Origin of the sequence: Streptomyces sp. NPDC001890 (assembly GCF_042891445.1) — a bacterium.
GTDB lineage: Bacteria > Actinomycetota > Actinomycetes > Streptomycetales > Streptomycetaceae > Streptomyces.
The window spans coordinates 175,329-231,126 of sequence record NZ_JBIATE010000008.1; the positions used below are offsets into that span (position 1 = coordinate 175,329).

Consider the following 55,798-nt stretch of genomic DNA (forward strand, 5'->3'; position numbering starts at 1 on the left):
AGACCACGGCCATCCCGATGAAGTGCCAGTCCTTGGTCGGCTGGTCCCGGTAGGCGGCGAATCCGCACCAGGCGGTGAGGGCGAGCGCGGTCACGGCGACCGCGACCGTCAGGGCGTCAAGCATGTGGTGAGGGTATTACGGACCAATCGGCCCCCTGCGTGCGCCCCCGCGCCCGGGGAGCGCAGGCCGTGGCCTTTGCCACAGCCGATGAGCGTCCCGGGCCGGTCGCGGCTGCCGTCGCCGATGGCCCCCGCGCGGCCTCTCCGCCGTATCGACGCAGGTCACAGCCGGGGGAGCGGAAATCACGGCAACCGGCAGGGCCGTCTCACCGCACCATCCACGCGTGTCCGCTATTCGGACAGGCTGGTCGGGCGGAACGTTACGTCTGTTTTACTTGGCCCATGACCACGACGAGCAGCCGCATCCTTGCGACCGAGGCGATCACGACGCCCGGTGCTCGTTGTATGTGTCGAATGCGCACCTTCTGAGGGCCCCCGCCCGCTCCTCGCGCCCCGAAGCGAGACCGAGCCCGAGCCGTCCGCATCCAGCGGAACGAGCCTGCCCCAGCACCGCTGCCCGGCCGCATGCCGCCCCGAGCCGTGCCGAGACCCCCGCTTGGAACGTCCGATCGAAACGTCCAAACAGTCTCATCAGACGAATGCCCCGTGCCCGGCGGACATCGCGCCGCGCACTCGACAGTGACGGAAACCCCTGTGATCACCACTTCGGGCCTCACGAAGGTCTACCAGTCGCGCGGCCGCGAGGTCACCGCCCTGGACGGCGTCGACCTGCACGTCCGCGAGGGCGAGGTGTACGGCGTCATCGGACAGAGCGGCGCCGGCAAATCCTCCCTGATCCGCTGCGTCAACCTCCTGGAGCGCCCCACCTCCGGCACCGTGACCGTGGCCGGCCAGGACCTCACCGCACTCGCCGGACGCGGCCACCGGGCCGGCAAGGAACTGCGCCAGGCACGCAGCCGCATCGGCATGGTCTTCCAGCACTTCAACCTGCTGTCCTCCCGCACCGTCCGGGACAACGTCGAACTCCCGCTGGAGATCCTCGGTGTCCCGGGCCGGGACCGCTCCCGCAAGGCCCTCGAACTCCTCGACCTGGTCGGCCTCGCCGACAAGGCCAAGGCGTACCCCGGCCAGCTCTCCGGCGGCCAGAAGCAGCGCGTCGGCATCGCCCGCGCCCTCGCCGGCGACCCCAAGGTCCTGCTCTCCGACGAGGCCACCTCGGCCCTCGACCCCGAGACCACCCGCTCCATCCTCCAACTGCTGCGCGACCTCAACCAGCAGCTCGGCCTGACCGTCCTGCTCATCACGCACGAGATGGACGTCGTCAAGACGGTCTGCGACTCCGCCGCGCTGATGCAGAAGGGGCGCGTCGTCGAGTCCGGCACCGTCGGCGAACTGCTCGCCACCCCCGGCTCCGCACTCGCCCACGAGCTGTTCCCCGTCGGCGGTACGGCCTCCGGCCCCGACTGCACGGTCGTCGACGTCACCTTCCACGGCGACGCCGCCGGCCGGCCGGTGATCTCCCAGCTCTCCCGTACGTACAACATCGACATCTCGATCCTGGGCGCCGCGATGGACACCGTCGGCGGCAGGCAGATCGGCCGGATGCGCATCGAGCTGCCCGGCCGCTTCGAGGAGAACGTCGTCCCGATCGGCTTCCTGCGCGAGCAGGGCCTCCAGGCCGAGGTCGTGGAGCACGACGGCCCCGTCATCCCCGTACAGACCCCCGCACCGCTCACCAAGGAGGTGGCGAAGTGACCTGGTCCGAAATGCAGCCGCTGCTCACCCAGGGGACCATCGACACCCTCTACATGGTGCTCTGGTCCACGGTCGTCACGGTCCTCGTGGGACTGCCGCTCGGCGTCCTGCTCGTCCTCACCGACAAGGGCGGACTGCTCCAGAACACCCCGGTGAACAAGGTCATCGGCGTGATCGTGAACATCGGCCGCTCGCTGCCGTTCATCATCCTGCTGATCGCCCTGATCCCCTTCACCACCTGGGTCGTGGGCACCTTCATCGGCCCGTCCGCGATGATCGTGCCGCTCTCCGTCGGCGCCATCCCGTTCTTCGCCCGGCTCGTCGAGACCGCCGTCCGCGAGGTCGACCACGGGCTCGTCGAGGCCGTCCAGTCGATGGGCGGATCCATCCCGACGATCGTCCGCAAGGTCCTGCTGCCGCAGGCGCTGCCCTCGCTCATCTCCGGCGTCACCACCACCGTCATCGTGCTCATCGGCTACTCCGCGATGGCCGGCGCGGTCGGCGGCGAAGGGCTCGGCTCCAAGGCCGTCACCTACGGATTCCAGCGCTTCGACAACCAGTTCATGCTCATCACCGTCGCGGTGCTGATCGTCATCGTGACCGTGATCCAGCTGATCGGCGACCTGGCCGTACGCCTGCTGGCCCGCCGGGGCCGCGCCACCGCCTGAGACTTCCACTCCGCTCACAAGCCCGAACTCCTTGTCCGGGCGCACCACCATCACCACCGGAAAGAGGCACTTTTCGTGCGTAGGAACATCAAGATCACCGCTGCTGCCGCCGCCACCGCCGCCATCGCCCTCGGCCTCACCGCCTGCGGCACCTCGTCCGACCCGGGCGCCAAGAGCGACACCGGTGCCAAGACCGACACCTCCAAGGCGCTCGTCGTCGCCGCGTCCCCCACGCCGCACGCCGACATCCTGGACTTCGTCAAGAAGAACCTGGCCGAGAAGGCGGGCCTCAAGCTGGAGGTGAAGGAGTTCACGGACTACGTCCTGCCGAACACCGCCACCGAGACCGGCCAGGTCGACGCCAACTTCTTCCAGCACCAGCCGTACCTGGACGACTTCAACAAGAAGAAGAACACCCACCTGGTCTCCGTCGGCACCGTCCACCTGGAGCCGCTCGGCCTCTACTCCAAGAAGGTCAAGGACCTCAAGGACCTCAAGGCCGGCCAGACCGTCGCCGTCCCCAACGACACCACCAACGAGGGCCGTGCCCTTCAGCTCCTCGCCGAGAACGGCCTCATCACCCTCAAGGACGGCGTCGGCACCAGCGCCAAGCTGAGCGACATCACCGACAAGAAGGGCCTGGAGTTCAAGGAACTGGAGGCCGCCACCGTGCCCCGCGCCCTGAACGACGTCGACGCCGCCGTCATCAACGGCAACTACGCGATCGAGGCCGACCTCAAGCCCGCCAAGGACGCCCTCGTGCTCGAAAAGGCCGACGGCAACCCCTACGCCAACCTCATCGCCGTGAAGAAGGGCAACGAGAAGGACCCCCGCGTCCAGAAGCTCGTGGAACTCCTGCACTCCGACGAGGTCAAGAAGTTCATCGAGGACACCTACCAGGGCTCCGTCATCCCGGCCTTCGGCACCGCCGCCAAGTCCTGACACCCGCACGGCATCCGTCCGACGAGCCCCGCACCCCGCCGAAGGGGCGCGGGGCTCCGCCGTGCGGACCCGCCCATGCGCGGCACCGGCCCGATGCTGCATGCTGTGCCTTTAACGGTCTTCGGTATGGAGCTGCGCATGAATTCCACCTTTCCGGACATCTCCATCAGCACGGATCGGTTGGTGCTGCGCCCCTTCGACATGGCGGACGCCCCCGCGTACATCGAGATGATGAACGACGAACTCGTCGTCGCCTGGACCGAAGCCCCGCACCCCTACACCCAGATCGACGCCGAACGCTGGATCCGCAGGATCGCACCCGCCCAGCGCACCACCGGTGACGGCATCGTCCTCGCCGTCACCGAATTCCTCACCCAGCGCCTGGTCGGCTCGGTCCGGCTCCGCAACACCGACTGGCGCACCCGCGCCACCGAGGCCGCCTACATCACCGCCCCCTGGGCCCGCGGCGAGGGATACGCCACCGAATCCGTACTGGCACTGGCGCAGTGGCTCTTCCGCGACCAGGGCTTCGAGCGCATCGAACTGCGCACCGCCGCCGACAACACCGCCTCCCAGCAGGTCGCCCAGAAGCTCGGCTGCATCAGCGAGGGCGTCCTGCGCAACGCCCGGATAGCCCGCACCCGGACCGACAACGGCACCGACGGCGGCTGGACCGACATCAGGACCGACCTGATCGTCTGGGGCCTGCTGCCCGAGGACCTCGAAGGCGTCGCCGAACAGCTCGCCGACGCGGGCGGCTACGGCGCCTACAACGACTGGAACTGACCCCGCGAAGGGTCCCCGACACCACGCCGGTACGGACCGGGTACTCTCACCCTGCCCACCTCACCTGCGACGACTCCAGGAGACTGACGACAGATGGCCGATCGGGTCACCGTGATCGGCTGGGACGGCTCGCCACTGACCAAAGCGGCCACGGCCGCTCTCTCGGCCGCCACGCTCGTCGCCGGAGCCGCCCACCACCTCGCACTTCCCGAAGTCCCGGCGAACGCCGAACGCATCCGCCTGGGCTCCATCGACCTGGCCGCCCGCAGGATCGCCCTCCACCGGGGCAGCGCCGTGGTCCTCGCCGACGGGGACCCGGGCTTCTTCGGAGTCGTACGCAACCTCCGCGCACCCGAACACGGGCTTGAGGTCGAGGTGGTCCCCGCCGTCTCCTCGGTCGCCGCCGCCTTCGCCCGCGCGGGAATGCCGTGGGAGGACGCCCGGACGGTCGTCGCCCACCCCCGTACCCTGCGCCGCGCCGTGAACGTCTGCCGCGCCCACCACAAGGTCGCCGTCCTCACCTCGCCCGGCGCCGGCCCCGCCGAACTCGCCCTGCTCCTCGAAGGCGTCCACCGCACCTTCGTCATCTGCGAGGAGCTCGGCACCAGCCGCGAACAGGTCACCGTCGTCACCTCCGACAAGGCCGCCGACCACGTCTGGCGCGACCCCAACGTGGTCGTCGTCATCGGCGGCGGCCCCGAACCGCGGGCCGCCGGAGCCTGGATCGCCGGCGGTCTCCCCGCCGACCCCCATGACGTGCGCGGCTGGGCCCTGCCCACCGAGGCGTACGCGGGGGACGCCGGCGGGCGGGGCACGGAGAGCGGCGAGGGCGATTCCCCGGGGCTGCGCGCCGCCCAGCTGGCCCACCTCGGCCCCCGGACCGGCGACCTCCTCTGGGACATCGGCTCCGGCAGCGGGGCCCTGGCGGTGGAGGCCGCCCGCTTCGGCGCCGCGGTCCTGGCGGTCGACAGCGACCCGGCCGCCTGCGCCCGGACCGCGGCGGCGGCACGGGCGTTCGGCGTGCAGCTCCAGGTCGTCGGGGGCCGGGCCCCCCATGTGCTGGAGCGGCTGCCGGAACCCGATGTCGTACGGATCGGCGGCGGCGGGGTCCCCGTCGTCACCGCCGTCACCGAACGGCGGCCGGAACGCATCGTGACCCACGCGTCGACGCGGGACGAGGCCGAGGCGCTCGGCGCCGCCCTGGGCGGAAACGGATACACGGTCCGGTGCTCGCTCCTCCAGTCCGTCGAACTCGACACGGCAGCATGGTCGGAGCGCGAACGCTCGGTCGTGTTTCTCCTGTCCGCGGTGCGTTCCGACCTCGCCCCGTGACCCGGTCGGCGTACAGCGAGAGGTAGGCTGGCCGATCGTTGCACCGCGCCCGGACGTTCGTCGCTTCGTTCGTCAATGTCCGGAAAGGGGGACCGTTTTGGCCCCCGTTGTGGTACGGCAGAACCGGGGGATGCGCGACGTGGCGCAGTCCACAGCGGGCCGTGGCGAAATGAGCTGCCGCGGCGGCGAACGGCCGCGAGAATGCAGTATGTCCGCGACCGATTCGTGCCGCGCGGCGAGCCCGCTCGTTCTTGTTGACGAGCGCAGGCGTGCCGTGTTCGGGCGTCCCGGGCGAAGGGCCGAAGGAGCACTGACGATGGGCGAGGGGTACGCATGAGTGACACCGGCCAGATCCCGGTCGAGGGACTGCCGGAGAACGCAGGCACGGTGGAGCAGCCGGGCGTCGCCGCCCCGGACGCCTACACCTACCTCGCTCCCTCCGAGCATGTCTCCGAGGACGACGACATCCTTCTGATGCCGAGCCCGCAGGGTGCCTGGAGCGACCCGCAGGCCGTGCCGGCCCCGGGGCAGTACCCCGAGGGCGTCGTCGCCCAGGCACCGCTGCCCGCGCAGGGTGTCTACCAGGCCCAGCCGGTGGCACAGCCCTACGCCCAGTCGCCCGCCGAGACCCCGGCGCAGCCCCAGGGCCCCGTCCAGGTCCAGGTGCAGGAGCCCGTCGCGGCCCAGGCCGCCGAGGCGTACGTCGCCCAGCAGGCGGTGGCCCAGCCGCTGCCCGAGAACGGCCAGGGGACGCACGAGTCCGGTGGCCGCGACTCCGGTTCGGTCGACCTGACGGGTGTTCGCATCCCTTCGCCCACCCCGGCTCCGGCCGCCCAGACCCAGCCCCAGACACCGGTGCGCCGGCCGCTGCACCGCGGCCCGGCCGTGCCCGACGGCACACCGTCCTACGGCGGGACGCCGACCGGCCAAGTGGTCCGTTCGCTCGCCGACCGCGGTCCCGCGGGCGCACCCCAGGCGCAGGCCCGCGCCCAGGCCCCCGCGCGGCACGCCGGACCGCCGACCACCGGCCCGGAGTACTTCGAGCTGCCGGGTGACGACGCGTCGGCACTGCCGGGTCCGCAGCTCGGCGAGATCCTGCCGCAGGGCGGCAGCCCGTGGGGGGCCCCGGCCCCTCAGCCGGTGGCAGCAGAATCGGTCGTTCCGGAGCAGGCCGCCCCGGAGCAGGTCCTTCCGGAGCAGGCCGCCCCGGAGCAGATCGTTCCGGCGCCGGTCGTCGAGCCGATCGCGGAGCCCGTCACCGAGCCGGTCGTCGAGCCGGTGCAGCCGCCCGCGCCGCAGCCGGTCCAGGCCGCTCCGGTCGTGGCGCCGGAAGCCGTGGCCGCCCCCGCCGCCGAACCGGTGCCCGCCGCCGAGGCGCACGCCGAGGTCCCCGCCGAGGCGATCGCGCCGCAGGAGACCGCGGAAGCCGTCCCCATGGGCCAGTTCGTGCCCGTGGAGGGTTCGGTGCCGACGACTCCGCACCTGGCCCCGACCCCCGTGGCCGGGACGAGCGCCGAGGCGGAGCCCGTGGCCGAAGTCGAGCCCGAGCCCGAGCGTGTGCCGATCGCCATGGGGCCCGTGGCGCCGGTGGAGCCCGCGGAGCCCGTAGTGGCGGAGGCGGCCGTCGAGCCTTCCGAGCCCGCTGCGAACGCCGGGCCGGTCGAGCCCGCGGCGATCGCCGAAGCCCCCGTCGCCGTACCCGCGCCTGCCCCCGAGGCCGAGGTGCCGACGGTGTCCGAGCCGGAGCCCGAGCAGGGCCCGGAGGTCATCGAGACCCCGGACATCACGCCCGCCACGGACACGGTGGAGCCCGTGGCCGTCGCGGAGACCGGCCCCGTGGATCCCGTACAGCCCGAAGCGCTGCCCGCCGAAGCCCCGGCCCAGGAGCCCGCCGAGGCGCCCCAGGACCAGGCCCAGGCTCCGGCCGCTGCTCCTGAGCCGGAAGCCGCCGAAGCCGGGGCCCCGGAGGCGCAGGGGACTCCCGAGGCCCCTGAGGCCCCCGAGGCGTCGGAGTCCGACGAGGCCGGGGTTCCCGCCGGCCCGCCGGCCCCCGGCTACGACGACGCCGAGCGCGAGGCCGTGCTCCGCGTCATGCGTGAGCGCCGTGACATCCGCAACGGCTTCCGCAGCGACCCCATCCCGCACGAGGTCCTGCTCCGCGTCCTCGAAGCCGCGCACACGGCGCCCAGCGTCGGCCACTCGCAGCCCTGGGACTTCGTCGTCATCCGCTCGGCGGAGACCCGTCGCTCCATGCACGAACTGGCACAGCGTCAGCGCGACGCGTACGCCAAGTCGCTGCCCAAGGGCCGGGCCAAGCAGTTCAAGGAACTGAAGATCGAGGCCATCCTCGACACCCCGGTGAACATCGTCGTCACCGCCGACCCCACCCGCGGCGGCCGCCACACCCTCGGCCGGCACACCCAGCCGCAGATGGCCCCGTACTCCTCCGCGCTCGCCGTCGAGAACCTGTGGCTCGCCGCGCGCGCCGAGGGGCTCGGCGTCGGCTGGGTCAGCTTCTTCGACGAACGCGAGATGGTCCGGGCCCTGGGACTGCCGGAGCACCTCGAAGTCGTGGCGTACCTGTGCGTCGGTTACGTCGACGAGTTCCCCGAGGAGCCCGAGCTGATGCAGGCGGGCTGGTCCAAGCGCCGCCCGCTGTCCTGGGTCGTCCACGAGGAGACGTACGGCCGCCGCGCCCTGCCGGGCGAGGATCCGCACGACCTGCTCCAGGAGACCATCTCCAACATCCGCCCGCTGGACGCCAAGGCGCTCGGCGAGGCGTGGGAACGCCAGAAGCGGATGACCAAGCCGGCCGGCGCGCTCGGCATGCTGGAGATCATCTCGGCCCAGCTGTCCGGGCTCTCCCGGATGTGCCCGCCGCCGATCCCCGAGCCCGCGGCCGTCGCGATCTTCGCGGGCGACCACGGGGTGCACGCCCAGGGCGTCACGGCCTGGCCGCAGGAGGTCACCGGCCAGATGGTCGCCAACTTCCTCGGCGGCGGCGCGGTCTGCAACGCGTTCGCGGCCCAGGTGGGCGCCGAGGTGTGCGTGGTCGACGTCGGCGTGGCCATGGAGCTGCCCGCGACGCCCGGCCTGCTGCCCCGCAAGGTGCGCGCCGGAACGGCCGACTTCACCACCGGCCCCGCGCTCACCCGCGAGGAGGTGCTCGCGGCGATCGAGGTCGGCATCGAGACCGCCCGCGATCTGGTCGCGGCAGGCAACAAGGGCCTGCTCACCGGTGAGATGGGGATCGCCAACACCACCGCGTCCGCCGCGCTGATCTGCGTGTACACGGGCATGGACCCGGCCGAGGTGACCGGACGCGGTACCGGCATCAACGACGAGATGCACGCCCGCAAGGTGGACGTGGTCCGCCGCGCCCTCGAACTGCACCAGCCCGACCCGGCCGACCCGATCGGTGTCCTGGCCGCGGTCGGCGGCCTGGAGCACGCCGCGATGGCGGGCTTCCTGCTGGGCGGCGCCTCGCTCCGTACGCCCGTCATCCTGGACGGCGTCAGCGCGGGTGCCGCGGCCCTGGTCGCACGGGCGATCGCCCCCGAGGCCCTGGCCGCCTGCATCGCGGGCCACCGCAGCGCCGAGCCCGGCCATGTCGCCGCGCTCAACAAGCTGGGCCTGCGCCCGCTGGTCGACCTCGACCTCCGCCTCGGCGAGGGCACCGGAGCGCTGCTGGCGCTGCCGATCGTGCAGAGCGCGGCGCGGGCGATGCACGAGGTCGCGACGTTCGACTCGGCGGGCGTCACGGAGAAGTAGACCGGCCCGGGGGTCCGGGGCCCTGCCCCCGGACCCCCGCTCCTCGACCGCCGGACGGGCTTGGAACCCCAACCCCGTATCGTGGACCCACACCCACGAAACCGCACGTCAAAGCCGCTCCACCGTCGCAGCGGCCCGCACCCCGCACCGCACGAGGAGTCCGCACCGCCATGGCCGAGCACGCCGATCACCCCGCGTACCCCGTCGGACTGCGCCTGAGCGGGCGCCGCGTCGTCGTCGTAGGCGGCGGCCAGGTCGCGCAGCGCCGCCTCCCCACGCTCATCGCGGCCGGCGCCGACATCACCCTCGTGTCGCCGTCCGCGACCCCGGCCGTCGAGGCGATGGCCGACGCCGGTGAGATCCGCTGGGAGCGCCGCCGGTACGAGGAAGGGGACCTGGCCGACACCTGGTACGCGCTGATCGCCTCCGACGACGACGCCGCGAACGACGCCGCGTCAGCCGAGGCCGAGCGCACCCGCACCTGGTGCGTACGGAGCGACAACGCCGATGTGGCGACCGCCTGGACCCCGGCCACCGGCCGCAGCGAGGGCGTGACCGTCGCCGTCCTGTCCACCGACGCCCAGGGCCGCGACCCGCGTCACTCCGCCGCCGTCCGCGACGCCATCGTCGAGGGACTGCGCGACGGCACGCTCGCCGCCCCGCATCACCGCTCCCGGCCCACCCCCGGTGTCTCTCTGGTCGGCGGCGGCCCCGGCGACCCCGACCTGATCACCGTGCGCGGCCGCCGCCTCCTCGCCGAGGCCGACGTGGTCATCGCCGACCGGCTCGGCCCGCGCGACCTGCTCGACGAACTGCCGCCGCACGTCGAGGTGATCGACGCGGCGAAGATCCCGTACGGCCGCTTCATGGCGCAGGAGGCGATCAACCAGGCGCTCATCGAGCACGCCAAGGCCGGCAAGGCCGTCGTACGGCTCAAGGGCGGCGATCCGTTCGTCTTCGGCCGCGGCATGGAGGAGGCCCAGGCGCTCGCCGCCGAGGGCATCCCGTGCACCGTCGTCCCCGGCATCTCCAGCTCGATCTCCGTGCCCGGCGCGGCCGGAATCCCCGTCACCCACCGTGGGGTCGCCCATGAGTTCACCGTCGTCAGCGGCCATGTCGCCCCCGACGACGAGCGCTCGCTGGTCGACTGGGCGGCGCTCGCCCGGCTGCGCGGCACCCTCGTCCTGCTGATGGCCGTCGACAAGATCGGCGCCATCGCCAAGGCCCTCGTCGCCCACGGCAAGTCCCCGGACACCCCGGTCGCCCTGGTCCAGGAGGGCACCACGGCGTCCCAGCGCCGCGTCGACGCCACCCTGGCGACCGTCGCCGAACGGGCCGCCGCCGAGGACGTACGTCCCCCCGCGGTCATCGTCATCGGCGACGTCGTCGCGGTCGGCACCGGCCTCGCGCCGCTCCCCGCCGAGTAGCCGGCCGGGACACCGCCCGCACCCGCACCGAGTAACCAGCGGTAACGGATCTTCCTCCGATCCGTTGGCACCACACACCGGACAAGGCAGTATCGAACCCGTGGCTGATCTCATCACCGTCGACGACCCCGACGACCCCCGACTGCGCGACTACACCGGACTGACCGATGTCGAACTCCGGCGCAGGCGGGAGCCCGCCGAGGGCCTCTTCATCGCCGAGGGCGAGAAGGTCATCAGGCGTGCCAGGCACGCCGGGTACGAGATGCGCTCGATGCTGCTCTCGGCGAAGTGGGTCGACCTGATGCGGGACGTCATCGACGAGGTCCCCGCCCCGGTCTACGCGGTGAGCCCCGAACTCGCCGAGCGCGTCACCGGTTACCACGTGCACCGGGGCGCGCTCGCCTCGATGCAGCGCAAGCCGCTGCCGACGGCCGACGAACTGCTGGCGACGACCTTCGGCGCGGCGGCCACGGGGCCACGGCGCATCGCCGTGTTCGAGGACATCGTCGACCACGCCAACCTGGGTGCCGCCTTCAGGAACGCCGCCGCTCTCGGCATCGACGCGGTCCTCCTCACCCCTCGCTGTGCCGATCCCTTCTACCGGAGGTCCGTGAAGGTCTCGATGGGGGGAGTCTTCCAGGTGCCGTGGACCCGGCTGGATTCCTGGCCGAAGGACGTCGGGGTCCTGCGTTCCGCGGGGTTCACGCTCGCCGCCCTCTGCCTGAGCGAACGAGCGATCACCCTCGACGAACTCGCCGCGCGCCACGACGAGAAGCTCGCGCTGGTCTTCGGCACGGAAGGGGCGGGCCTCGCCCCCGGTACCCTCGCCGCGGTCGACGAGCACGTCCGCATTCCGATGGACGCCGGTGTCGACTCCCTCAACGTGGCGGCCGCCTCGGCCGTCGCCTTCTACGCCACCCGGCCGGGAGCGGCCTGAACCCGGCGCGCCTCCCGCCCGGCTGCCCGGGGTCAACCGATCGGATGACCCCGGTGTCAGCCTTCCCGCTCGGCACATGAAGCCGGTACGTCGACGGACCGGGCGGGTGTCCGGCCGCACCCTTGATCAGAACGGGACGGCAGCAGCCGGCGGGCCCGAACGCCGGAATCCTCCGGGCGGACGGAGCCGCACCCCGCACCCATCACAGGAGTGACCGGAATGAAGCACGCCAGGAAGACCACGAAGCGTATGCGCATCGTCATCGGCGGTACGTTGGTCGGCGCCGTCGCTCTCGGTACGTTCGCCGTGGTCTCGGCCAACGCGGGGTCGTCCCCGAGCGCCGCCCCCCGGTCGGCTGCGGGCAAGAACCTGGCCCGGTCCACGCACCTGAACGCCGATGCGGCCGGCAAGGCCGCGCAGGCCGTACTCGACGCCGCCGCGAAGGAGAACCAGCGTGTCTCCGTCGCCGTCGTCGACCGCAACGGCAACACCATCGTCACCCTGCGCGGCGACGGCGCCGGCCCGCAGTCGTACGAGGCGGCCCGGAAGAAGGCGTTCACCGCCGTCTCCTGGAACGCCCCGACCTCCGAGCTGGTCAAGCGCCTGGAGAACGCCCCGACGCTGAAGGACATCCCCGGCACCCTGTTCCTCGGCGGCGGAGTGCCGGTCGACGCGAAGGGCGCGCCGATCGCGGGCATCGGTGTCGCGGGGGCCCCGTCCGGTGACCTGGACGAGAAGTTCGCCCGGGCCGGCGCCGCGGCCCTGGGCAAGTAGTACGGAGCGGAGCCTCCGCGACACCGGCCGAGGCCGTTGCCCCGCGTTCACGGACGCGGGGCAACGGCCTCGGTGCTCTCCGTACCGGCCAGGCCGGCCGCGTACCCCGCGGGCCGTCCCGTACGCCGACGCGCGCCGGCGTACGGCTCCGTCGTGAGCCGTACGAGCAGTCCCGCCGCCCTGAAACCGCGCGGTCGGTATCCCAGGCTCACCGCACCCGGCATCCGGGATTCCTTGCCAGACCTCTTGACGCTGTGCCGATCCTCGGATGAAACTTCCGCGAGCCGAAAATGGTATTCCATTTTCAGGTCCTGCTCCGTTCGGAAGGATCCCCATGGAAGCTCCCCCGCTCAAGACCACCGCGGACGCGAGCCCGCGGCATCGTCAGTTGGAGGACACGCTCGACCGGATCGGCGTCACCGGAGCACACCGCCAGATCGGCGCGATGGTGCTGCTCGGCGTCTTCTTCGACGCGCTGGAACAGAACGCGGTCGGCCTGGTGGGCCCCGTACTGCAGGAGTCGTGGGGCACCACGGCCGCAGAGCTCGGATTCCTGAACACCATCACCTTCACCGCGGCAGCGCTCGGCAGGCTCACCACCGGCATCATCGGCGACAAGATGGGCCGCCGGACCATGCTGACGGTCAATCTGCTGCTCTTCTCGCTCGGCGCGCTGATCTGCGCCTTCGCTCCCGTGTACGCGGTCGTGGCGCTCGGCCGGTTCATCGTCGGCTTCGGCCTCGGCGGCGAGATCGCCATCGCGGTCACGATGATGTCCGAGTTCTTCGCGGCCCGGCACCGAGGCACCGCCGTCGGCATCATCAACGTGACGGCCGGCGGTCTCGGCAACATGCTCGCCCCCGGCTTCGGCGTCCTGGTCTTCACCTTCTTCTCCGGGCCCGACCGCTGGCGCTGGCTGTTCGGCATGCTCGCCCTGCCCGCCCTGCTGGTGCTGTTCTACCGCCGGTTCGTCCCCGAGACACCGCGCTACCTGCTCTCCCGCGGCAAGGTCGACGAGGCCAACCTCGTCCTCAACAAGCTCGCCTCCGGCCGGCTCCGCGGCCCTCAGAAGAACCCGAAGCAGTTCATCACGGCGGTCGAGACCGGCGAGAAGGTCGTGGCCGAGCGCAACCGCCTGCGCGACGTCTTCGGAGGAACCCTCCGTCGCCGCACCCTCTCCCTCGGCGTCGCCGTCTGCATGTCGTACGGCGCGCAGATATCCATCCTGTCGCTGATGCCCACCATCCTCGTGGCCCAGGGGCACAGCATCACCAAGTCGTTGCTCTTCACCCTGGTCATGCAGGCCGGCTCGCTGATCGGCGCGCTGATCGCCTCCACCGCGGCGCGCTACGTCCCGCGCAAGCTCGTCCTCACGGTGGCCGCCGGACTCGGCTGCGCGGCGGCCTTCTGCTTCGGCTTCCTGGCCAACGGCGTCGCCCTGATCCTCGTCCTCGGAGCGGCCGTCAACTGCTGCATCATCACCCTGAACACCACGATCTGGATCTTCGCGCCCGAACAGTTCCCCACCAGGGTGCGGGCGTTCGGCACCTCGATCATCCTGGCCCTCGGTTCCCTGGCGGGCGGACTGACGCCGATGCTCGCGGGTGCCGCCTTCGACTCGTACGGCATGGCAGGGATGTTCACCCTGATCGGCGTACTCTTCGTGGGCCTTGCCGTGTCCGTCCAGTTCCCGCCGGAGACCTTCGGCCGGTCCATGGAGGAGACGGCGCAGGAGTCCGCGACGGAACGGGCGCAGGAGTCCGTGACAGAACCGGCGGGGCAGCCCGCGGACGATACGACGGGGGGCACCCGGTGACCTTCGTGGCCCTGATCAATCCCAACACCTCCGTGGCCACCACCGAGATGATGACCGCCATCGCCGGCCGGACCCTGCGCCCCGACGACGGCTACCGGGTCCGCGGAGTCACCGTGGCCGAAGGCCCCCCGATGCTGGTGGACGAGGACGTACTGCGGGCTGCCGGACCGCAGGTCCTGGCCGCGGCGCGGTCCACCCTCGCCGGGCCGGACGGCGAGCGCGTCGAGGCCCTGGTGGTCAGCGCGTTCGGTGATCCCGGCGTCGACGAACTGCGTGCGTGGACCGATGTCCCCGTCGTGGGCATCGCCGAGGCCGCGATGGCGGAGGCCGCGGCGGGCGGTCGCCGGTTCGGCATCGCCACGACCACGCCGGGCCTGGCCGCCGCCATCGCCGCGCGGGTCGACCGCCTGGGCCGGTCCTCCCAGTACACCGGCATCCGTCTCACGCCGGGCGACCCCCTGGAGCTGGCCGCCACCCCCGAGGCGATGCGGGAACGGCTGGCCGAAGCGGTCGGTGCCTGCATCGCCGAGGACGGGGCCGAGGCCGTGATCATCGGCGGAGGTCCGCTGGGGGAGGCGGCCGAAGCCCTGCAGGGGCGCTTCCCGGTGCCGGTCATCGGGCCGATCCCGGCCGCTTGCCGGGAGGTACGGCGGGTGCTCGAACGGCGGTGAGCCGGGGCGTTCCCGGCGGCGAGTGCGCCGAAGGGCGTACGAGACCGTGACGGCCGGGGCCCGCCCCCGCCCGTCACGGACCGCCCGCCCCGGGAACGCCCGGGGCCCGTCCGGCGGATCGAGGCCGGACCGGCCCCGCCCCGACGGGCTACCGACCCTGGCTCTGGCCTTGGCTCCGGGGCTGACTCTGGCTCTGGCTCTGACTCTGACTCTGTGCCCGGCCGTCGCCCTGATCGGCGCCCAGGCCGCGGGCCGGTCCCTGGCAGCCCTGGGCCGCCGCGATGCCGAGCGCCACCAGCAGCGTCACCACGACGAAGACGACGAGCCGCTGCCGCAGCAGCCGCGGATTGGCGGGACGCAGCCCCGACGAAGTCGGACGGGCCCCGGGCCGCGTTCCCGGCCGGCCGTTCGCCCCGTTCGTACCCTGCGGACGCCGCCCGGACCGGGTGGTGTTGCGCGGCGGCTGATGCTGCTGGGGGCGCGAACCGCCGGTCCGGGGCGAGCCGGCCCGCGACGACGAGGACGGTCTGCTGCCCTGGGGTTGCTTCTGCTTCTGCTTCTGCTGACGGGGCGCGGGCGGAGCCGCACGCCGCGTCTGCTGCTCGGTGTACGGGCCGTCGAGACGGCCGGTCGGCCGGTCCAGTTCCTGTGCCGAACGCTGCACGGGCGGCCGGCTCTCGTGCAGCCCCTGCGCCTCCCGCGCCGCGATCTCCTTGAGCCGCATGGAGAGTTGGAGCGTGCTCGGCCGTTCCTCGGGGTCCTTCGCCAGGCAGGCGCTCACCAGCGGCGCGAGTGCGTCGTGCACATCGTGCAGCTGAGCCTCCTCGTGCACCACGCGATACAGCATCACCTCGGAACTGCCGTGCCCGAAGGGCGAGTCGGCCATGGCCGCGTACGCCAGCGTGGCACCGAGCGAGAACACATCGGTCGCGGGCGTCACGGCCGCGCCGCGCACCTGCTCGGGCGCGAGGAACCCCGGCGAGCCCACCGCCGTACCGACATGGGTGAGGGTGGAGGCCCCGGTCGCCCAGGCGATCCCGAAGTCGATGATCCGGGGACCCTTGGGGGAGAGGAGGATGTTCGACGGCTTCAGGTCGCGGTGGACGACCCCGGCCTCGTGCACCGCGACGAGGCCCTCGGAGAGCGCGGCCCCGATCGAGGCCACCTCGGCCGCCGACAGCGGGCCCTCCTCGGCCACCTTGTCGTGCAGCGAGGGCCCCGGAACGTACTGCGTGGCGAACCACGGACGGTCCGCCTCCAGGTCGGCGGCCACCAGGCGCGCCGTGCAGCCGCCGCGGATCCGCCGTGCGGCGGACACCTCGCGCGCGAAGCGGGAGCGGAACTCCTGGTCCTCCGCCAGATCCGGGCGGATCACCTTCAGCGCCACCCGCTGGCCCCGCCGGTCCGAACCCAGGTAGACGACACCCATGCCGCCCGCCCCGAGCCGCCGGTGCAGTCTGAACGAGCCGACGACACGCGGGTCCTCGCGCCGGAGCCGCATCATCGCCATGTCTGCCCATCCCCGCTGCCTGGTCCGCCTGACGAGGCACAGCTTACGTACCCGGCGCCCGGGGCGCTCAGAGGCCGCGCCCTCACCGGTCGATCGATTGTCGTTGCGCGGCACGCCCCCTGACGGGGCATGGGTCCGGGGCGCGTCCCGTACCGGACGGACCCGGACCCCAAGACGACTGAGGGCAAGGGCGGTTGGAGCCGCGCCGGCCACCCGCGGTACGGCGCCGGCCCCGGCCCGGACGGGTGCCCGCGGCCCTCTTCGACGCGGGCGGACCGGCCGCCGGGGGCCGGGGGCGGGCCGCGGGTGAGTGAAGTCACGGCGGCCCTCGCCAGGCGCACCGGCGGCCCCCCGTCCAACGACTACGGCGCCGAGCGAAGTTCGCCGCCCGCGCGGGCACCCCTCCGGGATGTCCCCGGGGCCGGGCACCCGGTCTCCACCCAGGGGAGTACAACGACGGCCCGGGGCTCATCCTCCGGGAGGCCCGGCAATCGGTACGCGGGCATGACGACCGCAGCGCCGCACGTCCCTAATGTTGAGGTCAAGCGGCGGGCGCAACACTCGTCCCCCGAGGTCACACGCCCGCCGCCCCACATCGAGTCAGGAGAGGAACCATGGCGGACACGGCAACGCGGACCATGATCCGCGCAGGACGCAGGGCCCAAGCCTCGTTCGGCAGCCGCCCGTCCTCCGGCACGCGCCACCCACTCGTGGCGACGGCGATGGTTCTCCCCCTGGCGGCCCTGCTCGTGGTCGTCTTCGGCGGCTGGGACGCAGTGGTCACACAGGCGTCGTCCGTGGGCGTGATGCTGGGGCGCTGAGCGGCGCCCCGGGTCCGGAAGAGCGGTCCGGACCGGGACATCCGGCCAACAACCCCGTGGGGACGGGGGTGCGGCGGACGGCAGCGTTTGTCCGGTCAGCTGGGGAGCTGACCGGACATCGCGCTTTCCGGGGGCGTTCGCGGTGCGGCGGCGACCGCCGCCCGCGGCTCCTCCCGGCGCGCGTACGCTCATCGGCGGACCCGGTGCGGACCGGGCCCGCACCCGCTACCAGTCCGCCACCGGGGGAGACCGTGACCACCGCAGTCGTACGCGCGCTGGGCGATCTCGCCCACCGGGCCGCCCACGAACACCCCGGGGACCCCTGCGCCTGCCCGCCCCCGGCGGTGCTCGCGGACCGTGCGGACGGCACGGTGGTCCGCAGCGGGGCGGTCGTGGCCAAGGCCCACGCCGCCGGCACGGACCCCGCCGACCTGCTCACCCGCCTCGCCCTCGCGAACGACCCGCGCCTCACCGGCATCCTGCTCGCCCCGCTGATCCCCCGCCCCTGTGCACCGTCCGCCACTCTCCATGGCCGCCCCGTCACGCTCTGGCCCCACGGCCGGCCCGTCGACCCCGTCGACCACGACGCCGCCCCCTGGGAGGACGCCGCCGTTCTGCTGGCCGGGCTGCACCGGACCCCGGCCCCGCCCGCGCCGGCGCTCCCGCCGATGCGTGGCCCCGCGAAGGCCGCGCTCGCCGTCGCCCGGATGCGCGCCGCCCGGCCCGGCGACCCGGCCACCGCCCCCGTGCTCGAAGCCTGGCACCGCCTGCCGGCCTGGGCCCGCGACGAGGCCGCCGCACCCCCGCACCGCTCGCGCCACCTCTGCCACGGCGATCTGCACCTCGGACAGCTCGTCCGCCACCCGGCCCCGCACGGCCCCTGGCTGCTCATCGACGTCGACGACGCGGGTCTCGGCGATCCGGCCTGGGACCTCGCCCGCCCCGCCGCCTGGTACGCGGCCGGGATCCTGCCCCCCGAGGTCTGGTTCCGCTTCCTGGACGCCTACCGGGCGGCGGGCGGCCCCGCCGTCCGCGCCGAGGGCGACCCCTGGCCGGACCTGGATGTCCCGGCCCGCGCCCTGACCGTTCAGACCGCCGCGCTGGCCTTCGCCAAGTCCGCGGTGGAAGACCGAACTCCGGATGAGGTGGAACAGGCAATGATCGAAACCTGTGCCCGGATTGCATCTCTCCCGCCCGAGTTGGGCGCCGAACACTCGTCGTAGGCTGAACCGACCGTCGGCGGGCAGGAATTCCGGCGACGGCGACCCGAAGGCGAGGAGTGAGCCGAACCATGCAGTGTCCCAAGTGCCACGCACAGATGCACACGTACAACCGCAACGGCATACAGATCGAGCAGTGCAGCGGCTGCCGGGGAATCTTCCTCGACTACGGCGAGCTGGAGTCCCTCACCCGCATCGAGGCGCAGTGGACGCAGCAGGCCCCGCCCGCACCGCCGGCCCCGCAGGCGTACCCGTCCGCCCCGGCGCCTGCCTGGGGTGCCCCGCAGCACCACGGCGGTCACTACCGGCACAAGAGCTTCGGCCGCATGCTCTTCTCGTCCTGAATTCCCGTCCTGAACGGGACACCACCGCTGACTGCCTGACCGCGGGCCCGGACGCGTTCCGTCCGGGCCCGCAGTGCGTCCGCACCCACATGCGCACAGCGGAAGCGAAGAAGCCCCGGTCGTCGAGACGACCGGGGCTTCTGCTGGTGCGCGATACTGGGATTGAACCAGTGACCTCTTCCGTGTCAGGGAAGCGCTCTCCCGCTGAGCTAATCGCGCAGGGTGAACCTGCGTGTACTGCGTGCGCGATACTGGGATTGAACCAGTGACCTCTTCCGTGTCAGGGAAGCGCTCTCCCGCTGAGCTAATCGCGCGGGGATCCTTGTGGATCAGTGGACGATACTGGGATTGAACCAGTGACCTCTTCCGTGTCAGGGAAGCGCTCTCCCGCTGAGCTAATCGTCCTTGGAGGTGGAGACGGGATTTGAACCCGTGTAGACGGCTTTGCAGGCCGTTGCCTCGCCTCTCGGCCACTCCACCACGAGTGGGGGTTCGGGAAGATCCCCCACCTTGTGCGAGCGGACGACCAGGTTCGAACTGGCGACCTCAACCTTGGCAAGGTTGCGCTCTACCAACTGAGCTACGTCCGCTTGTCTTTCCCGGTCCGCTTGCGCGTCCCGGCGACGTGTTGAACTCTAGCGGATTCCCGGGCCAGTACAAAAACGCGTTTGTGCAGCGTGCTGAGGTGCGCTCGCCCCGGGGCAGCTCGTCGCGTGCCGTCCTAGACTCGACGACGTGCACGACCTCGCTCCGATAGCCCGCTTCGGCGGCCTCCTCGCGTCCGATCTGCAGGACGTGACCAGTGATCCCGCAGCCCTCGAATCGTCCGGCTTCTGGGCCGTGGCCGCCGATTTCGAGGGCCGTCTCGTCTGCGCCCGCTTCGGCTCCGTACGTACCCGCGCGGTGCCCGCCCCTGTGCCGGGAGCCTGGCGCGGGCCCGCGGCCGGTGGCTGGACCTCGTCCCTGGACCGCGCCGCGTACGTCGCGGGCGTACGGCGGATCCGCGCGTACATCGCGGCGGGCGAGGTGTACCAGGCCAACCTCTGCCGGGTACTGACCGCGCCCCTGCCCGATCCGGCCGCCGCGGACGTGGACGCGCTGACATCGCTGCTGGCCCGCGGCAATCCCGCTCCGTACGCGGGAACGATCCGGCTGCCCGCGCACGGCGTGGAGATCGCCACCGCGTCCCCCGAGCTCTTCCTGAAGCGGGACGGCCGGACCGTGGAGTCGGGGCCGATCAAGGGCACCGGGCGGACCGAGGACGATCTGCTGGAGAAGGACCACGCCGAGAACGTGATGATCGTCGACCTGGTCCGCAACGACCTGGGCCGGGTCTGCGCCACCGGATCGGTCACCGTTCCCGACCTCTGCGTGGTCGAGAAGCACCCCGGCCTGGTCCACCTCGTCTCGACCGTGCGCGGGGAGCTCGCCGAGGGCGCCGGCTGGCCCGAGCTCCTCGGCGCCGCGTTCCCGCCCGGCTCCGTCACCGGTGCACCCAAGTCCAGCGCCCTGCGGATCATCGAGGAGCTGGAGACCGCACCGCGCGGGCCCTACTGCGGAGGCATCGGCTGGGTCGACGCCGACCGCCGCACCGCCTCGCTGGCCGTCGGCATACGCACCTTCTGGATCGACCGGACCGGTCCCGCCCCGGTCCTCCGCTTCGGTACCGGGGCCGGCATCACCTGGGGCTCCGACCCGGAACGCGAGTGGGACGAGACCGAGCTCAAGGCGTCCCGGCTGCTCGCTGTAGCGTCGGGCGACCACGACACAACCGGAAGGACCGCGTGATGAGGATTTGGGTCAACGGCGAACTGCGCGACGCCGAGGACGCCAGGGTGTCCGTGCTCGACCACGGGCTCACCGTGGGGGACGGCATATTCGAGACGGTCAGGACCGTCGACGGCAGGCCCTTCGCCCTCACCCGCCACCTCGACCGGCTGACCCGCTCGGCCCGCGGCCTCGGACTCCCCGACCCCGACCTCGACGAGGTCCGCCGGGCCTGTGCCGAAGTCGTCGACGCCAACCCGATGGCCCTCGGCAGGCTCCGCATCACCTACACCGGCGGGCTCTCCCCGCTCGGCTCCGACCGCGGCGACGCCGGCCCCGGCCTCGTCGTCGCCCTCGGCGAGGCGGCCCGACGCCCCGACACCACCGCAGTGATCACCGTCCCCTGGACCCGCAACGAGCGCGGTGCGCTCACCGGCCTCAAGACCACGTCGTACGCCGAGAACGTCGTCGCCCTCGCACGCGCCCACGAGCACGGCGCCACTGAGGCGCTCTTCGCCAACACCGCCGGCCGGCTCTGCGAAGGCACCGGGTCCAATGTCTTCGTCGTCCTCGACGGGCAGCTGCACACCCCGCCGGTCGCCTCCGGCTGCCTGGCCGGGATCACCCGCGCGCTGGCCGTGGAGTGGACGGGCGCGCAGGAGACCGATCTGCCGTTCGACATCCTGGAGCGGGCCGAGGAGATCTTCCTCACCTCCACCCTGCGCGACGTGCAGGCCGTGCACCGGGTGGACGGCCGGGAACTGCCCGGCGGCCCCGGACCGGTGACCACCAAGGCCATGCGGATCTTCGACGAGCGGGCCGGGAACGACCTCGACCCGTAGCACCGGGCCACGTCCGAACGGGAAATCGGGTGACGGGCCGGGCCGAAGCGGATAGAACAGCTGCGATGACCACCACCCTCCGGCCGACCGGGCCGATCCAGCAAGGCGCCGATGGTGCGCAGTTCCGCGCGTATGACGTGTGCGACAACGGGCGGCCCGTCGGCGCCGTCGAGATCGGCACCGATCCGGGATTCGGTGCGAAGGCGGGCGTGCTGCGCTCGCTGCGCATCGACGAATCCCGCCGCAGGCGAGGCCGCGGCACCATCGCCGCGCTGGCCGCCGAAGAGGTGCTGCGCGGCTGGGGCTGCACCCGGATGGAGCTGTCGGTCCCGGCTGACGTCCCGGCGGGGCAGGGGCTGGCGACCGCGCTGGGCTACACCGAGCGCAGCAGGAACATGGTCAAGGAAGTGGCGCCGGTCCCGCCCGCCCTGCCCGGCGCCGTCACCGCCCGGCCGATGACGGACGAGGAATTCGCGCAGTGGGAGCGCCACGCGATCAGCGACTACGCGCAGACCTGGATCGAACGCGGCGTCCCCGCGGACCAGGCCATGCGCAAGGCCGAGACCGGCCACGCCCAGAACCTGCCGCACGGCCTCGCCACCGAAGGAACGCATCTGCACGTCCTCACGCACGAGGGCGAGGTCGTGGGCCACGTCTGGGTGGCGCGGCACGAGATGCATCCGGGGATGCTGGTGGGCTACGTGTTCGACGTGGAGGTACGCGCGGAGTTCCGGGGGCGGGGGTACGGCCGGGCGCTGATGCTCCAGGCGGAACGCATCGCGCTCGACGCGGGCGACGACCGGCTGGGCCTGCACGTGCTCACGTCCAACACGCCCGCCCTGCGGCTGTACGAGTCGCTCGGATACCGGACGACTCAGTACAACCTGGTCAAGAACCTCTGAGGGCGGGCCCGCTCAGGCCGCTCAGCCCGCTCAGCCCCGCTCGGCGAGCAGCCGGTCGGCGATCTCCTCGATCCGTTCGCGCAGCCCGTCCTGGCTCTTGCCACCGTCCAGCCGCTCGTCGCCGATCACGTACGTCGGGGTGCCGGTGACCCCGATCGCCTTGCCCTCGGCCTGGTCCGCGTCGACGATCAGCATGTGGCGCCCGTCGATCAGAGCGGTGTCCATCTCCTCGGCGTCCAGGCCGAGTTCCCGTGCCACCTCGACGAGCAGCGGCTCGCCGGTGCGGGCGAGATCGGCGGTACGGGCGAGCACCGCCTCGACGTAGGGCCAGTCCTTGCCCTGCGCCGCCGCCTCCTCGGCGGCCTGCGCGGCGGCGTGGGCGTGCTTGTGCTTCTCCAGCGGGAAGTGCCGCAGCCGTACCTCCAGCCGGTCGCCGTACTTGGCCCGCAGGGCGTGCACATCGGTGAGGGCCTGGTGACAGTCGGGGCACTGGAGCTCGCACCAGACGTCGAGGACGACGGGGGCCGCAGGGGTGGAATCGCTCATGCGGCCAGTCTCCCAGGGCTCGCGCGAGCCTCCCAATCGGCACCCGGTCCCGCCGGGGCTCCGCAGGCCCGGCAGGCCGCCGATCGGCACCTGGGGAGGATCCGGGCCCTGAAATGTCCCTGATGCGGTCCCGGATCGTGGCCGCCGGGCCGGTCACCGGTGCAGGATGGAAGGGACGTTTCCCCGTGCGCCTGGAGGCACCGATGCTTGCCGAGACCATTTGCTCCGCGGTGTCCGCCGCGGGCCTGGGCATCGCCGCCGTCACCGCCTGGCGAAGGCGTTTCCTCGCCGCGACCCGGATCGCCGCCTACTCCCTGGTCCCGATCGCCCTGGTCCTGACCGGGATCGTGGACTGGGTCGCCGGGATCGCCTTCAAGCCGAGCGTCTGGCTCGGTTTCGGGCTGCTCGCGGTGGCCTGGCTGCTGTTCATGACGACCCGGGCGATCGAGCGCCGCGGCGGCGGCACCCGCAAGGAGCGCCGGGCCGCCGCGCGGGCGGCGCAGGGCGAAGCCGTCGCCCCCGCCGCCTCGGCCCCGTCCCTGGGGGCGGGGGGCCAGGGGAGTCGGGCGCAGCCGAAGACGAAGCCCCGGCAGCAGTCCGCCTCGCCGGGCGACGACTTCAGTGACATCGAGGCCATTCTGAAGAAGCACGGCATCTGACATCCGGCCCCGGCCCCTGCCCCCGGCCCGGAGGGCCGTCCCCGGGCGCCGTCCGTACGATGGGGACACGCCGCGGTCCGGCGCGGCCGAAGGCATCAGTGGGGCAGGACAAGTGGCGCGTGTGGCAGGGATCAAGGATGTGGCCCGGCAGGCCGGCGTCTCCGTGGGCACCGTGTCCAACGTGATCAACCGGCCCGAGGCCGTGCTGCCGCAGACCCGTGCCCGGGTGCTCGCCGCCATCGAGGAACTCGGTTACGTACGCAGCGAGTCGGCGCGCCAGCTCCGGGCGGGCCGCAGCCGGATCATGGCCCTGCTCGTCCTCGACATGGGCAACCCGTTCTTCGTGGACGTGGCCCGCGGCGCCGAGCGCGCCGCCCGGGAGGCCGGTCTCGGCGTCATGGTCTGCAACAGCGACCAGAGCCCGGCGGAGGAGGCCGAGTACCTCGGGCTCTTCGCCGAACAGCGGGTCTGCGGCGTTCTGATCACCCCGGCCGACGCGACCGGCCGGAACCTGGAGGCGTTCGGGCGGCACGGGATTCCCCATGTGCTGGTGGACCGGGTGGCGTCCTCCACGGGCACCTGCGCGGTCTGCGTGGACGACGTCCGGGGCGGCGCCCTCGCCGTCGGCCATCTGGTCTCCGCCGGTCACCGCTCGGTGGCCTACGTCAGCGGTCCGGGCGACCTCCACCAGATCCGGGACCGGCGCGAGGGCGCCCTCGCGGCCCTCGCGGATGCCGGGCTGCCGCCCGAGGCGCTCGTCGAGATCCCTTCCGGCCGGCTGGACGTGGCGGCGGGCCGCGACGCCGGGGCCCGGCTGCTCGGCCTGGTGCCCCGGCCGACCGCGGTGTTCTGCGCCAACGACCTGCTCGCCCTGGGGGTGCTCCAGGCGCTGTACGCGGCGGGCGTCAGGGTGCCGCAGGACATGGCCCTGGTCGGCTACGACGACATCGAGTTCGCCGCCGCCGCTGCCGTACCGCTCACCTCGGTCCGCCAGCCCGCGGTCGTGATGGGCCGGATGGCCGCGGAGCTCCTGCTGGAGGAGTCGGACGACGAGGACGGCACCCACGAACACCGCAGTGTGGTGCTCCAGCCGGAGCTCGTGGTGCGGGCCTCCAGCTCGACGCCGGGCTGAGACCGCGGTGCGAGTGCCGCTGCGTCATGTGCGGCCGTATCGCGAATGCGCCGTGCACGAGGCGGTGTTGGCCGGGCGGGCCGACCGCCGTTCGGTGTCCCGGGTTTCAGTCAGGGGGAGTTGGGGAACGCGGTGCTCAGGGGTGCGCACCGAATGTGTGGCGGGAGATCGGACGCCGGAGCGAATCCCGGCCGCTTCGAGGGTGGGTGAACTCCCGGTACGAAGAAGCGTGTTGATCGCCAACGGGGGTCGGTCTGAGTCATGATCGTCCTGCGATGGTCGACACCTCCCGGGGCGATGCCCCCGCAAGCCCTGCCGAAGAGCCGCGCGGCTGCCTCTTCGCGCTTTCCCAGCCGCCTCTGATGATCTTCCTCGCGGTGGTCGGCAGCCTGTTGCTGATGGCCGCGGTGCACGATCTCTTCATGCTGTGAACGGTCAGCCGGCCGCTTCCTTGCGGCGTGCCCGGTACGCGGCCACATGCAGACGATTGCCGCAGGTGCGGCTGGAGCAGTAGCGCCGGGAGCGGTTGCGGGACAGGTCGACGAAGGCGTGCCGGCAGTCCGGCGCCTCGCACCGCCGCAGCCGTTCCAGCTCGCCCGCCACCACGATGAAGGCCAGTGCCATGCCGCAGTCGGCCGCGAGGTGGTCGGCGATCGACGCGTCCGGGGCGAAGTAGTGCACATGCCAGTCGTAGCCGTCGTGGTTGCTGAGCTGCGGCGTGGTGCCGGCGGCGGCGACGAGCGCGTTGACGAGCGAGGCGGCGGTTTGCGCGTCGTCCGTCGCGAAGATCTCGGCGAAGCGCGCCCGCACCTCCCGTACGGCCCGCAGGTCCTTCTCGTGGAGCTCGCCCACGCCGCTGATGCGATGGCGCCGCGCGAAGTCGTAGAGCGCCACGATGTCGGCGAGGCCGTCGCCCGGCTCGTCCTCCGGCTGCCCGCTCGCCGGCGGTTCGCTCTCCGGTGCGGTGTTCATCAGTTCGATCACCGTGTCGAGGGCGATCCGGGTGTCGTGGGGGATCAGCACGCTTCCGCTCCCTGCCTCCGGCGGACGGGTGTCCGCCGATGCGGGCTGACTCTACTGGCTCGGCCGTGGCGCACAGCGGCCCGAGAGGGCCCGTGGGCGGTCCGGAGAGCGGATACCGGCCATGGGTGGGTATCCATGGCCGGTCGGCGTCCGTCCGGGGCGTGAGGCGGGCGCCACGAGTCCTCGGGCACGCACCGGCGCCGTCACCACGGTGGATTCCGTGATCACGGCGCCGGTGTCATCCGTATGAGGTTTTCCGCGCGGCGCCGTCTCCCCGAGTCGGACGGCGCCGTGCAGCTCTCGGCCTGGCTCAGCTCTCGGCCAGGATGTGTGAGAGCTCCGTATCGAGGTCGAAGTGACGATGCTCGGTGCCTGGCGGAACCGCGGCGTCGGTCCGCTTCAGGAACGACTCCAGGGCTCTCGCCGGGGCTTCGAGCAGGGCTTCGCCCTCTGGGGAGCTCAGCGCGATGCAGACGACGCCCTGGCCGTGACTACGGGATGGCCAGACGCGGACGTCTCCGGTGCCGGTGGGCCGGTGCAGCCCTTCGGCAAGGAGGTCGCGGGCGAATACCCATTCGACCGTCTCCTCCGCTCCGGTATGGAAGGTGGCGTGCACGGCATACGGATCGGCCGTGTCATACCGCAGGCCCGCTGGTACAGGCAGTGAGGACTCGCTCGACACAACGAGGCGCAGGTGCAGCTCGCAGCTGACCGTGGTGTTCATAAGCGCCAGGGCCTTTCGCTCAGTGTGCGCTCGGGGATTCGCACGTCGGCGAAATCGACATGCCACCTACGGTGGCGTTGTAAACCCCTCTGACCTTTTTGTGTTCCTTCAGGTAGCTCGTACGGCGGTGTGTAACTTTCGGTTATGCGGCCATTCCGGTGACGAAGGCCGTTCCGGTAGGTTGGCTGTCATGAATGCGGAGCGTGACGTGCGGAACGGGGACGCCGCGTCGGCGACACCGGTGTCCGGCGCGGGGGACAGGGCGGACGGCGTGACGGGTGAGGTCACCGAGGGTGTGACCAAGGAGAAGGAGCTCGGCTCCCGGGCGCCCGGGTTCATCAAGGCGTCCAGGACGCTGCACCTGAGCTGGCAGGTCGGCGTCTTCGTCGTCGGCTTCGCCGTGGTCGTGGCGGGCATCGTCATGCTGCCCCTGCCCGGCCCCGGCTGGCTGGTGATCTTCGGTGGCATGGCGATCTGGGCGACCGAATTCGTCTGGGCGCAGCTGGTGCTCCGCTGGACCAGGCGGAAGGTGACCGAGGCCGCCCAGCGGGCGCTGGACCCCAAGGTCCGGCGGCGCAACATCATCCTCACGTCGATCGGCCTGGTGATCATCGCGGTGCTGGTGGGGATCTACGTCTGGAAGTTCGGCATCACCATGCCGTGGAAGATCAACGAGTGACCCGGGGGTGGTCATGGGGTGCCGCTGACATGGGGTAATGTTTGGCCTGCGCCCGGGCGATTAGCTCAGTGGGAGAGCGCTTCGTTCACACCGAAGAGGTCACTGGTTCGAACCCAGTATCGCCCACCCCGGACAGAGGGCCCGTGAGACCGCAGAGTCTCGCGGGCCCTCTGCGTTTTCCGTTCCCGGCCGGCCCGCCGGGTCCTCGCCGATGCCCGCGGAACGATTCACAAGCGCTTTCGTGAACGATTCAATCCATGCGGTGGCGGACGCTCCGGGTCCGCAAATCGAGGAGTGGTATCCGGATATCGCGGCCGGCCCGCTCGGGCGGTCACGGGAATTCCCGGAAAGAGTTCGGTCCCCGGCAGCCGTGAGCAATGCCCCGGACGATTCGGGAACTCCGCCGGGAATTCCCGCAGCGGCGACGGCGGGGCGCGAACTGCTCGATTTCACGGGCGAGTTCGCGCCGCCGCTCGCCATGCGACGTGCCGTCAGCGCATCCGGCCCACGGTCTCCTTCAGCCGTCGCGCATCGCGCAGCCGCTGCTCGTACGTCGCACCGACCACCAGCAGCAGCAGCCCGGCCAGGGCGGGCGGCAGCCAGCGCGGCAGCGCGCCGACCACCTGGACCACGTACGGCGCCAGTTCGTGCACGGCGTCCAGGGCCAGCACCGCGCCACCGACCAGCAGCAGTGCCTGGAGCCGCAGCCGGGCACCCGCCAGAGTGATCACCAGGGCCGCCGCGCCGAGCAGCAGCGGCCGCAGCCAGTGCGGATCGACCCAGGCCGCGAAGAGGCTCGGCACCAGCGTCGCCGCGAGACCCGCCCCGTACGCCGTCCACGACGACGCCTCCGGGTCGCGACGCCGGCGCAGCAACCCGACCGCCAGGGCGGGCACCGTCACCGGCAGCGTGTACGCCTCCGGGGCCGAAACGTCCGAGGCCGCCAGACGCACCCAGGTCGCCAGCGCGAACAGCGCCACCGCCAGGTACCCGGCCACCGGCCGACGCTCGGCCCGCACGGCCGTGCCCGCCGCCAGCACTCCGCTCAGCGCCAGCACCAGCGCCAGGAACGGCCCGTCCGGCACCGCCATGAGCACCGCCACCCCGGCCGACAGGGCCCCGGTCAGCTCGACCGGAAGAGTCGGCGGACGGTTCCGCAGCCGGGCCCCGAGCAGCACCGTCACCACGGGGACGGCCAGCATCAGCGGTGCCGCCCGGTGTCCGGCGAGTTCCAGGGACGCCCCGGCCGCACGGGCGAGCACCATCGCGCACAGCACGGCCCCGCACGCCGTCACCGCCTGAGCGATCCGCAGCGCCCCTGCCGCACGCGCCGCCGGAGCGTCCGGCAGCGCCCGCTCCGGCGTCGCGGCGCCGTCGAGCAGCACCGCGACGGCCCCGAGCACCAGCAGCAGCGCCGCGAACACCGCGTACGTCGTGGCCTGGGCCGCGAGCGAGAGGAGCCCCGCGCTCACCGCGCCGACCAGGCCGCAGACCAGCGCGGTCGTCCCCACGGCGCCCGTTCCATCGCGCAGAGCCCGTACCGCCACCGCGAACACCGCGGCGACCAGCACCGACTGCACCGACACCGCCGCCGCGTACGAGAGCCCCAGCACCGCGGGCAGCGTGGTGAGCCCCGCCCAGCAGAGCGCCGTCGCCGCGGCCCCCGCCGCGTTCCGCCAGGCCGGACCCGGCGAGACCACCGGCCCGGCCACCCGCACCAGCCGGGCCCAGGACCGGTGCGCCAGCCCGAGCAGACCGGCCACCACCAGCAACACCACCGGGGCCGCGGCCGGCTGGGGCCACGCCAGGTCCTCCGTGCCCAGCGCACCACGGACACCGCCGTCGGGAGCGCCGGTCCACACGCGGGCCAGCTGCGACGCCGCGCCCAGCAGCGAGATGCCGACCGGCGGCACCGCGGCCAGCACCGCGGCCGCGGTCACCGCCGACGAGGCCCACACCAGCCCCTGTCCGACCGGACGGGGCAGCGGTGCGCGCACGGCCGCCAACAGCACCACACCGCAGAGCAGATACACCGGCACCGACCAGTCCCAGTCCACCCCGGCACGCAGCACGCCACCCACCGCGGCCACCCCGGACAGCCCGGCCAGCACACCACCGGCCACTGCGAGCCCCCGGGGCGCACGCCACGCACCGAACAGCGCGAGCGCCGCGCCCGCGAGCAGCAGCGCGGCCGGCGCCACCGCACCCGACGCGGTGCCGGCGGACACCGACTGCCCCAGGGCCACCAGCAGTCCCGACAGGCCCGTCGTCCAGCAGCCGACACAGGCCGTCACCCGGACCGCGACACCCGGCCCCCACAGCGCGATCGCGCAGTCCAGCGCCGCCGTCAGCAGCAGCGCCCAGCCGAACACCGAGGCGCCCGCGCCGGCCGACCAGGCCCACAGCACCAGCGGCAGCTGAGCACTCACCACCGCCAGGGGCAGCGGCAGCCGCAGCCGGCCGAGCAGCAGCCCGTACCCGCCCCACAGCACCGCCAGCACCGCCGAGGCGGCCGCGGCGTAGCCAGCACCGCCGGCCTCCGGCACCGCCACCCGGTGCAGCGCGTAGGCGTCGAGGATCATCAGCACGGACGCCAGCGCACCCAGCGACTCGGCCGTCGCGGACAGCCCCCGACGCAGCAGTACGGCGGGAGCGGCGAGCGCCGCGAGCGTCACCACGGCGAGCACCGCCGAACGGCCGGCGATCCCCATGTGGCCCCAGCTGACCAGGGTGAACGCGATCGCCGCGATCGTCAGCAGCAGACCGCCCAGGGTGAGCAGCACGTTCTGCGCGCTGCGCGGTCCGGCCTGCGGGGCAGGCGGCCCCCACGGAGCCGCGAACGGAGCCGCGGGCCGGGCCGTCGCGGGCGGACCGAACGGAGCGGCGGGCCACGGGGCCGACGGCGCGCCGGGAGGCCCGGCGGGCGGCGTCAGCACGCTCAGCAGCCAGGCGCGGCGAACCAGCAACTGGGACCGGCGGGCGTCCAGCCGGGCCAGTTCGCGATCGAGGAGCGCCAATTCCTCGGCGGGTGGCGGCACATGTTCCATGGACGCGAGTGTGGCGCGAGCCACAGGTTCGGACATGCGCTCGGATACTCAGTTCCCCGGCTGAGTACGCGCAGACTGGATCCATGGACTGGAGCCACTACCGATTCGTGAGTATCTGGGACCTTCCCGCCCCGCCCGACGCCGTGTACGAGATCCTCGAACGCGGCGACGACTACCCGCGCTGGTGGCCGCAGGTCCGCGAGGTCACCCCGGTCGACGGCTCCACCGGCACCACCCGCATCCGCTCGCTCCTCCCGTTCGACCTCGTCATGACCGTCCGCGAACGCCGCCGCGACCGGCGGGCCGGGGTCATCGAGGCGACCCTCAGCGGCGATCTGGACGGCTGGGTCCGCTGGACGGTCACCCCGCACGGCGGTGGCAGCCGCGCCGTCTACGAGCAGGAGGTCGAGGTGCACCGGCGGCTGATGCGGCTGCTGGCGGTGCCCGGACGCCCGGTGTTCCGGGCCAATCACGCCCTGATGATGCGTGCCGGGCGGCGGGGTCTCACGGCCAGGCTGGAAGCGGTTTGAACCGGACCCCGGGAGCCCTGTATGGTTCAACCCGTTCCCGGGCGATTAGCTCAGTGGGAGAGCGCTTCGTTCACACCGAAGAGGTCACTGGTTCGAACCCAGTATCGCCCACCCGGAAGAAGCCGGTCCGTCAGCAGAATCGACGGACCGGCTTCTGCGTGTGCGCAAGCGGGGGCCGGGAACCCTCTCATGCCGCGGCAGGCAGTTCCGGGCGCAGCGGCCAGGCCGGATCCACCGCCTCCGTCGTGCCGTTCTTCGCGAACCACGCCTGCAGTCCACGCGCCTGCGCCGCATGCCACACGGCCTGCAGGGTGTGCAGCTCCGGCGGGGTCAGCCGCTCCAGCCGGGACGAGAACCGCCGCCCCACCGCACGCACCAGCTCCAGCGAGGCCGCCGCGTCGGCCGCCGCGTCATGGGCGCCGTCGAGCACCACTCCGTACAGCTCGCACAGATCGGTGAGGGTCCGCCGCCCCTTGCGGTAGCGGTCCAGATGCTTGTCGAGCACGCGCGGATCCAGCACGCACAGCGGGGAGTTCTGCAGATACGTCCCGAGCGACGAGGCGCGGTGGCGCTTCAGCTCGCGGTCCAGCAGCGTCAGGTCGAACGGCGCGTTCATCACGACCAGCGGGCGCCCGGCCGCGCACTGCTCGGCCAGCGCGCGGGCTATCTCCTCCACCACCGGCGCCGGCCAGCGGCCGTTGCGCTGCAGGTGATCGTCGGTCAGACCATGGATCTCGGTCGCCCCCACGGGCACCGGTATCCCCGGATTCACCAGCCAGCGGGTGACGCGCATCCGCCCGCCCGCCGCGTCCTGGACGACCAGGGCGGCCGAGACGATCCGGTCCCCCTCGACGTCGACTCCTGTTGTCTCGGTGTCAAAAGCGGCCAGCGGCCCCTCGTACCAGTGAGTCATCCCCGAACTCCTCGTGCCCGAACGGCAGATGTGTGATTCCTCTGCCCGGTCCGGTGATACCCGCGCCCTTTGCCTCGTACGCCGTTTGCGGGCCGTCCCGTGCGGTGACAACACAGGTGAGGGGAGCGGGAGTTGTCCGCCGCCCCCGCCCGGAGAACCGATCGGCACAGCCCGGAAGGCACCCGCAGCCATGGCGCTCGCGAAGCCCGAACCGAGCGGGCTGCTGTCCCAGCGGACCGAACCGCTGCGCGGCACACTCGCAACCACCGCCTGCATGGAGACGCTCCAGGTGGGCTATCTGCACGCCGTAGCGGCCGCGGCGGGGTGCTCCCTGTCGCAGCCCTTCCCCGACAACGGCATCGACTGGCACGTCAGCCACGGCGCGCCGGGCCATGCCGTGGACGACGAAGTGACCATAAAGGTCCAGCTCAAATGCACGTACCAGATCCCGCCGAGCCCGCCGGGACCGACATTCGCCTTCACGCTCGACAACGCCCACCTCGTCAAGCTCGCCCGGACACCGGTGTCGGTGCACAAGATCCTCGTGGTGATGATCGTGCCGCGCAGCCAGGACGACTGGCTGCGCGCCGGGCACGACCGGCTCGACCTGCGGCACTGCTGCTACTGGACCAACCTGGCCGGCCACGCGGTGACGGGCCGGCACCGGACCACCGTGCGGATCCCCACCTCGCGCATCTTCGACGACCGGGCGCTCTGCGCGATCATGACCCGCGTAGGGGCGGGAGGGAGACCTTGATGCACCGGCCGATGGACGGACACGACGACTGCACGGACGGAACGATCCCGTCAGCCACCCGCCCGCACCCCGCCGAGGTCGCGGGGCCGTGGCCCGATGCTGCCCGGCTCCCGGGAGACGTCCCGGACCCGGCCCGGGTCGACCCCGCGGTCCTCGGCGCCCTGCTCGGCCGGCACGGCTGGCGGCGCCGGGGCGGGGCGGCCGGGCGCTACAGCCGGTGGACGCCACCGGGCCCGCCCGCCCCGCCCGGCGGTGGGACGAGCCTCCTGGTCCCCGACACCACCGCTTTCCCCGACAGCGAGGACCTCCTCGCCGAGGCGCTGACCGCGCTCGCCCGCAGCGCCGCACCCTCCGCCCGCGAGGTGCTGGTCTCCCTCGCCGTGCCCAGCGACGAGATCCGCTGGTGGCGCGAGGTCCCCGAGACGGTCGCGGGCGCGGCGGGCTGGGCCGGGGCCGAGCGGCTGCACACCGCGGCCCGGCAGATACTGCTCGCCGGAGCCCTCGCCGTACGCGCGAACACCGGCTACCACGGCGCACGCCACCGCCGCAGGGCCAGGGCCGCACTCGACGGCATCCTCGTCGGGCCCGCGCCCGGCGGCCGCGAACTCGCCGCGTTCGTGCCGGTCGAACCGGGCCGTGCCGTCGCCGTACGGCTCCACCGGGCGCTGCACGCCACCCGGGAGGCCGTGGACTACCAACGGGCCACCGGCGGCTACGAAGCCTTCGACACCGCCGTCGAGGCGGGTGTCAGCCGGGAGCTGACCGAGGCCGTCGTCGCACTCGTCCAGGGCTCGGAAGGGGCCGGGATCGCCCTGGAGTGGGCGCCCGCCGCCGGAACCCCCGAGGGCTGCCCGGCCCGGCCCGAGCCGGTGGAGTTCTCGCCCGGTGACCTGCCGGCCCTGCGCCGGGCGGGCGAGCGCTACCTCCACGACGAGCCCGCCGTGACGGTACGGATCACCGGCGCCGTCGTCCGGATGCGCCGCTCGGCACCGCGCGGCCCCGGGATCGTGCGGCTGCGGGTGCTGGCGGGCGCCGAGGTGCCGCACGTACGGCTGGAGCTGGACGAGGAGGCGTACCGGATCGCCGGCCACGCCCATCTGGTGGGGCTGCCGATCCGGGTGGAGGGCAGGCTGGAGAGCCGCGGCGGCTTCCGGCGGCTGACGAGGACCTCGCAGGTCGTGCCGGTGCAGGTCGACGAGGCGGAGCGGGACCGGCTGATGAAGTCGCTCCAGGAGAACGTCGACCTTTTCGAGGAGGCGTGCACCGGCGAACAGGCCGCTGGGGGAGGGGCCTGCGGGGGAGCGGTGGGGCCGGCTGCCCGAACCGTTTAGCAGAGGGGGCCCGCGGCTCGGTACGATTCGTATCGCACGCGCACTACACATGCGTGCGTTCCCCCTGAGTCAGGAGAGACCGGTGTCAGACGTCCGTGTGATCATCCAACGCGATTCCGAGCGGGAAGAGCGCGTGGTGACGACGGGCACTACGGCAGCCGAGCTCTTCACCGGCGAGCGCACCGTCGTCGCCGCCCGGGTCGCCGGCGAGCTGAAGGACCTCGCGTACGCCGTCGCCGACGGCGAGGTCGTCGAGCCCGTCGAGATCTCCTCCGAGGACGGCCTGAACATCCTGCGGCACTCCACCGCGCACGTCATGGCGCAGGCCGTGCAGCAGCTCTTCCCCGAGGCCAAGCTCGGCATCGGTCCGCCGGTCAAGGACGGCTTCTACTACGACTTCGACGTCGAGAAGCCCTTCACGCCCGAGGACCTCAAGGCCATCGAGAAGAAGATGCAGGAGATCCAGAAGCGGGGCCAGAAGTTCTCCCGCCGGGTCGTGACGGACGAGGCCGCCCGCGAGGAGCTGGCCGACGAGCCGTACAAGCTGGAGCTCATCGGCATCAAGGGCTCCGCGTCCTCGGACGACGGCGCGGACGTCGAGGTGGGCGGCGGCGAGCTGACCATCTACGACAACCTCGACCCGAAGACCGGCGACCTGTGCTGGAAGGACCTCTGCCGGGGCCCGCACCTGCCGACCACCCGGTTCATCCCGGCGTTCAAGCTGATGCGCAACGCCGCGGCGTACTGGCGCGGCAGCGAGAAGAACCCGATGCTCCAGCGCATCTACGGCACCGCCTGGCCCACCAAGGACGAGCTCAAGGCACACCTGGAGTTCCTGGAGGAGGCCGCCAAGCGCGACCACCGCAAGCTCGGCAACGAGCTGGACCTCTTCTCCTTCCCGGACGAGATCGGCCCCGGTCTCGCGGTCTTCCACCCCAAGGGCGGCATCATCCGCCGCGCCATGGAGGACTACTCGCGCCGCCGGCACGAGGAGGAGGGCTACGAGTTCGTCTACTCCCCGCACGCCACCAAGGGCAAGCTCTTCGAGAAGTCCGGCCACCTGGACTGGTACGCCGACGGCATGTACCCGCCCATGCAGCTCGACGACGGGGTGGACTACTACCTCAAGCCGATGAACTGCCCGATGCACAACCTGATCTTCGACGCGCGCGGGCGCTCCTACCGTGAACTGCCGCTGCGCCTCTTCGAGTTCGGCACGGTGTACCGGTACGAGAAGTCCGGCGTGGTGCACGGTCTGACCCGCTCGCGCGGCTTCACGCAGGACGACGCGCACATCTACTGCACCAAGGAGCAGATGGCCGAGGAGCTCGACCGGACGCTCACCTTCGTCCTGAACCTGCTCCGCGACTACGGTCTGACCGACTTCTACCTGGAGCTCTCCACCAAGGACCCGGAGAAGTTCGTCGGCTCCGACGAGATCTGGGAAGAGGCCACCGAGACGCTGCGCCAGGTCGCCGAGAAGCAGGGGCTGCCGCTGGTCCCGGACCCGGGCGGCGCCGCGTTCTACGGCCCGAAGATCTCGGTGCAGTGCAAGGACGCCATCGGCCGCACCTGGCAGATGTCGACCGTGCAGCTCGACTTCAACCTCCCGGAGCGCTTCGACCTGGAGTACACCGGCCCGGACGGCACCAAGCAGCGCCCGGTCATGATCCACCGTGCCCTGTTCGGCTCCATCGAGCGCTTCTTCGCAGTGCTCCTGGAGCACTACGCGGGTGCGTTCCCGGTGTGGCTGGCCCCGGTCCAGGCGGTCGGCATCCCGATCGGCGACGCGCACATCCCGTACCTGCAGGAGTTCGCGGCCAAGGCCCGGAAGAAGGGGCTGCGGGTCGACGTGGACGCTTCCTCGGACCGGATGCAGAAGAAGATCAGGAACCAGCAGAAGGCCAAGGTGCCCTTCATGATCATCGCTGGTGATGAGGACATGGCCAACGGTGCCGTCTCCTTCCGCTACCGCGACGGATCGCAGGAGAACGGCATCCCGGTCGAGGACGCCATCGCCAAGATCCAGAAGGCCGTCGAGGACCGCGTCCAGGTCTGACGGACCCGGTGCGGGTGTCAGGCCCCCGGAGAGCTACCCGCCCTCCGGGGGCCTCTTCTCGTCCTCCCGCCGGAAGACCTGGAGCAGCCACGAGGAGAACGACCCCGTCACCGCCCCCAGCAGCGCCAGCCCGCACACCATCAGGCCCGCGGCGACGACCCGGCCGCCCGGTGTGATGGGCACCGCGTCCCCGTACCCCACCGTCGTGAGCGTCTCGCACGCCCACCACACCGCGTCGCCGAAGGTATGGATCGTGGACTCCGGGACCTTGTGCTCCTGGTGGTAGACCGCGAGCGAGGCGGAGAAGCCGAGCAGCAGGGCGGACGCGCCGGCGTAGCTGATCACACGGGCGTACAGGCTCAGCCGAGGCCGCTCCCGGCGCTGCTGGACCGCGTTGTAGACCCGGATCAGGCGCAGCGGCCGCAGCAGTGGAAGCAGCAGCACCATCGTGTCCAGCCAGTGCGCCCGGAAGAAGCGGTGGCCGAGGCCGCTGAGCCGGAACCGTACGACGTAGTCCGCCACGAAGACCAGCCAGGTGGTACCGACCAGGACCAGGGCGATGTCCCGCCAGGGTTCGGTGTCCTCGGGGACGAGGACGCGGACCGCGTAGCCGAGCAGGAAGAGCAGGGAGACGCCGAGGAGCGGCACCTCGGTGCGCTGCTCCCAGCGCCGGAGGCGTTCAGGGGTGGAGTCGGCGGACCGGTCGCTCATCGCCTCAGCATCTCCGTACGCCGACGGGTGTGGCCCCGGCGACACGCACCCCGGGAGTGAAGCAATATGCTGATCGCCATGACGAGTGAGCCGGAGCAGCAGATCGGAGTGGGAACGCCCGACGCGTTCCAGCGCCTGTGGACGCCCCACCGGATGGCGTACATCCAGGGCGAGAACAAGCCGACCGGCCCGGAGGCCGGCGACGGCTGTCCGTTCTGCGGGATCCCGTCGAGTTCGGACGAGGACGGGCTCGTCGTCGCCCGCGGCAAGCACGTGTACGCCGTGCTGAACCTGTATCCGTACAACGGCGGCCATCTGATGGTGGTGCCGTACCGGCATGTCGCGGACTACACGGAGCTGGACGGTCCGGAGACCATGGAGCTGGCCGATTTCACCAAGCGGGCGATGGTGGCCCTGCGGACGGCCTCGGGGGCGCACGGATTCAATATCGGCATGAACCAGGGTTCGGTGGCGGGTGCCGGTATCGCGGCCCATCTGCACCAGCATCTGGTGCCGCGCTGGGGTGGTGACACCAACTTCATGCCGGTGGTCGGCCACACGAAGGTGCTGCCGCAGCTGCTCGCCGACACCCGCAAGATGCTGGCCGACGCCTGGCCGGAGGGCTGATCCCGGCAGTGGTTCGTGCAAGGGCCGCCCCCGCCGGTTTCCGGCCGGGGCGGCCCTCGTGCGTCGGGGCGACCGGCTACGCGTCGTACAGGTCGGCCTTGCGCGGGGTGGGGTCCTGTACCGCGCCGCTCAGTATCATCGAGCGGTTGTCGAAGCGCTCGGTGTCGACGCCGTTCTCGTCGAGGACGCGCAGGGCGGCGCTGTGGACGGCGCGCAGTACCGGCGTCGCGGCCCGCATCGCGTCGTCCGCCATGAAGCGGTGGCGCCACGGCTTCTCGGCCCAGGCGTGGCGCAGACCGAACGGCTCGGGCAGGGCGATCTTGCCGCCCAGGTAGTCCAGCAGCGGCGGGTACCAGGTGAACGGGGCGCGCAGGGCGAGCCGGACGACCTCGCTGGACTCGACCAGCGGGAGGGTGATGTCGCGGGTCTCCCAGAACCGGACGGTCTTGTTGACCGTCTTGGTCTTGGCCGAGGGCTTGCTGGTGAACAGCGAGTGGACCGGGCCGAGGGCATGCCCGGTGACCTCGATGCGCAGGGTTTCGTAGAGCACCGTGACCGTGATCATCATCGTGATGACCAACTGGCCGTCCCAGAGGGTGAACTGGACCCCCAGATAATGCCGGTCACCGCCGCCGAACTGCTGGTGGTTGCAGATCCGCTGTATCTCGTGCGGCTTGACCTGGAAGGTGGCGACGTCCTCGCCGGCGGGGCGGGACACCGAGTCGGCGTTCTCCCCGACGGGGGACACGATCCAGTGGGTGACCGACGGGGTGGGGAACCCGCCGGTGTTCAGCGGGCCGCGCTCCAGCACCTTGAGCTGGTCGTGGATGGCCCGGATCACGTCCCAGCTGCGGAACTGGTGGAATTCCTTGCCGGGTTCCTTGGAGACGAGCTCCTCGGCCAGCTGCCAGCTGCCCCAGCGGGTGCCCATGCCGAGGATCCCCTTGGGACCCGCGTAGAAGACCGAGTTGGAATGCTGCTCGGCGGTGAGCTTCTCCAGGCCCTGGCGGAGCGCCTCGCGGGAGGTCTCGTTGGGGTTCTTCGGCACGGCCTCGGGGATCTTGGCGCTGACGCCGCCGCCGGAGAGCAGCCCTTCCCAGCGGGCGCGCATGTCCTTGGCGGAGGACTCGGCGATCCGTTTGGCGATGAACCAGCCGATGACGGGGGCCACGATCATCGCGCGGACGTAGAGCGCCAGGAACCCGGTGAGCGGCAGGCCGACCAGGAAGACCAGCGCCACGATGCCGATGACCGGGAGCAGCGCGCCGCCCAGGGCGGAGAGCGCCTTGTCCTTGGTCTTGCCGAGGTAGTCGCGCAGCCGGAACGCGAGGACCCACAGGATCATGCCGGGCAGGAAGAGGAAGCCGAACAGGGCGGTGACGGCCGTGAGTTTGGTGTCCCGGCTCTTGCGGAGGCGGGACGCGGACAGGCAGTGCTCGACGACGGTCTGCGGGTCCGTCCCGAAGGACTGGATGAGGGCCTTGCGGGCGCCGCCCAGCATCCGTTCCTGCACGGCGCGGGAGAACGCCTCGCCGAGATTGGGCTTGAAATAGTCGGACTTGAAGAGCTTGGAACGGCCCACCTTGACTTCGGACTTGTGCCACTCGCTGTTGGCGTCAAGGATCTTCTCCACCGGGCTGTCGCGGTACGCGGCGGAGGCGAGGGCGTTCGTCGCCACCGCCTGCCCGCCCGAACCCTGGAGCGGGATCTGCGCTCCGGGAGAGAAATCGAATCCGTCGCTGGCCACTGTCGCCCCCACTCGCCGCCGAGGAACTGCTCCTGCGGCTGTTTCCCAACTGCCGTGCCTGGCACACCTTCTGAGCTGGGACCAAAGCGTATCGTCCGGATCGCTGCGCCGCCCGCCCCTGTGGACAAAGACGGGCGGCATGGCCGGTCAGGAGTCGTTCGGGTTGTTCTCCAGCTGTCCCCGGAGGCGTTCGGCGAGCTGCGGGGGCATCGCTTCGTGCCGGGCGTACGCCCGGTCGAACCGGCCGGCGCCATGGGAGAGGGAGCGCAGGTCGACCGCGTACCTGCCGATCTCCAGCTCGGGCACCTCGGCCCGCACGAGGGTGCGGCCGGCGCCGGACTGCTCGGTTCCGATCACTCTGCCGCGCCTCCCGGACAGATCGCTCATCACCGGCCCGACATAGTCGTCGGGGACCAGGACCCGGACCTCGGCGACGGGTTCGAGGAGCTGGATGCGGGTGTCCGCGGCGGCCTCCCGCAGGGCCAGCGCGCCCGCGGTCTGGAACGCCGCGTCGGAGGAGTCCACCGAGTGCGACTTGCCGTCCCGCAGCGTGATGCGCACGTCGACGAGCGGATGGCCGGCCGCGACCCCGCGGGCGGCCTGGGCGCGCACCCCCTTCTCGACGGACGGGATGAACTGACGGGGCACCGCTCCGCCGACCACCTTGTCGACGAACTCGATGCCCGAACCCGCGGGCAGCGGCTCCACGTCGATCTCGCAGATGGCGTACTGGCCGTGGCCGCCGGACTGCTTCACATGCCGGCCGCGCCCGGTCGACGGGGCTGCGAAGGTCTCGCGGAGCGACACCTTGTGCGGTACGGCGTCGACCTGGACGCCGTACCGGCTGCGCAGCCGGTCCAGCGCCACGTCCTGATGGACCTCGCCCAGGCACCACAGCACCACCTGGTGGGTGTCCTGGTTCTGTTCCAGGCGCATGGTCGGATCCTCGGCGACCAGCCGGGCGAGCCCCTGGGAGAGCTTGTCCTCGTCCGCCTTGCTGTGCGCCTCGATGGCGAGCGGCAGCAGTGGGTCGGGCGTGGTCCAGGGATCCAGCAGCAGCGGCAGCTCCGGGTCCGAGAGGGTGTCCCCGGTCTCGGCGCCGCCCAGCTTGGCGACGCTGACCAGATCCCCCGCGCCGCACGCGGTGACCGGGCGCTGCTGCTTGCCGAACGGGGAGGAGAGCGCGCCGACGCGGACCTCGGTCTCGTGGAAGGGGCGGGGCTCGTGGCCGGGGTCGGTCAGACCGTGGCCGAAGACGTGGACGGTCTCGTCGGGACGCAGGGTGCCGGAGAAGACGCGGACCAGCGAGACCCGGCCGACGTACGGGTCGGAGGCCGTCTTGACGACCTCGGCGACGAGCGGGCCGTCCGGGTCGCAGGCCAGGTCCGGCCGCGATGCCCCGTGCAGGGGGGTGACGTCGGGGAGGGTGTGCTCCAGCGGGGTCGGGAAGCCGCCGGTGATCAGGTCCAGCAGCTCGACGGTGCCGATGCCCTGGCGGGCATCCGGGGCGGCGGGGGCCGCAGTGAGGACGGGATGGAACGAGCCCCGGGCCACGGCGCGCTCAAGATCGTCGACGAGTGTCCCGATGTCGACCTCGGCCCCGTCGAGGTAGCGGTCCATCAGGGTCTCGTCCTCGCTCTCGGCGATGATCCCCTCGACCAGCCGGTTGCGGGCCTCCTGGAGTGCTGGCCGCTGGTCCTTGGCGGGCGGGTCCTCCCGCCGCTCGCCGGAGGAGTAGTCGAAGATCCGCTGGGTGAGGAGCCCGGTGAGCCCGGTGAGCGGGGCGTGGCCGTCGGCGCCCTCGGCGCCGTGGACGGGCAGGTACAGCGGGAGCACCGCGTCGGGATCGTCGCCGCCGAAGATCTCGCCACAGATCCGGGTCATCTCGTCGAACGAGGTGCGTGCCGTGTCCAGGTGGGTGACGACGATGGCGCGCGGCATGCCGACGGCCGCGCACTCCTCCCAGACGGCCCGGGTGGCGCCCGCCACCGCGTCGGCCTCCTGGGCGGCGGAAACGATGAAGAGGGCCGCGTCCGCCGCCCGCAGACCGGCCCTGAGTTCCCCGACGAAATCGGCGTAGCCGGGGGTGTCCAGAAGATTGATCCGGTACCCGCCCCAGTCGACGGGGACCACGGAGAGCTGTACGGAGCGCTGCTGGCGGTGTTCGATCTCGTCGTAGTCGGAGACGGTGGCGCCGTCCTCGACCCGGCCGGCCCGGTTGACCGCGCCCGCGGTCAGCGCGAGGGCCTCGACGAGGGTGGTCTTTCCGGAGCCGCTGTGGCCGACCAGCACCACATTCCGTACGGATGCGGGCCGGCCGGCCGTCGCTGCCCTGCCGGCGGCCCCGGTGTGTGCGTGTGCCTTGTCGCCCATGATGCGTGCCTCCCAGGTAGTGGTGCGAAGCGGAGGGAATACCGACGCGATGTGGGGAGAGGGGAGAGCTGTACGGGCACCGGGGAGCCGCCGCGGCGGCTGCACGCGACGCCCGCGGTAATTCGAGCTTTCCACTCGGGCCGGGCCGCGTCCATACATGGCACGCCGCCGCGCGACGCCGGGTGCCCGGACGGTGGACTCCGGCGGGCGTGACTACGATGGGCCAGCCGGTGGCCGTAGGGGCCGCTCGGCCCACCGACCCTCGGGAAGGCCATGCTGAACAAGTACGCGCGTGCATTTTTTACGCGTGTCCTCACACCGTTCGCCGCACTGCTGCTCCGTCTCGGCGTGAGCCCTGACGCGGTCACTCTGATCGGTACGGCCGGGGTGATGGCAGGTGCGCTGGTCTTCTTCCCGATGGGGGAGTTCTTCTGGGGCACGATCGTCATCACGATCTTCGTCTTCTCCGACCTCGTCGACGGCAACATGGCCCGGCAGGCCGGTATCTCCAGCCGCTGGGGCGCGTTCCTGGACTCGACCCTGGACCGGGTCGCCGACGGGGCGATCTTCGGCGGATTCGCGCTCTGGTACGCGGGCAACGGCGATGACAACGTGCTCTGCGCGGTCGCGATCTTCTGTCTGGCCAGCGGCCAGGTGGTCTCGTACACGAAGGCGCGCGGCGAGTCGATCGGACTGCCGGTGGCGGTCAACGGTCTCGTGGAGCGCGCCGAGCGGCTGGTGATCTCGCTGGTCGCGGCCGGGTTGGCGGGCCTGCACAAGTTCGGCGTCCCCGGGATCGAGGTCCTGCTGCCGATCGCGCTGTGGATCGTCGCCGTGGGCAGCCTGGTGACGCTGGTGCAGCGGGTCGTGACCGTGCGCCGCGAATCCGCCGAGGCCGATGCGGCCGAGGCCGCCGCCGCGGGGCCGGGGAGCGGGACCGACCGGTGAGCGACGACCCGGCACAGCCCCGCGAAGGTCTGCGGGACCGGCTGACCGACGGGCTGTACGGGCTCGGCTGGAGCGCCGTCAAGAAGCTTCCCGAGCCGGTCGCCCGGACGCTCTTCCGCACCATCGCCGACCAGGTGTGGAAGCGGCGCGGCAAGAGCGTGCTGCGGCTGGAGTCGAACCTGACACGGGTCGTGCCCGAGGCGTCACCGGCCCGGCTGGCCGAGCTCTCCAGGGCCGGGATGCGCTCGTACATGCGCTATTGGATGGAGTCGTTCCGGCTGCCCACCTGGAGTCCGGCGCGGATCAAGGCGTCCATAGACGTGACCGACGCGCACCGGCTGACCGACGGCCTCGACTCCGGGCGCGGCGTCATCCTGGCCCTGCCGCACCTGGGGAACTGGGACCTGGCGGGAGCCTGGGTCACCACCGATCTCAAGGTGCCCTTCACCACGGTCGCCGAGCGCCTCAAGCCCGAGACCCTGTACGACCGGTTCGTGGCCTACCGCGAGGGGCTCGGCATGGAGGTCCTGCCGCACAGCGGCGGGGCGGCCTTCGGCACCCTGGCCAGGCGGCTGCGCGCGGGCGGTCTCGTCTGTCTGGTCGCCGACCGCGATCTGTCCGCCTCCGGCGTCGAGGTGACGTTCTTCGGCGACATCGCGCGGATGCCCGCCGGCCCCGCGCTGCTGGCCCAGCAGACCGGCGCGCTGCTGCTGCCTGTGACGCTGAGCTACGACGACACGCCGGTGATGAAGGCGCGGATCCATCCGCCGGTCGAGGTGCCCGAGTCAGGTGACCGCACGGCGAAGACGTCCTCGATGACGCAGGCGCTGGCCGATGCCTTCGCCGTCGGAATCGCCGATCATCCGGAGGACTGGCACATGCTGCAACGGCTCTGGCTCGCCGATCTGGAGCCCCGGGAGGACCGCACGTGAAGATCGGCATCGTCTGCCCGTACTCCTGGGACGTACCGGGCGGAGTGCAGTTCCACATCCGCGACCTGGCCGAGCACCTGATCCGGCTGGGCCACCAGGTGTCCGTGCTGGCGCCCGCCGACGACGAGACGCCGCTGCCGCCGTACGTGGTGTCGGCGGGCCGGGCCGTGCCCGTCCCGTACAACGGCTCCGTCGCCCGGCTGAACTTCGGCTTTCTCTCGGCCGCCCGGGTGCGCCGCTGGCTGCACGACGGCACCTTCGACGTGATCCACATCCACGAGCCGACCTCCCCGTCGCTGGGGCTGCTGGCCTGCTGGGCCGCGCAGGGGCCGATCGTCGCCACGTTCCACACGTCCAACCCGCGCTCCCGGGCCATGATCGCGGCGTACCCGATCCTCCAGCCGGCCCTGGAGAAGATCAGCGCGCGGATCGCGGTGAGCGAGTACGCGCGCCGCACCCTGGTCGAGCACCTGGGCGGCGACGCGGTCGTCATCCCGAACGGGGTCGATGTCGGCTTCTTCGCCGCCGCCGAGCCCAAGGCCGAGTGGCAGGGCGGGACGATCGGCTTCATCGGGCGCATCGACGAGCCCCGCAAGGGCCTGCCGGTCCTGATGCGGGCCCTGCCCGCGATCCTGGAGGCCCGCCCGGACACCCGGCTGCTGGTGGCCGGCCGGGGCGACGAGGAGGAGGCCGTCGCCTCGCTGCCCGAGGCGATGCGCGAGCGGGTCGAATTCCTCGGCATGGTGAGCGACGAGGACAAGGCGCGGCTGCTGCGCAGCGTCGACGTGTACGTGGCGCCCAACACCGGGGGCGAGAGCTTCGGGATCATCCTGGTCGAGGCCATGTCGGCCGGCGCGCCGGTCCTCGCCAGCGACCTGGACGCGTTCGCGCAGGTGCTGGACCTGGGTGCGGCGGGCGAACTCTTCGCCAACGAGGACGCGGACGCGCTGGCCGCGGCGGCGATCCGGCTGCTCGGGGACCCCCGGCGGCGTGCGGAGCTGCGCGAGCGGGGCACCGCGCATGTGCGCCGGTTCGACTGGTCGACGGTCGGGGCGGACATCCTCGCGGTGTACGAGACGGTGACGGACGGCGCGGCCTCGGTGGCGGCCGACGAACGCACGGGGCTGCGCGCACGGTTCGGCCTGGCGCGGGAGTGAGGGCCGCCCGACCGGGGGGCCGGGGCCGGGCCGCCACGCCGTCCGTGCACCACCGGTAGCCTTGCCGCCCGTGATCGAAACCCTCATCTGGATCGCCGTCGCGATCGTCGCGATCGGCATGTACCTCAGCTGGACCGCCGGACGGCTGGACCGGCTGCACACCCGCATCGACGCCGCACGGGCCGCCCTCGACGCGCAACTCCTGCGCCGTGCGTCGGTCACCCAGGAACTGGCCACCTCGGGTGTCCTCGATCCGGCCGCCTCCATCGTCCTGTACGAGGCCGCGCACGCCGCCCGCCAGGCGGAGGAGGAGCACCGCGAGGTCGCGGAGAGCGAACTGAGTGCCGCGCTGCGGGCGGTCTTCGGTGAGACGGCGCAGGTGGAGGCCGTGAAGGAGATCCCCGGCGGGGAGGAGGCGGCGCTCGAACTCGCCGCCTCCGTGCGCCGTGTCCCGATGGCCCGGCGGTTCCACAACGACGCCGTGCGCGCGGCGCGCGCGCTGCGCCGGCACCGCAAGGTGCGGTGGTTCCGGCTGGCCGGACACGCCCCCTTCCCGCTGGCCTTCGAGATGGACGACGAGCCCCCGGTGGCCCTGGCGGACCGTCCCGTCAGCTGACCGGACCACCGCATTCGCGCGTGACGGGGGCCACATGTCGTCCCGTACGCGTTCAAAACGATCCACCGGCCTGCCATTGGCCCTTGCAGTGGACTGTTCCCGGAGAGTTTGCTCAGCACTGCGCCCAGCAGCGCTTCTCAGCAACTTTTTCTCCGAGTGAGGTCGACCCATGTCCACGCTTCCCACCACCCCGCAGTCCGCAGACTCCCCGGCCACCGGCACCGCGCGCGTCAAGCGCGGCATGGCCGAGCAGCTCAAGGGCGGCGTGATCATGGATGTCGTCAACGCCGAGCAGGCGAAGATCGCCGAGGACGCGGGCGCCGTGGCCGTCATGGCCCTGGAGCGGGTTCCGGCCGACATCCGCAAGGACGGCGGCGTGGCCCGGATGTCGGACCCGAACATGATCGAGGAGATCATCGAGGCCGTCTCCATCCCGGTGATGGCGAAGTCGCGTATCGGCCACTTCGTCGAGGCCCAGGTCCTCCAGTCCCTCGGCGTCGACTACATCGACGAGTCCGAGGTCCTCACCCCGGCCGACGAGGTCAACCACAGCGACAAGTTCGCTTTCACCACCCCGTTCGTCTGCGGCGCCACCAACCTGGGCGAGGCCCTGCGCCGGATCGCCGAGGGCGCGGCCATGATCCGCTCGAAGGGCGAGGCCGGCACCGGCAACGTCGTCGAGGCCGTCCGCCACCTGCGCCAGATCAAGAACGAGATCGCCCGCCTGCGCGGCTACGACAACAACGAGCTGTACGCCGCCGCCAAGGAGCTCCGCGCCCCGTACGAGCTGGTCAAGGAGGTCTCGGAGCTCGGCAAGCTGCCCGTCGTGCTGTTCTCCGCGGGCGGTGTCGCCACCCCCGCCGACGCCGCGCTGATGCGCCAGCTCGGCGCCGAGGGCGTCTTCGTCGGCTCCGGCATCTTCAAGTCCGGCGACCCGGCCAAGCGCGCCGCCGCGATCGTGAAGGCCACCACCTTCTACGACGACCCGAAGATCATCGCGGACGCCTCCCGGAACCTGGGCGAGGCCATGGTCGGCATCAACTGCGACACCCTGCCCGAGGCCGAGCGCTACGCCAACCGCGGCTGGTAATCACTGATGAGCGACACCCCTGTGATCGGAGTCCTGGCTCTCCAGGGCGACGTACGGGAACACCTGATCGCCCTGGCCTCGGCTGACGCCCTGGCCAGGCCGGTCCGGCGTCCCGAGGAACTCGCCGAGGTCGACGGCCTGGTCATCCCCGGTGGCGAGTCCACCACGATGTCCAAGCTGGCGTCCCTGTTCGGCATGCTGGAACCGCTGCGCGAGCGGGTACGGGCCGGAATGCCGGTCTACGGCACCTGCGCCGGAATGATTCTGCTCGCCGACAAGATCCTCGACCCGCGTTCGGGCCAGGAGACGGTCGGCGGGATCGACATGATCGTGCGCCGCAACGCCTTCGGGCGGCAGAACGAGTCCTTCGAGGCGGCCGTCGAGGTCGCCGGCATCGAGGGCGGCCCCGTGGAGGGCGTGTTCATCCGCGCCCCCTGGGTGGAGTCGGTCGGCGCGCAGGCGAAGGTGGTGGCGGAGCACGGCGGGCACATCGTCGCCGTACGTCAGGGAAACGCCCTGGCCACGTCTTTCCACCCGGAATTGACCGGGGACCATCGCGTTCACGCGTTGTTCGTTGACATGGTGCGCGCAGTCGGCTGACTCGATCCCGGTAGGATCTCTCGGGTTCGAATCGTTTTTGGTGACGCGAAGGAGAAGGCAGATGTCCGGCCACTCTAAATGGGCTACGACGAAGCACAAGAAGGCCGTGATTGACGCCAAGCGCGGCAAGCTCTTCGCGAAGCTGATCAAGAACATCGAGGTCGCGGCCCGCACCGGCGGTGTGGACCCCGAGGGAAACCCGACCCTCGTGGACGCGATCCAGAAGGCGAAGAAGAGCTCCGTACCGAACAAGAACATCGACTCCGCGGTCAAGCGCGGTGGCGGTCTCGAAGCGGGCGGCGTCGATTACCAGACGATCATGTACGAGGGTTACGGCCCGAACGGTGTCGCGGTGCTCATCGAGTGCCTCACCGACAACCGCAACCGTGCCGCCTCCGACGTGCGTGTGGCGATGACCCGCAACGGCGGCTCGATGGCCGACCCGGGTTCGGTCTCGTACCTCTTCAACCGCAAGGGCGTCGTCATCGTCCCCAAGGGCGAGCTGACCGAGGACGACGTCCTGGGTGCCGTGCTCGACGCGGGCGCCGAGGAGGTCAACGACCTCGGTGACACGTACGAGGTCGTCAGCGAGGCCACCGACATGGTCGCGGTCCGTACCGCGCTCCAGGAGGCCGGCATCGACTACGACTCCGCCGAGGCCAACTTCCTGCCCACCATGCAGGTCGAGCTGGACGAGGAGGGCGCGCGCAAGATCTTCAAGCTGATCGACGCGCTGGAGGACAGCGACGACGTGCAGAACGTCTTCGCCAACTTCGACGTCTCGGACGAGGTCATGGAGAAGGTCGACGCCTGAGCCGCGCTCTGCGCAGCCTTCAGCGACGGGCCGACGGGGACACACCCCGTCGGCCCGTCGCATTGTCAGTGCGAGCCGATAGCCTGCGGGAACAGTTGACCGATCGGTACGGAGGGGGCGTCCCATGCGGGTACTGGGTGTGGACCCGGGGCTGACCCGGTGCGGTGTCGGCGTCGTCGAAGGCGTCGCCGGCCGCCCCCTGGCGATGCTCGGCGTCGGTGTCGTGCGCACCCCGGCCGACGCGGAGCTCGGCCACCGGCTGGTCGCCATCGAGCGCGGCATCGAGGAATGGCTCGACGAGCACCGGCCCGAATTCGTCGCCGTGGAGCGGGTGTTCAGCCAGCACAACGTCCGTACGGTCATGGGCACCGCCCAGGCCAGCGCCGTCGCCATGCTCTGCGCGTCGCGCCGCGGCATACCCGTCGCGCTGCACACCCCCAGCGAGGTCAAGGCGGCCGTCACGGGCAGCGGCCGCGCCGACAAGGCACAGGTCGGCGCGATGGTCACCCGGCTGCTGCGGCTCGACGCCCCGCCGAAGCCGGCCGACGCGGCCGACGCCCTCGCCCTCGCCATCTGCCACATCTGGCGTGCCCCCGCCGTCAACCGCCTCCAGCAGGCCCATGCGGCAGCCGCCGCGTCCGGCACCCGGCGCGTTCCCCGTACCCCCGCAGTTCCCGTCCGGAAGGTCCCCCGATGATCGCCTTCGTCAGCGGCCCCGTCGCCGCACTCGCCCCGACCACGGCCGTGATCGAGGTCGGCGGCATCGGCATGGCCGTCCAGTGCGCGCCGAACACCCTCGCCGCCCTCCGGGTCGGCCAGGAGGCCCGGCTCGCCACCTCCCTCGTCGTGCGGGAGGACTCGCTCACTCTCTACGGCTTCGCCGACGACGACGAGCGGCAGGTCTTCGAGCTGCTCCAGACCGCCAGCGGGGTCGGGCCCCGGCTCGCCCAGGCCATGCTCGCCACCCACAGCCCGGACGCCCTGCGCACCGCGGTCGCCACCGGCGACGAGAAGGCGCTCACCGCCGTCTCCGGCATCGGCAAGAAGGGCGCGCAGAAACTCCTCCTCGAACTGAAGGACAGACTCGGCGAGCCCGTCGGCGCCCACATCGGCCGCCAGGGCATCGGCACCGCCGTCACCTCCTCCTGGCGCGATCAGCTCCAGGCCGCCCTGATCGGCCTCGGCTACGCCACCCGCGAGGCCGACGAAGCGGTCACCGCCGTCGCCCCCAAGGCCGAGGCGGCCATCGCCGAGGGCGGACAGGCCCCCGTGCCGCAGTTGCTGCGTGCCGCACTCCAGACCCTCAACCGCGCGCGCTGACCGGAGCGCCACACCCCGGGGGCCACCCCCGACGCCGGGCCGGGCACCGCACGGCACCGAAACACCCGAGGCGGGACAGACTGAATGAACTGGGACGAGACCGGACCCGACACCGACGAGCGGCTCGACGAGCGCCTCGTCCACGCCGACGCGGACGGCGAGGACACCGCGGTCGAAGCGGCACTGCGACCGAAGGACCTGGACGAATTCGTCGGCCAGGAGAAGGTGCGCGAACAGCTCGACCTGGTTCTCAAGGCGGCCCGCGCCCGTGGTGCCACCGCCGACCACGTCCTGCTCTCCGGCGCCCCCGGCCTCGGCAAGACCACCCTCTCCATGATCATCGCGGCCGAGATGGGCGCCCCGATCCGGATCACCTCCGGCCCCGCCATCCAGCACGCGGGTGATCTCGCCGCGATCCTCTCCTCCCTCCAGGAGGGGGAGGTCCTCTTCCTCGACGAGATCCACCGCATGTCGCGGCCGGCCGAGGAGATGCTCTACATGGCGATGGAGGACTTCCGGGTCGACGTCATCGTCGGCAAGGGCCCTGGCGCCACCGCCATCCCGCTGGAACTGCCGCCCTTCACCCTGGTCGGCGCGACCACCCGGGCCGGACTGCTGCCGCCGCCGCTGCGCGACCGCTTCGGCTTCACCGGCCACATGGAGTTCTACGCACCCACCGAGCTGGAGCGCGTCATCCACCGTTCCGCCCGCCTCCTCGACGTGGAGATAGACGCGGACGGCGCCGCCGAGATCGCCGGCCGGTCCCGCGGCACCCCCCGCATCGCCAACCGGCTGCTGCGCCGCGTCCGGGACTACGCCCAGGTCAAGGCCGACGGACGGATCGACCGCCCGGTCGCCGCCACCGCCCTCGGGGTGTACGAGGTGGATGCTCGTGGCCTGGACCGCCTGGACCGCGCGGTGCTCGGCGCCCTGCTGAAGCTCTTCGGCGGCGGACCCGTCGGGCTGTCCACCCTCGCGGTCGCCGTGGGGGAGGAGCGCGAGACCGTCGAGGAGGTCGCGGAGCCCTTCCTGGTCCGGGAAGGGCTGCTGGCCAGGACGCCGCGGGGGCGAGTCGCGACCCCCGCCGCCTGGGCCCATCTGGGTATCGTGCCTCCACAGCAAGGCGGAAAGGGACAACAGGGCCTGTTCGGGGCGTGATCTGTCACAGGTTGACCGGAGCAGGAACCACCGGGCCACTCCGGGCGTTGTTCCATCGATGCGGACTCGCTTAGACTCCGCCGATGCCGCCCTTACAGGTCGGTGTACCCACCCCCGTAGATACAGGCCGCCTTCCAACGCGGTCGTGCGAAGGAAACTCGTCCCGTGAATCCCGTGACTCTCCTCCCCTTCATCGTGCTCATCGGGGCCATGTTCCTGATGACGCGGTCCGCCAAGAAGAAGCAGGCGGCCGCCGCCCAGATGCGCAACGAGATGCAGCCCGGCACCGGCGTCCGGACGATCGGGGGCATGTACGCCACGGTCAAGGAACTGCACGACGACACGGTCCTCCTCGAGATCGCGCCCGGCGTCCACGCCATCTACGCCAAGAACGCCATCGGCGCCGTCCTCGACGACGCGGAGTACAACCGCATCGTCCACGGCGACGACGAGAGCGGTCTCGACCTCGACGGCACCGTCGTCCCCGATGACGCCTCCTCGCTGACCGAGAGCGACGCCGACAAGGACGACGTGGACGAGGCCCGGATCGACCTCGGCAAGAAGGCCGAGGACGCCGAGCCGAAGGACGCCGAGTCCGGCAAGAAGTCCGAGGGCAAGGACGACGGCGAGGCCGACGCGAAGTAATCCACGCCCGGGGAATGCCGTGAGCCCACAGGCATCCGGCATTCCCCGGACCGTGCGGTCTTCTGCGGGGGCGGGTCCCCACTACACTTCGTGGCCGCTCGGGCGCGTACCCGGCGCGGGGCGGTTGGACAGGGAGAAACGAGAAGGTGGCAGCACCGAAGAAGAGCCGAGGGGCGGCCGGCGGTCAGGGCAGGCCGGGGCGTTCCCTGGCCCTGATCCTGATCGCCATGGTCGCGCTCACCGGCGGGATGTTCCTGGCCGATCAGCCGACCCCACGACTGGGCATCGACCTGGCCGGCGGCACCTCGATCACGCTTGAGGCGAAGAGCGAGCCGGGCCAGGAATCGGCGATCAACAAGACCAACATGGACACCGCGGTCGAGATCATGGAACGCCGTGTCAATGGTCTTGGCGTCTCCGAGGCCGAGGTCCAGACGCAGGGCAAGAGCAACATCATCGTCAACATCCCCAAGGGCACGAACTCCGCCCAGGCCCGGGAGCAGGTCGGTACCACGGCCAAGCTCTACTTCCGGCCGGTGCTGACCGTCGCCCAGGGCACGCCCACCCCGGAGCCCAGCGCCTCGTCGTCCGGCAAGCCCACCCCGTCCGGCAGCCCCAGCGCCCCCACCGCCGACAAGGGCAAGGCCTCGTCGACACCGAGCGCGAGCGCCACCACCGCGGACAACGGCAAGGCGTCCTCGACGCCCAGCGCGAGCGCCACCACCCAGGGCCGCGCGGTCACCGGCGCCCTCAAGGCCGACACCACGCCCACTCCCAAGGCGAGCACCACGCCGAAGGCCGACGCCACGCCGAAGGCCGATGCCACGCCGTCGGCATCCGCCGCCGAACAGGCCGCCGCCGCCAAGCTGCAGAAGCAGTTCGCGGAGCTCGACTGCTCCAGCAAGGCGTCCCGCGCCGAGGCCGCACGGGGTGCCAAGCCCACCGACACGGTCGTCGCATGCAGCTCCGAGGGTGACGCGAAGTACGTCCTCGGCCCCTCCGAGGTGTCCGGCACCGAGGTCGACAACGCCAAGGCCGGTTTCGACCAGCAGCGCGGCATGTGGATCGTCAACATGGAGTTCACCAAGAAGGGCTCCAAGCAGTTCCAGACGATCACCAAGAAGCTCTCCGCGCAGCAGTCCCCGCAGAACCAGTTCGCCATCGCCCTGGACGGCGAGGTCGTCTCCGCGCCCCAGGTGAACACCACGCTCAGCGGCAGCGCCGAGATCTCCGGCAGCTTCACCCAGCAGTCCGCCGAGGACCTGGCCAACGTGCTCTCCTACGGTGCGCTCCCGCTCTCCTTCCAGGAGCAGAGCGTCACCACGGTCACCGCCGCGCTCGGCGGTGAGCAGCTCCAGGCCGGTCTGATCGCCGGTGCCATCGGTCTGGCCCTGGTCGTCATCTACCTGGTGGCCTACTACCGGGGCCTCGCGTTCATCGCGCTCCTGAGCCTCCTGGTCTCCGGCATCCTGACCTACACGATCATGTCGCTGCTCGGCCCGGCCATCGGCTTCGCGCTGAACCTCCCGGCGGTCTGCGGCGCCATCGTGGCCATCGGTATCACCGCGGACTCCTTCATCGTGTACTTCGAACGGGTCCGCGACGAGATCCGCGAGGGCCGCACGCTCCGCCCGGCCGTCGAGCGGGCCTGGCCCCGCGCCCGGCGCACCATCCTGGTCTCCGACTTCGTGTCGTTCCTCGCCGCCGCGGTGCTCTTCGTCGTCACCGTCGGCAAGGTCCAGGGCTTCGCGTTCACGCTGGGTCTCACCACTCTGCTCGACGTGGTCGTGGTGTTCCTCTTCACCAAGCCCCTCATGACGCTGATGGCCCGTACGAAGTTCTTCGCCAGCGGTCACCCGTGGTCCGGCCTGGACCCGAAGCGGCTCGGCGCCAAGCCGCCGCTGCGCCGCTCGCGCCGTGTCAACGCCCCCACTGAACCGAAGGAGGCGTGAGATGTCGCGACTCGGCACTCTCGGCGCCCGTCTCTACCGAGGCGAGGTCGGCTACGACTTCATCGGCAAGCGCAAGATCTGGTACGGGATCTCGATCCTGATCACCATCACGGCCATCGTCGGCCTGGCGGTCAGCGGCCTGAACATGGGCATCGAGTTCAAGGGCGGCGCCGTCTTCACCACCCCGAAGACCAGCGTCACCGTCGCCAAGGCCGAGGACCTGGCCACGGAGGCCTCCGGCCACCAGGCGATCGTCCAGAAGCTCGGCAACGGCGGTCTGCGCATCCAGATCACCGAGGTCGACACGGCGAAGTCCGACGAGATCAAGAACAAGCTCTCCGAGGACCTCGACGTCCCGGCGGAGAAGATCGCCGCCGACCTGGTCGGCCCCAGCTGGGGTGAGCAGATCGCCAACAAGGCATGGACCGGCCTCGGCATCTTCATGGTCCTCGTCGTGATCTACCTGGCCATCGCCTTCGAATGGCGCATGGCCATCGCGGCCCTGGTCGCGCTGATCCACGACATCACCATCACGGTCGGCGTCTACGCCCTGGTCGGCTTCGAGGTCACCCCGGGCACCGTGATCGGTCTGCTGACCATCCTCGGTTACTCCCTCTACGACACGGTCGTCGTCTTCGACAGCCTCAAGGAGGGCACCCACGGGATCACCAAGCAGACCCGGTGGACGTACAGCGAGATCGCCAACCGCTCCATCAACGGCACGCTGGTCCGCTCCATCAACACCACCGTGGTGGCCCTGCTGCCGGTCGCCGGTCTGCTCTTCATCGGTGGCGGTGTCCTGGGCGCCGGCATGCTGAACGACATCTCCCTGGCGCTCTTCGTCGGCCTCGCCGCCGGTGCGTACTCCTCGATCTTCATCGCCACGCCGCTCGTCGCCGACCTCAAGGAACGCGAGCCGCAGATGAAGGCCCTGAAGAAGCGGATCCTCGCCAAGCGCGCGGCAGCCGCCGCCAAGGGCGAGTCCGCCGAGGACGAGCAGCCGGACGGCGACCACCCGCAGGAAGCCGCACCCGCCGCCGCGGTCGTCGGCCAGCGCCAGCAGCCCCCCAGGGGCCACGGCCGGACCCCGGGGAAGCGTCGATGACCAGCACCACCGAGGGCACCCGCGAGCTCCTGCTCAGCCGGATCCGCGACGTCCAGGACTACCCGAAGCCGGGCGTGCTGTTCAAGGACATCACCCCGCTGCTCGCGGACCCGACGGCGTTCGCGGCCCTCACCGACACCCTCGCGGAGCTGTGCGTACGGCACGGCGCCACGAAGGTCGTCGGCCTGGAGGCGCGCGGCTTCATCCTGGCCGCCCCGGTCGCGGTCCGGGCCGGGCTCGGCTTCGTACCCGTCCGCAAGGCGGGCAAGCTGCCCGGAGCCACGCTCAGCCAGGCGTACGAGCTGGAGTACGGCACCGCCGAGATCGAGATCCACGCGGAGGACCTGTCCGCCGACGACCGGATCATGGTCATCGACGACGTCCTCGCCACGGGCGGCACCGCCGAGGCCTCGCTGGAGCTGATCCGGCGGGCCGGTGCCGAGGTCGCGGGCGTCGCGGTCCTCATGGAGCTCGGCTTCCTCCCCGGACGGGCCCGGCTGGAGCAGGGTCTGCGGGGCGCGCCGCTGGAGGTCCTGATCACGGTCTGAGCAGCACCGACCGTACGCGGCGACGCATGGTGCGAGCGGGACGGGCACCCGGGAACAACCGGGTGCCCGTCCCGCGTTGTCAGGAGTCTCCACGGTCCCCGGGGGAGGACCGGCCACAGGGTGGATACGATGGCCTCTCCGGGTACCCGGATCCGCACGAGGAGCGCCCTTGCCAGACGAGGCCCAGCCAGTCGCCGCCCCGCAGCCCGACAAGCCCGCGGCGGCCTCAGCCACGCCCGGGAAGAAGCAGCCCGCGGACAAGCCGAAGCCCCCGGCCCCCGAGCCCGGTTCGGGCCCGGACCGGGCGAGTACCCCGGCACCCGGGGCCGCGCCCGCTTCCCCCGCACAGCCGGCCGCACCCGTCTCCCCGGCCGCGTCCGCCCCGAAGCCCCCCGCGAAGCCCGCGGCCAGGCCGGTCCCGCCGAGCGCCCCCACGACCCGCTCCGGCGGCTCGTCCAACCGGGTGCGGGCCAGGCTGGCCCGTCTCGGCGTGCAGCGCTCCAGCCCGTACAACCCGGTGCTCGAACCGCTGCTGCGCATCGTCCGCAGCAACGACACCAAGATCGAGACGGCCACGCTGCGCCAGATCGAGCGCGCCTACCAGGTCGCCGAGCGCTGGCACCGCGGCCAGAAGCGCAAGAGCGGCGACCCGTACATCACGCATCCGCTCGCCGTCACGACGATTCTCGCCGAGCTCGGCATGGACCCGGCGACGCTGATGGCCGGGCTGCTGCACGACACGGTCGAGGACACCGAGTACGGCCTGGACACCCTGCGCCGCGACTTCGGCGACCAGGTCGCCCTGCTCGTCGACGGCGTCACCAAGCTGGACAAGGTCAAGTTCGGCGAGGCCGCCCAGGCCGAGACCGTACGCAAGATGGTCGTCGCCATGGCCAAGGACCCCCGGGTCCTGGTCATCAAGCTCGCCGACCGGCTGCACAACATGCGCACCATGCGCTACCTCAAGCGGGAGAAGCAGGAGAAGAAGGCCCGCGAGACGCTTGAGATCTACGCCCCGCTGGCGCACCGCCTGGGCATGAACACCATCAAGTGGGAGCTGGAGGACCTCGCCTTCGCGATCCTCTACCCCAAGATGTACGACGAGATCGTCCGTCTCGTCGCCGAGCGGGCCCCCAAGCGCGACGAATATCTCGCCATAGTGACCGACGAGGTCCAGGCCGACCTGCGCGCCGCCCGGATCAAGGCCACCGTCACGGGGCGGCCGAAGCACTACTACAGCGTCTACCAGAAGATGATCGTGCGGGGCAGGGACTTCGCCGAGATCTACGACCTGGTGGGGATTCGGGTACTTGTCGACACGGTCCGCGACTGCTACGCGGCGCTCGGCACCGTCCACGCGCGATGGAATCCGGTCCCCGGCCGGTTCAAGGACTACATCGCGATGCCCAAGTTCAACATGTACCAGTCGCTGCACACCACGGTGATCGGTCCCAGCGGCAAGCCCGTCGAACTCCAGATCCGCACCTTCGACATGCACCGCCGCGCCGAGTACGGCATCGCCGCGCACTGGAAGTACAAGCAGGAAGCCGTCGCGGGCGCCTCCAAGATCCGTACCGACGTCCCCAAGAACACGGGCGGCGGCCGGAGCCAGGACACCGTCAACGACATGGCGTGGCTGCGCCAGCTCCTGGACTGGCAGAAGGAGACCGAGGACCCCAGCGAGTTCCTGGAGTCGCTGCGCTTCGACCTCTCCCGCAACGAGGTCTTCGTCTTCACGCCCAAGGGCGA

Annotated in this window: 52 protein-coding genes and 7 tRNA genes (2 of these 59 only partly in view); 43 read left to right on the forward strand and 16 right to left on the reverse strand. The window is 71.7% G+C overall.

The genetic code is table 11. The features are described from left to right. Positions 1 to 124, reverse strand: the 5' end (the start) of a protein-coding gene (locus ACFYY1_RS21790) for a hypothetical protein (protein ID WP_388587887.1). Its footprint begins 236 nt before the window's first position; 124 of the gene's 360 nt are visible here — the first part of the coding sequence; it begins with the start codon at positions 122 to 124; the stop codon falls past the left edge of the window. Between the two features lie 590 nt (positions 125 to 714). Here ACFYY1_RS21790 and ACFYY1_RS21795 point away from each other — a divergent pair. From ACFYY1_RS21795 to ACFYY1_RS21835, 9 genes are all read left to right on the forward strand, one after another. Further along, a complete protein-coding gene (locus ACFYY1_RS21795) occupies positions 715 to 1,776 on the forward strand; it encodes a methionine ABC transporter ATP-binding protein (protein ID WP_388587889.1) in 1,062 nt (353 codons plus the stop codon). Then, a complete protein-coding gene (locus ACFYY1_RS21800; RefSeq protein WP_388587891.1) occupies positions 1,773 to 2,444 on the forward strand; it encodes a methionine ABC transporter permease in 672 nt (223 codons plus the stop codon). The genes ACFYY1_RS21795 and ACFYY1_RS21800 overlap by 4 nt, the downstream gene beginning before the upstream one ends. Positions 2,445 to 2,519: 75 nt before the next feature. Further along, positions 2,520 to 3,386, forward strand: a complete 867-nt coding sequence (locus tag ACFYY1_RS21805; protein ID WP_388587894.1) for a MetQ/NlpA family ABC transporter substrate-binding protein — start codon at positions 2,520 to 2,522, stop codon at positions 3,384 to 3,386. Positions 3,387 to 3,524: 138 nt separating this feature from the next. Further along, positions 3,525 to 4,172: a GNAT family N-acetyltransferase gene (locus ACFYY1_RS21810; protein ID WP_388587897.1), complete on the forward strand. Its 648-nt coding sequence runs from the start codon at positions 3,525 to 3,527 to the stop codon at positions 4,170 to 4,172. A gap of 93 nt (positions 4,173 to 4,265) precedes the next feature. Then, the gene (cbiE, locus tag ACFYY1_RS21815; protein ID WP_388587900.1) at positions 4,266 to 5,504 is read left to right on the forward strand and encodes a precorrin-6y C5,15-methyltransferase (decarboxylating) subunit CbiE; all 1,239 of its coding nucleotides are present in this window, start codon (positions 4,266 to 4,268) and stop codon (positions 5,502 to 5,504) included. Between the two features lie 333 nt (positions 5,505 to 5,837). Further along, positions 5,838 to 9,275, forward strand: coding sequence for a nicotinate-nucleotide--dimethylbenzimidazole phosphoribosyltransferase (cobT, locus tag ACFYY1_RS21820; RefSeq protein WP_388587903.1), 3,438 nt, complete (start codon positions 5,838 to 5,840; stop codon positions 9,273 to 9,275). A 170-nt stretch (positions 9,276 to 9,445) separates the two neighbouring features. After that, entirely contained in the window at positions 9,446 to 10,702 is a 1,257-nt protein-coding gene (cobA, locus tag ACFYY1_RS21825) for a uroporphyrinogen-III C-methyltransferase (RefSeq protein WP_388587905.1), read from the forward strand. Positions 10,703 to 10,802: 100 nt separating this feature from the next. Next, complete coding sequence (locus ACFYY1_RS21830; RefSeq protein ID WP_388587907.1) at positions 10,803 to 11,639, forward strand: TrmH family RNA methyltransferase; 837 nt, start codon at positions 10,803 to 10,805, stop codon at positions 11,637 to 11,639. A 219-nt stretch (positions 11,640 to 11,858) separates the two neighbouring features. Further along, the gene (locus ACFYY1_RS21835) at positions 11,859 to 12,413 is read left to right on the forward strand and encodes a heme-binding protein (RefSeq protein ID WP_388587908.1); all 555 of its coding nucleotides are present in this window, start codon (positions 11,859 to 11,861) and stop codon (positions 12,411 to 12,413) included. Positions 12,414 to 12,460: 47 nt separating this feature from the next. On the opposite strand, the gene ACFYY1_RS21840 is transcribed toward ACFYY1_RS21835, so the two are convergent. Beyond that, on the reverse strand, positions 12,461 to 12,637 hold the full coding sequence (locus ACFYY1_RS21840) for a hypothetical protein (RefSeq protein WP_388587910.1): 177 nt from the start codon (positions 12,635 to 12,637) through the stop codon (positions 12,461 to 12,463). A gap of 110 nt (positions 12,638 to 12,747) precedes the next feature. On the opposite strand from ACFYY1_RS21840, the gene ACFYY1_RS21845 reads away from it, so the two are divergent. Both ACFYY1_RS21845 and ACFYY1_RS21850 read left to right on the forward strand, forming a co-directional pair. Then, positions 12,748 to 14,229 carry an MFS transporter gene (locus ACFYY1_RS21845; RefSeq protein ID WP_388587913.1) on the forward strand — a complete coding sequence of 494 codons (1,482 nt, stop codon included), beginning with the start codon at positions 12,748 to 12,750 and terminating at the stop codon, positions 14,227 to 14,229. After that, positions 14,226 to 14,900: an aspartate/glutamate racemase family protein gene (locus ACFYY1_RS21850; RefSeq protein WP_388587915.1), complete on the forward strand. Its 675-nt coding sequence runs from the start codon at positions 14,226 to 14,228 to the stop codon at positions 14,898 to 14,900. Before ACFYY1_RS21845 ends, ACFYY1_RS21850 begins: the two co-directional genes overlap by 4 nt. Positions 14,901 to 15,048: 148 nt before the next feature. Here the strand turns inward: ACFYY1_RS21850 and ACFYY1_RS21855 are convergent, their stop codons facing one another. Next, positions 15,049 to 16,410: a serine/threonine-protein kinase gene (locus ACFYY1_RS21855; RefSeq protein ID WP_388587917.1), complete on the reverse strand. Its 1,362-nt coding sequence runs from the start codon at positions 16,408 to 16,410 to the stop codon at positions 15,049 to 15,051. Between the two features lie 614 nt (positions 16,411 to 17,024). Here ACFYY1_RS21855 and ACFYY1_RS21860 point away from each other — a divergent pair. The 3 genes from ACFYY1_RS21860 (at position 17,025) to ACFYY1_RS21870 (ending at position 18,795) form a co-directional block, all read left to right on the forward strand. Next, positions 17,025 to 17,231, forward strand: coding sequence for a hypothetical protein (locus ACFYY1_RS21860; RefSeq protein WP_388587919.1), 207 nt, complete (start codon positions 17,025 to 17,027; stop codon positions 17,229 to 17,231). 251 nt (positions 17,232 to 17,482) lie between these two features. Then, positions 17,483 to 18,454 (forward strand): aminoglycoside phosphotransferase family protein, encoded by a 972-nt coding sequence (locus ACFYY1_RS21865; RefSeq protein ID WP_388587922.1) that lies wholly within the window; start codon positions 17,483 to 17,485, stop codon positions 18,452 to 18,454. Positions 18,455 to 18,522: 68 nt separating this feature from the next. Then, positions 18,523 to 18,795, forward strand: a complete 273-nt coding sequence (locus ACFYY1_RS21870; RefSeq protein ID WP_388587924.1) for a zf-TFIIB domain-containing protein — start codon at positions 18,523 to 18,525, stop codon at positions 18,793 to 18,795. Between the two features lie 144 nt (positions 18,796 to 18,939). Here ACFYY1_RS21870 and ACFYY1_RS21875 read toward each other — a convergent pair. From ACFYY1_RS21875 to ACFYY1_RS21895, 5 genes are all read right to left on the reverse strand, one after another. Beyond that, positions 18,940 to 19,014: transfer RNA gene (locus ACFYY1_RS21875), tRNA-Val, on the reverse strand. A gap of 23 nt (positions 19,015 to 19,037) precedes the next feature. After that, positions 19,038 to 19,109 (reverse strand) — tRNA-Val (locus tag ACFYY1_RS21880). Positions 19,110 to 19,128: 19 nt separating this feature from the next. Further along, positions 19,129 to 19,200 (reverse strand) — tRNA-Val (locus tag ACFYY1_RS21885). 1 nt (position 19,201) lies between these two features. Next, positions 19,202 to 19,275, reverse strand: a tRNA-Cys gene (locus ACFYY1_RS21890). 37 nt (positions 19,276 to 19,312) lie between these two features. After that, positions 19,313 to 19,385: transfer RNA gene (locus tag ACFYY1_RS21895), tRNA-Gly, on the reverse strand. Positions 19,386 to 19,530: 145 nt separating this feature from the next. On the opposite strand from ACFYY1_RS21895, the gene ACFYY1_RS21900 reads away from it, so the two are divergent. From ACFYY1_RS21900 to ACFYY1_RS21910, 3 genes are all read left to right on the forward strand, one after another. Beyond that, entirely contained in the window at positions 19,531 to 20,583 is a 1,053-nt protein-coding gene (locus ACFYY1_RS21900; RefSeq protein WP_388587926.1) for a chorismate-binding protein, read from the forward strand. Further along, the gene (locus ACFYY1_RS21905) at positions 20,583 to 21,404 is read left to right on the forward strand and encodes an aminotransferase class IV (RefSeq protein ID WP_388587929.1); all 822 of its coding nucleotides are present in this window, start codon (positions 20,583 to 20,585) and stop codon (positions 21,402 to 21,404) included. The genes ACFYY1_RS21900 and ACFYY1_RS21905 overlap by 1 nt, the downstream gene beginning before the upstream one ends. Before the next feature lie 65 nt (positions 21,405 to 21,469). Next, positions 21,470 to 22,306 carry a GNAT family N-acetyltransferase gene (locus tag ACFYY1_RS21910; protein ID WP_388587932.1) on the forward strand — a complete coding sequence of 279 codons (837 nt, stop codon included), beginning with the start codon at positions 21,470 to 21,472 and terminating at the stop codon, positions 22,304 to 22,306. A gap of 30 nt (positions 22,307 to 22,336) precedes the next feature. Here the strand turns inward: ACFYY1_RS21910 and ACFYY1_RS21915 are convergent, their stop codons facing one another. Next, positions 22,337 to 22,852 carry a DsbA family protein gene (locus tag ACFYY1_RS21915; RefSeq protein WP_388587934.1) on the reverse strand — a complete coding sequence of 172 codons (516 nt, stop codon included), beginning with the start codon at positions 22,850 to 22,852 and terminating at the stop codon, positions 22,337 to 22,339. 203 nt (positions 22,853 to 23,055) lie between these two features. Here ACFYY1_RS21915 and ACFYY1_RS21920 point away from each other — a divergent pair, with 203 nt between their 5' ends. The 3 genes from ACFYY1_RS21920 to ACFYY1_RS21930 all read left to right on the forward strand — a co-directional run bounded on the left by ACFYY1_RS21920 (position 23,056) and on the right by ACFYY1_RS21930 (position 25,074). Beyond that, on the forward strand, positions 23,056 to 23,511 hold the full coding sequence (locus tag ACFYY1_RS21920) for a hypothetical protein (RefSeq protein ID WP_388587937.1): 456 nt from the start codon (positions 23,056 to 23,058) through the stop codon (positions 23,509 to 23,511). A gap of 112 nt (positions 23,512 to 23,623) precedes the next feature. Then, the gene (locus tag ACFYY1_RS21925; RefSeq protein WP_388587940.1) at positions 23,624 to 24,643 is read left to right on the forward strand and encodes a LacI family DNA-binding transcriptional regulator; all 1,020 of its coding nucleotides are present in this window, start codon (positions 23,624 to 23,626) and stop codon (positions 24,641 to 24,643) included. A 275-nt stretch (positions 24,644 to 24,918) separates the two neighbouring features. Then, positions 24,919 to 25,074: a hypothetical protein gene (locus ACFYY1_RS21930; protein ID WP_351204130.1), complete on the forward strand. Its 156-nt coding sequence runs from the start codon at positions 24,919 to 24,921 to the stop codon at positions 25,072 to 25,074. A gap of 4 nt (positions 25,075 to 25,078) precedes the next feature. Here ACFYY1_RS21930 and ACFYY1_RS21935 read toward each other — a convergent pair whose 3' ends face one another. Further along, positions 25,079 to 25,666 (reverse strand): CGNR zinc finger domain-containing protein, encoded by a 588-nt coding sequence (locus ACFYY1_RS21935; protein ID WP_388587941.1) that lies wholly within the window; start codon positions 25,664 to 25,666, stop codon positions 25,079 to 25,081. A gap of 310 nt (positions 25,667 to 25,976) precedes the next feature. After that, positions 25,977 to 26,390 carry an SsgA family sporulation/cell division regulator gene (locus ACFYY1_RS21940; protein ID WP_003959770.1) on the reverse strand — a complete coding sequence of 138 codons (414 nt, stop codon included), beginning with the start codon at positions 26,388 to 26,390 and terminating at the stop codon, positions 25,977 to 25,979. A 190-nt stretch (positions 26,391 to 26,580) separates the two neighbouring features. Here ACFYY1_RS21940 and ACFYY1_RS21945 point away from each other — a divergent pair, with 190 nt between their 5' ends. Continuing rightward, entirely contained in the window at positions 26,581 to 27,069 is a 489-nt protein-coding gene (locus tag ACFYY1_RS21945; protein ID WP_388587944.1) for a TIGR02611 family protein, read from the forward strand. A gap of 54 nt (positions 27,070 to 27,123) precedes the next feature. Beyond that, positions 27,124 to 27,195 (forward strand) — tRNA-Val (locus tag ACFYY1_RS21950). Positions 27,196 to 27,560: 365 nt separating this feature from the next. Here ACFYY1_RS21950 and ACFYY1_RS21955 read toward each other — a convergent pair. Continuing rightward, complete coding sequence (locus ACFYY1_RS21955) at positions 27,561 to 30,116, reverse strand: SCO7613 C-terminal domain-containing membrane protein (RefSeq protein WP_388587946.1); 2,556 nt, start codon at positions 30,114 to 30,116, stop codon at positions 27,561 to 27,563. A gap of 83 nt (positions 30,117 to 30,199) precedes the next feature. Between ACFYY1_RS21955 and ACFYY1_RS21960 the strand changes: the two genes are divergently transcribed. Together ACFYY1_RS21960 and ACFYY1_RS21965 are read left to right on the forward strand one after the other, a co-directional pair. Next, the gene (locus ACFYY1_RS21960) at positions 30,200 to 30,646 is read left to right on the forward strand and encodes an SRPBCC family protein (protein WP_388587948.1); all 447 of its coding nucleotides are present in this window, start codon (positions 30,200 to 30,202) and stop codon (positions 30,644 to 30,646) included. Between the two features lie 39 nt (positions 30,647 to 30,685). Then, positions 30,686 to 30,757 (forward strand) — tRNA-Val (locus tag ACFYY1_RS21965). 76 nt (positions 30,758 to 30,833) lie between these two features. Here ACFYY1_RS21965 and ACFYY1_RS21970 read toward each other — a convergent pair. Next, complete coding sequence (locus tag ACFYY1_RS21970) at positions 30,834 to 31,559, reverse strand: 3'-5' exonuclease (protein ID WP_376630767.1); 726 nt, start codon at positions 31,557 to 31,559, stop codon at positions 30,834 to 30,836. 190 nt (positions 31,560 to 31,749) lie between these two features. On the opposite strand from ACFYY1_RS21970, the gene ACFYY1_RS21975 reads away from it, so the two are divergent. From ACFYY1_RS21975 to thrS, 3 genes are all read left to right on the forward strand, one after another. Continuing rightward, positions 31,750 to 32,316 (forward strand): DUF4365 domain-containing protein, encoded by a 567-nt coding sequence (locus ACFYY1_RS21975; RefSeq protein ID WP_388587951.1) that lies wholly within the window; start codon positions 31,750 to 31,752, stop codon positions 32,314 to 32,316. Continuing rightward, on the forward strand, positions 32,316 to 33,647 hold the full coding sequence (locus tag ACFYY1_RS21980; RefSeq protein ID WP_388587954.1) for a hypothetical protein: 1,332 nt from the start codon (positions 32,316 to 32,318) through the stop codon (positions 33,645 to 33,647). The genes ACFYY1_RS21975 and ACFYY1_RS21980 overlap by 1 nt, the downstream gene beginning before the upstream one ends. A gap of 82 nt (positions 33,648 to 33,729) precedes the next feature. Further along, positions 33,730 to 35,706 carry a threonine--tRNA ligase gene (gene thrS, locus ACFYY1_RS21985; RefSeq protein WP_388587955.1) on the forward strand — a complete coding sequence of 659 codons (1,977 nt, stop codon included), beginning with the start codon at positions 33,730 to 33,732 and terminating at the stop codon, positions 35,704 to 35,706. 33 nt (positions 35,707 to 35,739) lie between these two features. Here thrS and ACFYY1_RS21990 read toward each other — a convergent pair whose 3' ends face one another. Further along, positions 35,740 to 36,417 (reverse strand): potassium channel family protein, encoded by a 678-nt coding sequence (locus tag ACFYY1_RS21990; protein WP_388587958.1) that lies wholly within the window; start codon positions 36,415 to 36,417, stop codon positions 35,740 to 35,742. A 66-nt stretch (positions 36,418 to 36,483) separates the two neighbouring features. Between ACFYY1_RS21990 and ACFYY1_RS21995 the strand changes: the two genes are divergently transcribed. After that, positions 36,484 to 37,044 (forward strand): HIT domain-containing protein, encoded by a 561-nt coding sequence (locus ACFYY1_RS21995; RefSeq protein WP_266735925.1) that lies wholly within the window; start codon positions 36,484 to 36,486, stop codon positions 37,042 to 37,044. 76 nt (positions 37,045 to 37,120) lie between these two features. Here the strand turns inward: ACFYY1_RS21995 and ACFYY1_RS22000 are convergent, their stop codons facing one another. Beyond that, entirely contained in the window at positions 37,121 to 38,791 is a 1,671-nt protein-coding gene (locus ACFYY1_RS22000; RefSeq protein WP_388587961.1) for a hypothetical protein, read from the reverse strand. 147 nt (positions 38,792 to 38,938) lie between these two features. Continuing rightward, on the reverse strand, positions 38,939 to 41,164 hold the full coding sequence (locus tag ACFYY1_RS22005; protein ID WP_388587963.1) for an elongation factor G-like protein EF-G2: 2,226 nt from the start codon (positions 41,162 to 41,164) through the stop codon (positions 38,939 to 38,941). Between the two features lie 273 nt (positions 41,165 to 41,437). Between ACFYY1_RS22005 and pgsA the strand changes: the two genes are divergently transcribed. The 15 genes from pgsA to ACFYY1_RS22080 all read left to right on the forward strand — a co-directional run. Beyond that, on the forward strand, positions 41,438 to 42,112 hold the full coding sequence (gene pgsA / locus ACFYY1_RS22010; protein WP_266735920.1) for a phosphatidylinositol phosphate synthase: 675 nt from the start codon (positions 41,438 to 41,440) through the stop codon (positions 42,110 to 42,112). Next, entirely contained in the window at positions 42,109 to 43,044 is a 936-nt protein-coding gene (locus ACFYY1_RS22015; RefSeq protein ID WP_388587965.1) for a phosphatidylinositol mannoside acyltransferase, read from the forward strand. The genes pgsA and ACFYY1_RS22015 overlap by 4 nt, the downstream gene beginning before the upstream one ends. After that, positions 43,041 to 44,201, forward strand: coding sequence for a glycosyltransferase family 4 protein (locus tag ACFYY1_RS22020; protein ID WP_388587968.1), 1,161 nt, complete (start codon positions 43,041 to 43,043; stop codon positions 44,199 to 44,201). The genes ACFYY1_RS22015 and ACFYY1_RS22020 overlap by 4 nt, the downstream gene beginning before the upstream one ends. A 70-nt stretch (positions 44,202 to 44,271) precedes the next feature. After that, complete coding sequence (locus ACFYY1_RS22025) at positions 44,272 to 44,817, forward strand: hypothetical protein (protein ID WP_356081297.1); 546 nt, start codon at positions 44,272 to 44,274, stop codon at positions 44,815 to 44,817. A 169-nt stretch (positions 44,818 to 44,986) separates the two neighbouring features. After that, the gene (gene pdxS / locus ACFYY1_RS22030) at positions 44,987 to 45,907 is read left to right on the forward strand and encodes a pyridoxal 5'-phosphate synthase lyase subunit PdxS (protein WP_266735913.1); all 921 of its coding nucleotides are present in this window, start codon (positions 44,987 to 44,989) and stop codon (positions 45,905 to 45,907) included. Positions 45,908 to 45,913: 6 nt separating this feature from the next. Continuing rightward, positions 45,914 to 46,507 (forward strand): pyridoxal 5'-phosphate synthase glutaminase subunit PdxT, encoded by a 594-nt coding sequence (pdxT, locus tag ACFYY1_RS22035; RefSeq protein WP_360919940.1) that lies wholly within the window; start codon positions 45,914 to 45,916, stop codon positions 46,505 to 46,507. Between the two features lie 61 nt (positions 46,508 to 46,568). Beyond that, the gene (locus tag ACFYY1_RS22040; protein WP_072484508.1) at positions 46,569 to 47,321 is read left to right on the forward strand and encodes a YebC/PmpR family DNA-binding transcriptional regulator; all 753 of its coding nucleotides are present in this window, start codon (positions 46,569 to 46,571) and stop codon (positions 47,319 to 47,321) included. Between the two features lie 124 nt (positions 47,322 to 47,445). Then, positions 47,446 to 48,018: a crossover junction endodeoxyribonuclease RuvC gene (gene ruvC / locus ACFYY1_RS22045; RefSeq protein WP_388587972.1), complete on the forward strand. Its 573-nt coding sequence runs from the start codon at positions 47,446 to 47,448 to the stop codon at positions 48,016 to 48,018. Then, entirely contained in the window at positions 48,015 to 48,641 is a 627-nt protein-coding gene (ruvA, locus tag ACFYY1_RS22050; RefSeq protein ID WP_388587975.1) for a Holliday junction branch migration protein RuvA, read from the forward strand. Before ruvC ends, ruvA begins: the two co-directional genes overlap by 4 nt. An 84-nt stretch (positions 48,642 to 48,725) precedes the next feature. Continuing rightward, positions 48,726 to 49,799 (forward strand): Holliday junction branch migration DNA helicase RuvB, encoded by a 1,074-nt coding sequence (gene ruvB, locus ACFYY1_RS22055; RefSeq protein WP_266735905.1) that lies wholly within the window; start codon positions 48,726 to 48,728, stop codon positions 49,797 to 49,799. Between the two features lie 165 nt (positions 49,800 to 49,964). After that, on the forward strand, positions 49,965 to 50,444 hold the full coding sequence (yajC, locus tag ACFYY1_RS22060; protein ID WP_388587976.1) for a preprotein translocase subunit YajC: 480 nt from the start codon (positions 49,965 to 49,967) through the stop codon (positions 50,442 to 50,444). Positions 50,445 to 50,590: 146 nt separating this feature from the next. Beyond that, complete coding sequence (secD, locus tag ACFYY1_RS22065; protein WP_388587979.1) at positions 50,591 to 52,396, forward strand: protein translocase subunit SecD; 1,806 nt, start codon at positions 50,591 to 50,593, stop codon at positions 52,394 to 52,396. A gap of 1 nt (position 52,397) precedes the next feature. Then, positions 52,398 to 53,501 (forward strand): protein translocase subunit SecF, encoded by a 1,104-nt coding sequence (gene secF, locus ACFYY1_RS22070; RefSeq protein ID WP_388587981.1) that lies wholly within the window; start codon positions 52,398 to 52,400, stop codon positions 53,499 to 53,501. Continuing rightward, on the forward strand, positions 53,498 to 54,049 hold the full coding sequence (locus ACFYY1_RS22075; protein WP_388587983.1) for an adenine phosphoribosyltransferase: 552 nt from the start codon (positions 53,498 to 53,500) through the stop codon (positions 54,047 to 54,049). The genes secF and ACFYY1_RS22075 overlap by 4 nt, the downstream gene beginning before the upstream one ends. Positions 54,050 to 54,218: 169 nt before the next feature. Continuing rightward, positions 54,219 to 55,798 carry the 5' portion of a RelA/SpoT family protein gene (locus tag ACFYY1_RS22080; protein ID WP_388587984.1) on the forward strand. 1,000 nt of this gene lie beyond the right edge of the window, so the window shows 1,580 of its 2,580 coding nt (coding positions 1-1,580); the start codon lies at positions 54,219 to 54,221; its stop codon lies beyond the right edge, outside the window.

Excerpts from the sequence above, each read along its gene's own strand:
- ruvA (WP_388587975.1), top strand. The coding sequence starts at position 48,015 with ATGATCGCCTTCGTCAGCGGCCCCGTCGCCGCACTCGCCCCGACCACG.
- ACFYY1_RS21840 (WP_388587910.1), bottom strand. The coding sequence starts at position 12,637 with ATGCCGGGTGCGGTGAGCCTGGGATACCGACCGCGCGGTTTCAGGGCG.
- ACFYY1_RS21905 (WP_388587929.1), top strand. The coding sequence starts at position 20,583 with ATGAGGATTTGGGTCAACGGCGAACTGCGCGACGCCGAGGACGCCAGG.
- ACFYY1_RS22040 (WP_072484508.1), top strand. The coding sequence starts at position 46,569 with ATGTCCGGCCACTCTAAATGGGCTACGACGAAGCACAAGAAGGCCGTG.
- ACFYY1_RS21955 (WP_388587946.1), bottom strand. The coding sequence starts at position 30,116 with ATGGAACATGTGCCGCCACCCGCCGAGGAATTGGCGCTCCTCGATCGC.
- pgsA (WP_266735920.1), top strand. The coding sequence starts at position 41,438 with ATGCTGAACAAGTACGCGCGTGCATTTTTTACGCGTGTCCTCACACCG.
- ACFYY1_RS21920 (WP_388587937.1), top strand. The coding sequence starts at position 23,056 with ATGCTTGCCGAGACCATTTGCTCCGCGGTGTCCGCCGCGGGCCTGGGC.
- ACFYY1_RS21855 (WP_388587917.1), bottom strand. The coding sequence starts at position 16,410 with ATGGCGATGATGCGGCTCCGGCGCGAGGACCCGCGTGTCGTCGGCTCG.
- pdxS (WP_266735913.1), top strand. The coding sequence starts at position 44,987 with ATGTCCACGCTTCCCACCACCCCGCAGTCCGCAGACTCCCCGGCCACC.
- ACFYY1_RS21910 (WP_388587932.1), top strand. The coding sequence starts at position 21,470 with ATGACCACCACCCTCCGGCCGACCGGGCCGATCCAGCAAGGCGCCGAT.
- secF (WP_388587981.1), top strand. The coding sequence starts at position 52,398 with ATGTCGCGACTCGGCACTCTCGGCGCCCGTCTCTACCGAGGCGAGGTC.
- ACFYY1_RS21960 (WP_388587948.1), top strand. The coding sequence starts at position 30,200 with ATGGACTGGAGCCACTACCGATTCGTGAGTATCTGGGACCTTCCCGCC.
- cbiE (WP_388587900.1), top strand. The coding sequence starts at position 4,266 with ATGGCCGATCGGGTCACCGTGATCGGCTGGGACGGCTCGCCACTGACC.
- ACFYY1_RS21845 (WP_388587913.1), top strand. The coding sequence starts at position 12,748 with ATGGAAGCTCCCCCGCTCAAGACCACCGCGGACGCGAGCCCGCGGCAT.
- ACFYY1_RS21915 (WP_388587934.1), bottom strand. The coding sequence starts at position 22,852 with ATGAGCGATTCCACCCCTGCGGCCCCCGTCGTCCTCGACGTCTGGTGC.
- ACFYY1_RS21940 (WP_003959770.1), bottom strand. The coding sequence starts at position 26,390 with ATGAACACCACGGTCAGCTGCGAGCTGCACCTGCGCCTCGTTGTGTCG.
- ACFYY1_RS21995 (WP_266735925.1), top strand. The coding sequence starts at position 36,484 with ATGCTGATCGCCATGACGAGTGAGCCGGAGCAGCAGATCGGAGTGGGA.
- ACFYY1_RS21870 (WP_388587924.1), top strand. The coding sequence starts at position 18,523 with ATGCAGTGTCCCAAGTGCCACGCACAGATGCACACGTACAACCGCAAC.
- ACFYY1_RS22075 (WP_388587983.1), top strand. The coding sequence starts at position 53,498 with ATGACCAGCACCACCGAGGGCACCCGCGAGCTCCTGCTCAGCCGGATC.
- ACFYY1_RS21860 (WP_388587919.1), top strand. The coding sequence starts at position 17,025 with ATGGCGGACACGGCAACGCGGACCATGATCCGCGCAGGACGCAGGGCC.
- ACFYY1_RS21945 (WP_388587944.1), top strand. The coding sequence starts at position 26,581 with ATGAATGCGGAGCGTGACGTGCGGAACGGGGACGCCGCGTCGGCGACA.
- ACFYY1_RS22005 (WP_388587963.1), bottom strand. The coding sequence starts at position 41,164 with ATGGGCGACAAGGCACACGCACACACCGGGGCCGCCGGCAGGGCAGCG.
- ruvB (WP_266735905.1), top strand. The coding sequence starts at position 48,726 with ATGAACTGGGACGAGACCGGACCCGACACCGACGAGCGGCTCGACGAG.
- ACFYY1_RS21975 (WP_388587951.1), top strand. The coding sequence starts at position 31,750 with ATGGCGCTCGCGAAGCCCGAACCGAGCGGGCTGCTGTCCCAGCGGACC.
- pdxT (WP_360919940.1), top strand. The coding sequence starts at position 45,914 with ATGAGCGACACCCCTGTGATCGGAGTCCTGGCTCTCCAGGGCGACGTA.
- cobT (WP_388587903.1), top strand. The coding sequence starts at position 5,838 with ATGAGTGACACCGGCCAGATCCCGGTCGAGGGACTGCCGGAGAACGCA.
- cobA (WP_388587905.1), top strand. The coding sequence starts at position 9,446 with ATGGCCGAGCACGCCGATCACCCCGCGTACCCCGTCGGACTGCGCCTG.
- ruvC (WP_388587972.1), top strand. The coding sequence starts at position 47,446 with ATGCGGGTACTGGGTGTGGACCCGGGGCTGACCCGGTGCGGTGTCGGC.
- ACFYY1_RS21930 (WP_351204130.1), top strand. The coding sequence starts at position 24,919 with ATGGTCGACACCTCCCGGGGCGATGCCCCCGCAAGCCCTGCCGAAGAG.
- ACFYY1_RS21980 (WP_388587954.1), top strand. The coding sequence starts at position 32,316 with ATGCACCGGCCGATGGACGGACACGACGACTGCACGGACGGAACGATC.
- ACFYY1_RS21835 (WP_388587908.1), top strand. The coding sequence starts at position 11,859 with ATGAAGCACGCCAGGAAGACCACGAAGCGTATGCGCATCGTCATCGGC.
- ACFYY1_RS21990 (WP_388587958.1), bottom strand. The coding sequence starts at position 36,417 with ATGAGCGACCGGTCCGCCGACTCCACCCCTGAACGCCTCCGGCGCTGG.
- ACFYY1_RS21810 (WP_388587897.1), top strand. The coding sequence starts at position 3,525 with ATGAATTCCACCTTTCCGGACATCTCCATCAGCACGGATCGGTTGGTG.
- ACFYY1_RS21970 (WP_376630767.1), bottom strand. The coding sequence starts at position 31,559 with ATGACTCACTGGTACGAGGGGCCGCTGGCCGCTTTTGACACCGAGACA.